The following is a 57671-nucleotide window of genomic DNA, read 5'->3' as shown; positions in this document are numbered from 1 at the left end:
GCGCAGGAGCGCCACCAGGTCGTCCCCCCGGCGGGGAACACGGGCAGGGGCTGCGACGGACTCGGTCTCGAGGGCGTCGAGCGGGAGAGGAGCGAGGAAGCCTGCCGCTGCTCCTGGGGGCACGACGGCGACGGGGCGGCCGGAGTGCTTCGCGGCGAGCTCGGAGGCGAAGAGCCCGTCGGCGATCCCGATGCGGGCGTCGGGGAGACCCAGCTCGGCCAGCCGCTGCAGGATCGCCTCGGCCGCGCTCTGCTCGCTCCCGTAGTAGCGGCGCGGACCGCGGGCGCGGATCGCGCACAGACCGGGCCTGATCAGCTGGACGCCCGGGGTGATCTCCTCGAGCGCCTGGATGAGCGGCTCGAACGCCCGGTGGTCGAGCACCGGGTCGTACGGGAGGACGGCGAGACCCGTGCAACGGGACTGCGCCTCGCGCACGCGCATGCCCCGCCGGACCCCCTCCGCCCGGGCAGCGGGGGAGGAGGCGAAGACCAGGCTCTTCTCCGTGAGGGCCAGGGGGTGCTCGGCGCCCAGGCCGGCGTCGGCGGCGGCCGCGAGGAGGGGCCAGTCGGGGCACCAGACGAGGATCGTCCGCCGCAGCTCGGGTGCGCTCGCCATCTCAGACCGCCCGCTCGTGCAGGCGGCCGTGCTCGACCCGGGAGCCGAAGGCGCTCTCGACGCCGGGCATGCTCATCCGCACCGTGCGCACCCGGGTGCCGGCCCGGCCGACCACATCGACCATCGCCTCCCGGGAGCGCAGGTAGCCGTGGCCGTCGCCGAGCCCCTCCCAGCGGCTGCTGCGGATGCTGAGCCGCGCCTCGGCCTGGGGCCACTCGCCGAGGACCACGAGCGCGGCACCCCGCTGGCGCAGTCGTGCTCCCAGACGCGAGACGTCGGCCGAGGAGACGGAGGCGGGCGGACGGGTGAGCACGACGGTCAGCACATCGACCAGAGCGGCGGTGACGGTGAGCCAGTGCTCGGCCGGTGCGGGCACGAGCACCAGGCGCTCGAGGTCGATCCCCATGCCGGCCGCGGCCTCGGCCCCGAACTCCGGGACGCCCACCACGCCGCACCACGAGCCCTCGGCGGACGGGCCGGCGAGCAGCCCCATCGCCAGACTCATCGAGCCCTCCACCGAGTAGGCGGCACCCTGCTTGAGCGAGCCGCCCGGGAGCACGGAGGAGAAGGCCGGCAGGGTGGCGAGGCTCCTGGTCTCGAGAGTGGTCGCCTGCATGTCCCGGATGCGGGACTGCAGCTCCTTCACCGACGCGAGCTGCCGCAGAAGGGGCTCTGCGGCCTCGGCCGTCTCCGCGGAGACGAGGGATGAAGGGGGGCTCATCTGCCCATGTTCGAACATGTGTTCGAGTATGTCAATCGCCACCGACATCCACCGGCGAGCCGCTCGGACCCTTCCGCGACCGCCCGGCGAGGCGCACTGAGGAGGAGGTTCCAGACGTCCCGGGCAGTCTCGCATCCGCCTCCGACATCCCCGTCCGGGGGCGTTCTCCACCGGGTCTCGGCGAGGGAGGGCCTCCTGCCGCGCCTCTACCATGGGAGCCATGTCCGACGCCCTGCCCGACCCCGCCGACTCCGACGCCACCGCCCCGGCCGCGCCGCGCAGAAGGACCCTCGTGGTCAAGATGGGGTCCAGCTCGGTCACCAAGCAGTCGGGTCCGGATCCAGTTCTCCTGGCCAGCGCGCTCGAGAGCGCCTTCGCCGCCCGCGCGCTGGGCTGGGACGTCGTGCTGGTCTCTTCCGGCGCCGTCTCCTCGGGCCGGGCGCTCTTCGCCCGCTCACAGGAGGAGCCGATCAGCGCCCGCCTGGCGGCAGCGGTGGGCCAGACCGTCCTGATGGGCTTCTACCGCTCGGTGGCCGAGCTCTCGGGCGCCCTGGTCGCGCAGATCCTCATCGGCGAGTCCGACCTCGCCTCTCCCCGGCAGATGGCACACGTCGCCGAGGCGATCTGCCACGCCCTCGACGCCGGAGTCGTGCCCGTGGTCAACGGCAACGACACGATCGACTCCGCCGGCTCGGACAACGACGGCGTCGCCGGCGGATTGGCGATGCTCCTCGGTGCCGACCTTCTGCTGCTGCTCACCGACGTCCCCGGCGTCTTCGCCGGCAGCATCGCCGAGGGCGTGCACCTCGAGGAGCTGGGCATCTCGGAGCTGCGCCGCATCGGCGTGCAGAAGGGCGGTACCGGCCGAGGGGGCATCCGCTCCAAGCTGCGGGCCGCCGAGCTCGCCGCGCACAACGGCGTCTCGACCAGGATCGCCGGGGCGCGCACCCCCGAGGTCATCCTGGGCGCCCTGGGAGGGCCGGGCCCGGGCACCCTCGTCCGCGCCGTGCACGCGCATCCGCCCGTGGAGCAGCGCTGGATCTCCGGAGTGGCCACCGGCCGCGGCCGCGTCGAGATCAACCTCGAGGCCGAGCGGAGCATCGGAGCCGGCTCGAGTCTGTTCGCCTCGGGCATCAAGCGCGTCTCCGGCGAGTTCGGCGGCGGCGACGTGATCGAGGTGCGCGCCCTCAGCGGAGAGCTCCTCGCGCGCGGCGTCTCCCGCGTCTCCTCGCGTCTGCTGACCCTGGTCCGCGCACTCCGGGTCGACGAGATCGCCCGCGTCTTCGTGGCGGTCCTCGGGCATGCCGCCACGACGGCGCCGTCGGCGAGTCCGGAGGGGGAGGAGAGGCCGCAGCTGACCCGCGCTCTGGAGTACGCGCGCACTCTCTCCTCCGAGCACGCGCGGGCCGTCGCGATGGAGATCGTCTCCCTCTTCCCCGCCGAGAGCATCTCGGCCCTGCTGGGACAGGGCGCGGGGGAGGGCGAGCTCGTCGAGCGCTACACCCGCCTCGTCCGCACCCTCGCCATCGTGGAGAACGAGAACCTGGCCGTCTTCCGCTCCTGACCGCCGGTGGCACGCCACTTCTCAGTGCATTTCGCGCCTTCGCGTCATGATCGCCGTTCTCCGGTGTCTTCCTGGTGATGGCGCCGCTCCTGGGCGCCCCCGACGGAACGGATCATCGATGAGCGTCCCCACTTCCACAGCCGGCCACTTCCGCGAGTCCGACATCACGCCCGAGAGCTTCGAGACCGAGAGGCTCGAGCGGCGGCTCGCCCTGCTCGAGGCCTCGATCGCCCAGGGGGAGCGGGCACTGCTGGGCCGGGTCGACCCGAGCAGCGGAGCTCCCCTCCCGGGCGCCTGCGGGGGGCACCGAGCCCAGCTGGTCAGCAACCTGACGACGGAGCGGGCCCTCGCCGACCGCATCCGGGAGATGCTCGCCGCTCGGAGCTGACGGGGTGCTTACGGCACGATGGGGCCATGGTCACCATCACCGTCGCCGGTCTCGCCCAGCACTTCCACCCCGCCGAGCGGGGCACCGTCCGCCTCGAGATCCGGCGCGAGTCGCGATCCCGGCCCCAGGCGCTCGCCGAGGTCACCGCTCTGCACGCGCGGGTCCGTGAGGAGGCGGCCGCCGAGCAGGCGTCCGGCGCCGCCACCTGGTGGTCCTCCGATCAGATCTCGGTCTCCTCGATCCGCCGGTACATCAAGGACTCGGACGTCACGCAGCTGTTCCATGTCGCGGCCGCCGGGGTCCGGGTGAAGTACCGGGACTTCGCGGCTCTCGGGCGCTGGGTCGGCTCGATCTCGGAGGTGCCGGGGATCCAGATCTCGGGGGTCGACTGGGACGTGACGGCGGCACGACGTGCGGGCATCGAGCGCGAGGTCCGCACCGCTGCCGTCCGCGACGCGCGCGAGCGGGCCGAGGCCTATGCGGCGGCTCTCGGCCTGACCGAGGTGCGGGTGCTGACCCTCTTCGAGCCGGGACTGCGGCCGCATACGCGCATCGAGGGCGGCTCGGCGATGATGAGCCGCGCCAAGGCGTTCTCCTCTCCTGAGGAGCCGCTGGCCCTCAAGCCGGAGGACATCGAGGTCACCGCCTCGGTCTCCGCCGACTTCGAGGCGCACTGACGCGGAGACGCGACCGGGCGACCGGTTCCGCTGCGGACGGAGAGCGCCTGCCTGCACCTGCGACCCGCTGATCGTCTGCATGGCGACCCCGAGAGTCGCCCCGAGGCGACCGACCATCGGCTCCACGACGACCCCTCTCCGCCCCGATCAGCGGGCACGCGACCACCATACGTGTATTGAGTACTCCTCGGGAGCGCTGTCGCGGTTCGGCGACCGCCGTGCACACCCTCCGGGAATAGCGGGGGACCCCCGGGCGCTGAGGCAGGCATGGTCTCGCGCATCGGCTTCCTCTCCTTCGGCCACTACCAGTCCGTCCCCGGGTCTCAGACCCGCTCTGCTCGCGACGTCCTCCTCCAGACGATCGAGCTCGCGGAGGCGGCGGAGGAGATCGGCATCGACGGCGCCTACGTCCGCGTGCACCACTTCGCGCCGCAGCTCGCCTCGCCGTTCCCGCTGCTGGCGGCGATCGCCGCGCGCACCCGCCGCATCGAGATCGGCACCGGGGTCATCGACATGCGCTACGAGAACCCGCTCTACATGGCGGAGGAGGCGGCCGCCACCGACCTGATCTCCGACGGCCGGCTCGAGCTCGGGGTCAGCCGGGGATCGCCCGAGACGGCCCTGCGCGGGTCCGAGGCGTTCGGCTTCGTCCCCCCGGAGGGGATGACCGACGCCGACCTCGCCCGGCAGAAGGTGCGGATCCTCCGGGAAGCGCTCGCCGGGGCGCCGGTCGCGCAGTCCGATCCTGCGATGACGCGCCAGTCGCTCCCGCTCTCGATCGAGCCGCGCTCGCCCGGCCTCGAGGACCGGATCTGGTGGGGTGCCGGCAGCTTCGCGACCGCGCGCTGGGCGGCCGAGCAGGGCATGAACCTGCAGTCGTCGACCCTGCTCCTGGAGGAGGAGGGCGTGCCCTTCGACGAGCTGCAGGCCCGCCAGATCCGCGAGTACCGCGCCGCGTGGAGCGAGGCGGGCTGGGAGCGCACCCCGCGCGTCTCCGTCTCGCGCAGCGTCCTCCCGATCACGAGCGATCTCGACCGCCTGTACTTCGGCGGCCGCGGCGAGCAGGACCAGGTCGCCACCCTCGAGGGCGTCCGCGCCCGCTTCGGCCGCAGCTACACGGGCGAGCCGGACGCCGTCGCCGCCGAGCTCGCTGCGGACGCCGCCGTGCAGGAGGCGGACACGCTGCTGCTCACCGTTCCCAACCAGCTCGGGGTCGAGTACAACGCGCGGCTCCTGCGCACTGTCGTGGAATCGATCGCTCCGGCTCTCGGCTGGTCGCCGGCAGCAGTGGGCGTCTGACACCGAGGCTCGGTCCGTGCGGGAGGGCCCTGCGGTGCAGGAGCGCCCGTCCGCTGCAGAAGCGCCGTCCGATGCAGCAGCCGCCCCGTCTCCTCGTGAGGAGCCGGGGCGTCTGCACTCTCCGCCCACAGCATCCCTCCCGCCGGCGCGAGGAGGGAGGTGCCGGAAACGACGGAACCCCCCGCCTCTCCGAGGAGAGACGAGGGGTTCCGATCAGTGTGTCCGAGGGGGGACTTGAACCCCCACGCCCTATACGGGCACTAGCACCTCAAGCTAGCGCGTCTGCCATTTCCGCCACCCGGACGAGTGTTTCCTTCGACCTGCGTTTCCGCGGCCGAAGAAGACATTAGCACGGTTCCGGAGCCTCTCACGCCACCTCCCGGCCCACCGTCCTCCGCGCGCCGTCGAGCCCGCGCCGGTACCGTTGCCCGCATGTCCGACAGCATCGACAGCGCGCCCGTGACCGACAGCACCCTCGACGAGACGGCGCTCATCGCGCGCGATCTCATCCGCTTCGACACCAGCAACTACGGCGACGGGAAGGCGGAGCCGGAGCGCCCGGCCGCGGAGTACGTCGCGGCGAAGCTGCGCGACCTCGGCCTCGAGCCCGAGCTGATCGACTCCGACCCGGGACGCACGAGCGTCGTGGCGCGGGTCGCCGGGGAGGACCGCGAGCGCGGCGCCCTCGTCGTCCACGGGCACCTCGACGTGGTGCCCGCCATCGCCGACAACTGGAGCGTCGACCCGTTCGGCGGCGAGATCAAGGACGGCATGCTCTGGGGCCGCGGCGCGGTCGACATGAAGAACATGGACGCGATGATCCTCGCCTCGCTCGGCGACATCCTCCGCGAGGGGCGGCGCCCCTCCCGCGACCTCGTCATCGCCTTCTTCGCCGACGAGGAGGCGGGCGGCGTGCGGGGATCGGGATTCCTGGCCCGTGAGAGGCCCGAGCTGTTCGCCGGAGCGACCGAGGCGATCAGCGAGGTCGGCGGCTACTCGATCGAGCTGGCCGGCAAGCGCGCCTACCTCGTGCAGACGGGCGAGAAGGCGCTGATGTGGCTGACCCTCCGCGCGCACGGCACGGCGGGGCACGGCTCGCAGATCAACTCCGAGAACGCCGTCACCCGGCTGGCGCAGGCGATCGCCCGCATCGGCAGCGAGGAGTGGCCCACGCGCCTCACCGACACCACGCGCGAGCTGCTCGACGAGGTCGCCCGCCTGCTCGGCCACGACCCCCAGCGCAGCACTCCGGAGGAGCTGGCACTCGCCACCGGCACCGCCTCGCGCTTCATCGCCGCGACGCTGCGCACCACCGCCAATCCGTCGATGCTGTCGGCCGGCTACAAGGCCAACGTCATCCCGGACACCGCGGAGGCCACCATCGACGTGCGCGTCCTCCCCGGCGAGGAGGATTCCGTGCTCGAGCGCCTGAAGGTCCTCGCGGGCGAGAACGTCGAGATCCTCGTCCAGCACCGCGACATCGGACTCGAGGTGCCCTTCGCCGGCCCCCTCGTCGAGAGCATGGCCGCCTCGATCCGCCGGTTCGATCCGGGCGCCGAGGTCCTCCCGTACCTGCTCTCCGGAGGCACCGACAACAAGGCGCTCTCGACGCTCGGCATCACCGGATACGGGTTCGCGCCGCTCCAGCTGCCGTCGACCCTGGACTTCCCGGCGCTGTTCCACGGGGTCGACGAGCGCGTTCCACTGGACGCACTAGTGTTTGGCAGGAAGGTCCTGACCGATCTCCTGCTGAGCTCCTGACGGCGCCGCGGACCGGGTCAGCACCGACCGATCCCGACCGACTGCTGGCCGACGACGCCCCAGCCCTCCTCGAAAGTGACGCATGGGCCTGCTCGACGCGCTGATCCTGGGACTCGTCCAGGGTCTGACCGAATTCCTCCCCATCTCCTCCAGCGCCCACCTCCGGATCGTCAGCGAGCTGCTGCCCGGTCTCGGCGGCCGCGACACCGGAGCCGCGTTCACCGCGATCACGCAGCTGGGCACCGAGACCGCCGTCATCATCTACTTCTGGCGCGACATCGTGCGGATCGTGTCGCACTGGGCGCGCTCCCTCGTCGGCCGGATCCCGCGCTCGGACCCGGACGCCCGCATGGGCTGGCTCATCATCCTGGGCAGCCTTCCGATCATCGTCCTCGGCCTCGTCTTCCAGGACGCGATCGAGACGACCCTCCGCTCCCTGTGGGTGGTGGCCACCACCCTCATCCTCTTCGGCATCCTGCTCGGCATCGCCGACGCGGTCGGCGCGAAGAAGCGCCGCCTGCGCGACCTGGGCGTCCGCGACGGCCTGATCTTCGGAGGCGCGCAGGCGCTCGCCCTGATCCCCGGCGTCTCGCGCTCGGGAGGCACCATCACCGCCGGCCTCTTCCTCGGGTACGAGCGCAAGGCGGCGGCGCGCTACTCCTTCCTCCTCGCGATCCCCGCGGTGTTCGGCAGCGGTCTCTACCAGCTGTACAAGAGCATCAGCGACCCGGTCGTGCTCCCGAACCAGGTCCAGGTCGGCGGGCTCGAGACCCTCGTGGCGACCATCGTCGCGTTCGTGGTCGGCTTCGTCGTGATCGCGTTCTTCATGAGCTACATCTCCCGCCGCAGCTTCCTCCCGTTCGTCGTGTACCGCATCGTGCTCGGCGTCGTCCTGATGGTCGCGCTCGCCACCGGCCTGATCGCCGCCTAGATGCGCGCCTGGACCGCCGCCGACGTCCCCGCCCTGCCCGGCCGGGGGAGCGCACCGCGCCTGCACGACACGGCGACCGCGGGCCCCGTCGAGCTCGACGCGCCCAGCGGAGTCGCGAGCCTCTACGTCTGCGGCATCACGCCCTACGACGCCACCCATCTGGGGCACGCGTCGACCTACCTCGCCTTCGACACGGTCCAGCGTGTCTGGCTCGACGCGGGCTACACGGTCGAGTACGCCCAGAACGTGACCGACGTCGACGACCCGCTGCTCGAGCGTGCGACGGCCACCGGTGTCGACTGGCGCGACCTCGCCGAGGAGCAGGTCGAGCTGTTCCGCGGCGACATGGCCGCCCTGCGCGTCCTGCCTCCGCAGCACTACGTCGGAGTCACCGAGACCGTGGATCCCATCGCGGAGGCGGTCGCCCGCCTGGAGCGCGACGGCGTCGCCTACCGCGTCGCTGCTCCGGACGCGGCGGAGGAGGGCGCGAGCGACCTCTACTACGACATCGCCGCGGCCGAGAGCGCCGTCTGGCACCTGGGCAGCGAGAGCCGGCTCGACGCGGAGTCGATGGCCCGCTTCTCGGCGCTGCGCGGGGGCGACCCGGAGCGCGCCGGCAAGCGCGACCCCCTCGATCCGCTGCTCTGGCGGGCCGAGCGCGCCGGCGAGCCCGCCTGGGACGCCGAGGTCGGCCGCGGCCGTCCGGGCTGGCACATCGAGTGCTCGGTGATCGCCCTCGACCGGCTCGGACCCGAGTTCACCCTGCAGGGCGGCGGCAGCGACCTGGTCTTCCCGCACCACGAGTTCAGCGCAGGCCACGCCGCTTCGCTGTCCGGCCGTCCTCTGGCCCGCGCCTACGCTCACGCCGGGATGGTCGCCTACCAGGGCGAGAAGATGAGCAAGTCGCTCGGGAACCTGGTGCTGGTCTCCCGTCTGCGGAGCGAGGGCGCGGACCCGCGGGCGATCCGCCTCGCGCTCCTCGCGCACCACTACCGCTCCGACTGGGAGTGGCTGCCCGAGGACCTGCCGTCGGCCGAGGCGCGCCTGGCGCGCTGGGAGTCGGCCCTCGCCGCCGTCGGACCGCGCTCGGCGCTCGAGGTGCTGGCGCAGCTGCGCGAGGCGCTGGCCGACGACCTCGGCACTCCGGCCGCCCTCGCCGTCGTCGACGCCGCACTGACCGAGGGCGTGGACGACCCGTCGCTCCTGCGCGACGCGGTCGACGCCCTGCTCGGGGTGCGCCCGGCCTGAACCCCGTCAGGCTCGAGTCCCGGACGGCTCGAGTCCCGAACGGCTCGAGTCCCGTCAGAGCGGCCCGGAGTGTCATCGGTCGGGAACAGTCCAGTGATCGACGACCGTCTCGGACGAGCGGGCGCCGGCGGAGGCTACGGCCGCCAGGGCTCCTCGCCGGAGCGGCCGTCGCCGCGCCGGCGCAGGTAGCGCTCGAACTCCTGGGCGATCGCCTCGCCGCTCGCCTCGGGCGAGTCGACGGTGTCGCGCGCCTGCTCGAGCTGGGCGATGTACGACGCCATCTCCTCGTCCTCGGCGGCGAGGGCGTCGATGCCGCGCTCCCACTCCTCCGCCTCCTCGACGAGGTCGCCGCGGGGGATCGCCAGGCCGACGACCTCCTCGAGCTTCTCGAGCAGCGCCAGCATCGCCTTGGGCGAGGGCGCGTTGTGCACGTAGTGCGGGACGGAGGCCCAGATCGAGACGGCCGGGATGCCGACCTTCTGCGCGGCCTCGCCGATCACGCTGAGGATGCCGACCGGCCCCTCGTAGCTGGAGCGCTCGAGCTCGAACGAGCTCCGCAGCTCCGCGTTCTCGCTCGAGGCGAAGATCGAGATCGGCCGGGTGTGCGGGACGTCGGCGAGCATCGCGCCGAGGAAGACGACGGCGGAGATGTCGATCGCGAGCATGGCGTCGACGACCTCGGCGGCGAAGCTCTTCCAGCTGCGCGAGGGCTCGGTGCCGATCATGAGGTACAGCGCGCTCTCGGCGTCGACCGAGGTGTCGGCCGGGCCGAAGATCTGGGTGCCGGGCCAGGCGAGGCTGCGGCGGCCGTCCTCGCCGATCGAGAGCATGGGGCGGGTGTACTGGAAGTCGTAGTACTGCTCGGCGTCGACGGCGAAGAGGGGCACGTACTCCCCGGCGTCCTTGACCAGCCGCAGCGCGCCGCTGGCGGCGTCCCCGGCGTCGTTCCAGCCCTCGAAGGCCACGACCAGGACGTTCCCCGTGATCACGTTCATAGGCAGGATCTCCGCGTTCGGCTCGATGTGCGGGGAGCGCACACCGCGCCTGTCCCTCCGTCCAGGATAGGACCGCCCCCGGCCCCGCCCGTCCCGTCCGGCGGGATCGGCCGCGCTGTTCGCTCTCGGCCCGCGGCCGGGGAGGGGCGCGGCCCTGCCGGTACCATGGTCGCTCGTGACTCCCGAGACCTCCGCCCGGCCGCTGTCCTCCGAGCCGCTCGGAGGAGCGTCCGCCCCCGCCGCCGTCCTCTGGGACATGGACGGGACGCTCGTCGACACCGAGCCGTACTGGATGGCGTCGGAGCACGCGCTCGTCTCCTCCTTCGGCGGAGTGTGGACCCACGAGGACGCGATGGGACTCGTCGGCTCGGGCCTGCCCGCCGCCGCCCGCATCCTGCAGGGCAAGGGCGTCGACCTCTCCGTCGACGCGATCATCGACCGGATGACCGACGAGGTCGTCGACCAGCTGGCCGTGAGCATCCCGTGGCGACCGGGCGCGCTCGAGCTGCTGCACGCGGTGTCCGAGGCGGGTGTGCCGCAGGCGCTGGTCACGATGTCGATCTCGCGGATGGCCGCGGCCGTCGTGGACCGGATCCCGTTCCCCGCCTTCGCCGCCGTCGTCAGCGGCGACATGGTCGAGCGCAGCAAGCCCCACCCCGAGGCGTACCTCCTCGCCGCGAGCACCCTCGGCGTCGACATCGCCGCCTGCGTCGCGATCGAGGACTCCCTCACGGGCCTCGGCGCGGCCGTCGCCTCCGGAGCCGCGGCGATCGGCGTCCCGCACCAGCTGGAGCTCGACCCCGCCGCCCCCTACGCCCTCTGGCCCACCCTCGCGGGCCGCACCGTCGCGGACCTCGCGACGGTGTCCTCCGAGCACCGCGGCTCCGGCCCGGCCACGACCGAGACGGAGGCCCGCCGATGACCGGTGAGGCACTGCAACATTCCGGACCCTTCCGCGCGGGGGACCGCGTCCAGCTGACGGGACCCAAGGGGCGGATGAACACCATCACGCTCGTTCCCGGCAAGGTGTTCCACACGCACCGGGGCGGCATCGAGCACGACACGGTGATCGGGCTGCCCGACGGCTCGGTGGTGACCAACACCGTCGGCGTCGAGCACCTCGCGCTGCGACCCCTCCTCGCCGACTTCGTGATGTCGATGCCCCGCGGCGCGGCGATCGTGTACCCGAAGGACGCGGCCCAGATCCTCGCCCTCGCCGACGTCTTCCCCGGCGCCCGCGTGGTCGAGGCCGGTGTCGGCTCCGGCGCGCTCTCGCTCTGGCTGCTGCGGGCGGTCGGTCCGACCGGCCGGCTGTCGTCGTTCGAGCGGCGCGAGGAGTTCGCGGATGTCGCACGGGCGAACATCGAGACCTTCCTCGGCTACACGCCCGACAACTGGAGCGTCACCGTCGGCGACCTCGTCGAGGCGCTGCCCGGCACGGTCCCGTCCGGCGAGGCCGACCGCGTCGTGCTCGACATGCTCGCGCCGTGGGAGTGCCTCGACGTCGCCGCCGAGGCTCTCACGCCCGGGGGAGTGCTCCTCTGCTACGTGGCCACCGTCACGCAGCTCTCGCGGACGGCGGAGGCGATCCGCGCCTCGGGCCTGTTCACGAACCCGTCGTCGAACGAGACCATGGTCCGCGGCTGGCACGTCGAGGGCCTCGCGGTCCGGCCGGACCACCGGATGATCGGCCACACCGGCTTCCTCATCACCGCTCGCCGGCTCGCTCCGGACACCGTGCTCCCCGAGCTCAAGCGGCGCCCGTCGAAGACGGACTTCAGCGACGAGGACGTGGAGGCCTGGACCCCCGGCGCGCTCGGCGAGCGCGCCGTGAGCCCCAAGAGCCTGCGCAAGCGGGTCCGCGAGTCCGCCACCAGCGCCGAGCTCTCCCGGGCCCGCGGGTTCGGCGAGGAGACCGCGGAGCCCGACGACGAGGGCATCCTCTAAGCTGTTCCCGGCCTCCGGGCCGTCTCCACCCCGGGCGTCACCGCTCCCCTTCTCTCGAATCGAGGACCCGTGCGCAGGACCACCGCGCTCATCGCCGGCATCGGCATCGTCGCCGCTCTCACCGGATGCACCGCGTCCTCCTCGCAGGCGGACTGCGACGCTCCGTTCTCCTCCGGCGACTCCTCGGCGGCGGTCAGCGCCACGGGCGACTTCGGAGCGAAGCCGGACGTCAGCGTCCCGACGCCGCTGAAGGCGGACGGCACGCAGGTCAGCACCCTCATCGAGGGCTCGGGCGCACCCCTCGAGAAGGGCCAGCTCGTCACCATCGACTACACCCTGGTCAACGGAGCGGACGGCACGGTCCTCGAGACCTCGCCCTACGACGGGTCGAGCACCGCCCGCTTCGGCGTCGGCGGAGCCGGGCTCGTCGGCCTGAACGAGGGCCTCCTCTGCACGCAGGTCGGCTCGCGCGTCGCCATCGCGATCGCCCCCGAGGACGGCTTCGGCCAGTCCTCGTCGCAGCTCGGCATCTCGGAGGACGACACGCTCGTGCTCGTCGCGGACGTCCGCGAGGCCTCGCTGGCCCGCGCGAACGGCGCCGTCCAGCCCGCGCCCGACGGCTTCCCGACGGTGACGCTCGGCGACGACGGACGCCCGGGGCTCGCGATGCCCTCGGGCGACGCGCCGTCCGACCTCCGCATCGCCCAGCTCAAGAAGGGCGACGGCGACGTCGTCGCCGAGGGCGACCAGGTCGTCGTGGCCTACACCGGCTGGCAGTGGAGCGACGGGAAGGTGTTCGATTCCAGCTGGGAGAAGGGCGCTCCCGCCGTCTTCACGGCCGCCGACGGCTCGACCACGCAGGGCGGAGTCATCGCCGGATTCGCCGACGCCCTCATCGGCCAGCCCGTCGGATCCCAGGTCATCGCGGTCATCCCGCCCGACCAGGGCTACGGCGACCAGGGCTCCCCCCAGGGCGGGATCCCCGGCGGCGCGACGCTGATCTTCGTCGCCGACATCCTCGGAAAGGTCTGACCGGGCCCGGCCCTAGACTGGAGGGCGTGCCTTCCGACGCCCCGTCCTCGAGCCGCGTCCCGGCCGAGGAGCGTCTGTTCAACCTCGTGCTCGCGCTCGTCGCGGCCGAGAACGGACTGACGAAGGCCGACGTCCTCTCGACGGTGCAGGGCTACCGGCAGCGGGTGGGCCGGGGCGACCGGACCTCGCTCGAGCGCCAGTTCGAGCGCGACAAGGACGACCTGCGCGAGCTGGGCATCCCGATCGAGACGGTCGACGCCCCGGGCGACCCGGGCAACACCCAGACCGTCCGGTACCGCATCGCGAAGCGCAGCTACGACCTCCCGGCCGACCTGACCTTCGATCCGGAGGAGCTCGCGCTGCTCCGCCTGGCCGGGGCGGTCTGGCGCGAGGGGACGCTCTCGGCGGAGTCGCGGCGCGCGCTGATCAAGCTGCGCTCGATCGGGGTCGAGTCCGTCGACCCCGTCATCGGCATCAGCCCCTCGATCCGGGTCCGCGAGGCTTCGTTCGAGCCGCTCAACGCCGCGCTCGACCGCGGCCAGGTCGTCCGCTTCCCCTACCTGAAGCCCGGCGGCGAGGAGCCGCGCGTGCGCACCGTGCAGCCCCGCGCCCTGGTGAACCACCAGGGGCGCTGGCACCTCCACGGCTGGGACGAGGGCGCCGAGGGCACGCGGACCTTCCTCCTGTCGCGGATCGTCGGGCCGGTCGCGTCCACCGGCCGCACCGCGCCTCCCGCAGAGGGGGACCACGCGGCGACCGCTCTCGCCCAGCTCGACGAGATCCTGCAGCGCAACAGCGCGCTCCTGCGCGTCGCCCCCGACTCCGACGCCGCCCTCCGTCTCGGCGGGCGTGCCGAGGCCGAGGGCGAGGGCCAGGGCCTGCTGCGCCTGCACTACACCGACCCGGACGTGCTCGCGGACGAGCTCGCCGGTCACGGTCCCGAGGTGCGGGTGCTCGAGCCGGAGGAGCTCCGCCGCCGCGTCCTCGACCGCCTCCGCCGCACCCTGGACGACTATGGAGGGGATCCCCGTGGCTAGACCCCGCTCCCTGCAGGCGCGCGACCGACTGGCCGTCCTCCTCTCCCTCGTTCCCTACCTGCTCGACCGGGGTCGCGTCTCCGTCGCCGAGGTCGCCGCGCACTTCGAGATCCCGGAGGAGGAGGTGCGCCGCGCGGTGCGCCTCATCGCCGTCTCGGGCATCCCCGGCGAGACCGCGCAGTACCAGGCGAACGACCTCTTCGACATCGGCTGGGACGACTTCGAGGAGAACGACCACGTCGTCCTCACCCACCAGGTCGCGATCGACGACTCGCCGAGGTTCTCGGCGCGGGAGGCCGCCGCCCTCATCGCCGGCATGCAGTACCTCGCAGCGCTGCCCGAGAACCAGGGCAACGACCGGATCGCCTCGCTGATGGGGAAGCTCGCGCGCGGCGCCTCCTCGGCCCCGAGCGCGGTCGCGGTCTCGCGCGGCACGGGCGCGGACAGCGCTGTGGCGCTCCTGCGGACAGCGATGGGCTCGGCGACGCAGGTCGCTTTCGACTACCGCAGCGCCCGCGGCGAGACCGAGTCCCGGCTCGTCGACCCCTTCGTGCTCGAATCGGTCGACCGGGACTGGTACCTGCGCGGATGGGACCACCTCCGCGAGGGCGTCAGGACGTTCCGGGTCGACAGGATGCGCTCCCTCCGCGACACGGGGACGCCGATCGTCCGGCGCCGCAACGAGGTGACCCTCTCGGAACGGCTCTTCGAGGCCTCCGCCTCGGATCTCGTCGTGGACCTGCGCGTCGCCCCCAGCGCCGTCGTGCTGCTGGGCGACTACGCGGCCGACGCCGAGTTCCCCGATCCCGTGCCGGGGGAGGAGGACCACGGTGTCCTCGTCCGTCTCCGCGTCGCCCATCTGGAGGGACTGACGCGCCTGGTGGCGTCGTTGGCGGGTCTCGTCACCGTGGTGGCACCCCCCGAGGCGCGCACCGCGGTCGCGCACTGGGCGGCCTCCGCGCTCGCCGCGAACGAGGGGGAACCGTCGTGACCTGGTGGTCGTGGATCCTGATCTGGCTCGGCCTCGCGCTGGGGGCTCTGACGATGCTGGTCCTCTTCGCCCTCTCCTACTGGCGCAAGGGGAAGGTGCTCCTCGGACAGCTGTCCGAGGTCACCGCGAAACTCGAGACACTGAGTCCTGGAGTGACGGACGACCTGCCGCCCCGGCCGCCCTCGTCGCTGTTCGCCGATCGCGACGACGTGAGGCGTGCGCACGAGGGCCGACGTGACGTACGTCGCGACAGGATCGATCTCCGCCGGTCAGGACGGGTCGAACGGGGTAAGCTCCTCGTACACCGCAACCGACAAGTGAAGTGAGTCTGCAATGTTCGCTGGCCTCCAGGGGTGGCACCTCCTCATCATCCTCGCCGTGATCCTCCTCCTGTTCGGTGCGCCCAAGCTCCCGCAGCTGGCCCGCAGTGTCGGGCAGTCGATGCGGATCTTCAAGAGCGAGGTCAAGACCATGAAGGACGAGGACGGCACCGAGCGCCGTGAGTCGACCGAGGGGACCACCGGCACCGTCGCCGGATCCACCGGCTCGACCACCGGCACCGGCACCACCACGCCGCCCGAGTCCCCGCTCAAGTAATGACGTCCGTGGCACCGAAGAAGCCACGGACGAAGCGGACGAAGAACCCCGACGGGCGCATGTCGCTCGGGGCGCACCTCGTCGAGCTTCGCAACAGGCTCTTCAAGTCGGCGATCGCGATCGTCATCGCATGCGTCGCGGGGTGGTTCGTCTCGGAGTGGGTCTTCGAGGCCCTCAAGGCTCCGATCTCCGAGGTGGCCTCCACCCAGGGCAAGGAGGCGATCCTCAACTTCCCGACGATCGCCGGTGCCTTCGACCTGCGGCTGCAGATCGCCATCACGGTGGGCATCGTCCTGGCGAGCCCGGTCTGGCTCTACCAGATCTGGGCGTTCCTCGTCCCGGGCCTGACCCGCAAGGAGATGCGGTACGGCCTCGGCTTCATCCTCACCGCCATCCCGCTGTTCTTCGCGGGCTGTGCGGCCGGCTGGTTCGTGTTCCCGCACATCGTGGAGCTCCTGACGAGCTTCACCGGCAGCAACGCGGCGAGCTTCCTCGACGCCAAGATCTACTACGAGTTCGTTCTCAAGCTCGTGCTGGTCGTCGGCATCGCCTTCGTGCTGCCCGTCTTCCTGGTGCTCCTCAACTTCCTCGGCATCCTCCCCGGCATGCTGATCCTCAAGTCGTGGCGCATCGCGATCATGGCGATCGTGCTCTTCACGGCGATCGCGACCCCCGCGGCCGACCCGATCTCGATGTTCCTCCTGGCCATCCCGATCATCTTCCTGTTCTTCCTCGCCTGCGGGATAGCGATCCTGCACGACCGGCGCGCCGCCAAGCGCCAGCTGGTGTTCGACGGCAGCCCCTCCGACCTGCCCGCGTGACCGGACCGTCTCCCGCCGAGCGGTTCGCCGCGTTCCGGACGCGCCAGGGCCACGCGAGGGTCGAGGCGTTCCGCTCGACCCTCGCGTTCGACCTCGACCCCTTCCAGTACGAGGCCTGCAGCGCTCTCGACGACGGCCACAGCGTCCTCGTCGCCGCGCCCACCGGCGCCGGCAAGACGGCGGTGGCCGAGTTCGCGATCCACCTGGCCATGCAGGACCCGACGGCCAAGGTCTTCTACACGACGCCGATGAAGGCGCTGAGCAACCAGAAGTTCCAGGAGTTCGTCGAGGACTACGGAGCCTCCGAGGTCGGTCTGCTGACCGGCGACTCCAACGTCAACGCGCGCGCCCGCATCGTCGTGATGACGACCGAGGTGCTGCGCAACATGCTGTACGCCGACTCGGACCTCCTGCGCGACCTCGCCTACGTCGTGATGGACGAGGTGCACTACCTCGCCGACCGCTTCCGCGGCGCCGTCTGGGAGGAGGTCATCATCCACCTCCCGCAGCGCGTGCGGCTGGTCTCGCTCAGCGCGACCGTGTCGAACGCCGAGGAGTTCGGCGACTGGCTCCAGACCGTCCGGGGCGAGACCGAGGTCATCGTCTCCGAGGAGCGGCCCGTCCCGCTCGACCAGCACGTCCTGGTGGGCGGCAAGCTGGTCGACCTCTTCGACTCCTCCGGTCGGGCGGCGACGAACCGGGTGAACCCCGAGCTCGCCCGCATGGCCCAGGGCGGCTCCCGGGTCGAGCGCGGCGGCAGGGGCGGCCGCAACGGCAGAGGCGGTCGCGGCCGCTACCCGGAGCAGCGCACCGAGGAGCTCGTGCTGCGCTCGGAGGTCGTCGAGATCCTCCGCGGCAAGAACCTCCTCCCCGCGATCTTCTTCGTCTTCAGCCGTGCGGGCTGCGACCAGGCCGTGCGCCAGGTGCTGCGGTCGGGCGTGCGCCTCACCGAGCGCCACGAGCGCGACGAGATCCGCGCGATCGTCGAGGAGCGGTGCCGGACGATCCGCGACGAGGACCTCGCGGTGCTCGGCTACTGGGAGTGGCTCGACGGACTCCAGCGGGGCGTCGCCGCGCACCACGCCGGGATGCTCCCCGCCTTCAAGGAGGTCGTCGAGGAGCTGTTCCTGCGCCGTCTCGTGCGGGTGGTCTTCGCGACCGAGACGCTCGCGCTCGGCATCAACATGCCGGCCCGCACGGTCGTCCTCGAGAAGCTCGAGAAGTTCAACGGCGAGGCGCGCGTCCCGATCACACCGGGGGAGTACACCCAGCTCACCGGCCGGGCGGGCCGACGCGGCATCGACGTCGAGGGCCACTCGGTGATCCAGTGGCGCGGCGGGATGGACCCTCAGGCGGTCGCGTCCCTCGCCTCCCGGCGGACCTACCCGCTCAACTCCAGCTTCCGCCCCAGCTACAACATGGCCGCGAACCTGATCGAGCAGTTCGGGCGGGTGCGCACGCGCGAGATCCTCGAGTCGTCGTTCGCGCAGTTCCAGGCCGACCGGTCCGTCGTCGATCTCGCCCGCCGGGTCCGCCAGCAGGAGGAGTCGATGGCGGGCTACGTCACGGCGATGCAGTGCCACCTGGGCGACTTCGAGCAGTACGCGGCGATCCGCCGTGAGATCGGCGACCTCGAGCGCCGGGGCGCGGTGCGCGGCGAGTCGGCCTCCCACGCCGAGCGCGAGAAGCGCCAGGGACAGCTCACGAGCCTGCGGCGTCGGATGAAGGCGCACCCGTGCCACGCCTGCTCCGACCGCGAGCAGCACGCGCGATGGGCCGAGCGCTGGTGGAAGCTGCGCCGCGAGACCGACGAGATCGAGCGCCAGATCCGCTCGCGCACCGGCGCCGTCGCCCGCATCTTCGACCACATCACGGACGTGCTGCTCGAGCTCGGCTACTTCCGCCGGGACGAGGTCGGCGAGCTCTCGCTGACGCCCAACGGTCGCACGCTCCGCCGGATCTACGGGGAGCGGGACCTGCTCGTCGCCGAGTGCCTCCGGAAGCAGGCGTGGACGGAGCTCGATCCGGCCGGCCTCGCGGCAATGGCGTGCTGCCTGGTCTTCGAGCCGCGACGCGAGGAGGGGACGCTCGGCGAGCAGTTCCTGCCCCGCGGCGCGTTCCCCGAGGCGCTGGAGAAGACCCAGCTGCTGTGGGCCCGGCTCGACGACGTCGAGCGGGAGCACCGCCTGCCGGGCAGCAACCCGATCTCGACGAGCCTGGCGCTGTCGATGAACATGTGGGCCAAGGGCATGCCGCTCGACATGGTGCTCCGCGAGTCCGACATGGCCGCCGGCGACTTCGTGCGCTGGGCGAAGCAGACCATCGACCTCCTCGATCAGCTCTCCGTCGTCGCCGAGGGCAAGGTCGGCCGCGCGGCCCGGACCGCCCTCGACCTGGTCCGCCGCGGCATCGTCGCGTACTCGACCGTCGCATGACGCCGGTCGCTCCTCCGCCCGACGGGCGGACCGTTCCGCTGTGGGTGGCGCTGCCCCTCGCCGCCCTCGGCGGCGCCGTGCTCGACCGCGGCTTCCCCGACTCCGATGTCTGGCCGCTGGCGATCGTGGGCGCCGCGGCGATCCTGTTCGCGCTGGCGGGGCGCGGCTTCTGGAGCGGAAGCCTCGTCGGCCTCGTCGGCGGAGCGGTCTTCTGGGGCGTCCACATCGAGTGGCTGACCCTCTACCTCGGTCCGGTCCCGTGGGCGGCCCTCGCCGGCCTGCAGGCGATCTTCTTCGCGCTCTCCGCGGGGCTGATGGCGGTCGTCTCCACGCGCGGCCACCGCGTCTGGACGGGACCGCTCGGCCGGATGGTCGGCCTCCCCGCCCTCGTGGCGGCGCTCTGGATCGGGCGCGAGTCGATCACCAGCGTCTGGCCCTACGGCGGCTTCGCCTGGGGCCGCCTCGCGATCTCGCAGTCCCTCGGCCCGCTCGCCGGTCTCGCGGCGTGGATCGGCTTCGCCGGCCTCGGCTTCGTGGTGGCGTTCCTCGCGGCCGTGCTCGCGCAGGCCGTCCGCGAGATGTCCGTCCCGGCCTCCTCTCGCGTCAGCGCTCTCGCGGGCTTCGCGATCGTGGCGCTGGTGTTCCCCGCCTGGCCGGCACCGACGGAGGGCACGACCCGGATCGCCGCCGTCCAGGGCGACTCCGATGCGGGCCTGTTCTCACAGAGCTACCGCGGGCAGATCCTCGAGGACCACACCTCGGCGACGCTGCCGATCCTCGACCAGGACGTCGACATGGTGGTGTGGCCCGAGAACGGCGTCGACATCGATCCGACCCGGAACGCCCAGTCGGCCGCCGTCCTCGACTACCTCAGCCGGACGATGGACGCGCCGTTCGTCGTGGGCACGATCACGAACCCCTCGGACGACGTCTTCTACAACAGCTCGCTGCTCTGGAAGGCGGGGGAGGGGGCGACGCAGGTCTACGACAAGGTGCATCCCGTCCCGTTCGCCGAGTACATGCCGGACCGGGCGTTCTGGCGGATGTTCGCTCCGGACCTGGTCGACCTGGTGAGCCGCGACTACTCGATCGGCACCCGTCCCAACGTCTTCGACGTGAACGGCGTCCTCGCAGGCATCGCGATCTGCTTCGACATCTCGGACGACGCGCTGACGAACGCGATGGTCGACGGGGGAGCCCAGGTCATCCTCGGGCAGACCAACAACGCCGACTTCGGCCGGACCGACGAGAGCGTCCAGCAGCTCGCCATCGCTCGCCTGCGGGCCATCGAGACCGGGCGCAGCGTGGTCAACATCTCGACCGTCGGGACGAGTGCGATCATCGGGCCGGACGGCGCGACGATCGACTCCCTGACATGGTTCGAGCCGGGTGCCATGGTGGACGAGGTCCCCCTCAGCTCCACCACGACCCCGGCTCTGGTGTGGGCGCGAGACCTCGGCTGGTACTTCCTGGCCGCCGGTCTCATCGGCATGGTCTCGTTCGTCCTCAGGACGCGCGAGCCGCGACGCCGTTACCGCTGACCGGCGCTACGCGCCGATCTTGTGCTCGCCGCGCCTGGCGCGCAGATAGGCGAGCCGCTCCTCGAGCAGCTCCTCCAGCTCCGCGCGGGTCCGACGCTCGAGCAGCATGTCCCAGTGGGTGCGCGGAGCCTTCTGCTCGCCCTTGTCCACGACGACCGGCTTCGAGTCCACCATCAGAGTGGCCTCGTGACCGCAGGAGCGGCACTCCCAGGACTCCGGTGCTTCCGCGTCGGCCGAGAACACCATGTCGGTGTCGTGGCCGCAGTTCGCGCAGTGGTACTCGTACGTCGATCGCGGGGAGAAGACGACGCCTTCTTCGCTCTGCAGGCTCTGGGATCCGAGCCGCATTCCTCGCAAGCTTCGATCTGCCATTGTGTGGTCTCCTCTCGCTGTGCTTCCCCAGTGTCAACGTCGTACCTGGAGGTGGTCTTCCCGTCCCTGCCATTGCCAGAGAATCCTCAGGTCGGAGGCGTATTCCGCGGCTCCTGAGGGCGTGGCCGACGGGCGCTGAGGAAGGCGTCGACGGCCGCTCGGGCGAGGTCGGTGCGGTCGGTCACGAGCCCGTCGATCCCGAGCGCGAGGAGCTGCTCCATCCGCTCCGGATCGTCGATGGTCCAGAGGTGGATCTCGCAGCCGGTCACCCGCAGCCGGGCGAGGATCCGCGGCTCGGCGACGCGGAGGCCGAGCGCGCGCTCGGGCACCTGGAGCGCGTCGATGCCGCGGAGAGCGAGACGCACGGGGAGGGCGGCGCCGAGGTGGGCGGCGACCAGGGCGACGACGAAGCGGACCGCCGACGCCGAGGTCGCGGCGCCGGGAAGACGGCGGAGGGCCGCTGCTCGACGGATCTCGGAGAACGAGGTGATCAGGACGCGCTCCGCGGCGGCGGCGCCGGACACCGCCGCGACGACCGGGTCGATCGCGTCCCGCGACTTCACGTCGATGTTGAAGCGCGCGCGGGGGAGTGCGGCGAGGGCCTGCTCGAGAGAGGCGAGCCGGGCGCCGCCCGCCAGTCGGAGGTCGGCGAGCTCCTCCCACCGGGTGGCGGCGACGACGTGGCGGCGGCCGGAGCGGTCGATCACCTCGGCGTCGTGGACGAGCACGGCGACCCCGTCGAGGGAGGCGCGCGCGTCCGTCTCGAGGAGGTCCGCACCCGCGGCGAGGGCGCGTTCGAAGGCGGCGAGCGTGTTGCCCTCGGCCTGCGGGCCGAACCCGCGATGCGCGATCACCCGGGGGGTCGGCCCGCTCAGGGCGAGGGGTCGCTCAGGGGTGCGCATCGCGGACCGGGTCCGTGGCTAGACGGCCGGCGGCGGGGGAGTGGGCGCGGAGTCCGGGGTTCCGTCGGTCGTCGCGGCCGCCAAGGGGGCGGACGTATCGGATCCGGGCACGACAGGCGTGGAGCCGACGGACCCGGATGCGGCAGGCGCGGACGCCGCAGGCGCCGACGTGGGTGCCGCGTCCTGCGGGCGGACCGCCGGGGCGGACTGGCCGCGCTGGCCGAGCGCGCCTCCGATGCCCTTCAGCGCCTCGGTGAGCTCGCTCGGGATGACCCAGAGCTTGTTCGCGCTGCCCTCGGCGATCTTGGGGAGTGTCTGGAGGTACTGGTACGCGAGGAGCTCGCTGTCGGGGCGGCCCTCGTGGATGGCGTGGAAGACGGTGGTGATCGCCTTGGCCTCACCCTCGGCCCGCAGGACCGCCGCCTTCGCCTGGCCCTCCGCCGCGAGGATCGCGGCCTGGCGCTGACCCTCGGCGTTCAGGATCTGGGACTGCTTGGTGCCCTCGGCGGTGAGGATCACGGCTCGACGGTCGCGCTCGGCGCGCATCTGCTTCTCCATCGAGTCCTGGATGGAGAGGGGCGGGTCGATGGCCTTGAGCTCCACGCGTCCGACGCGGATGCCCCACTTGCCGGTGGCCTCGTCGAGGACGATGCGCAGCTGCCCGTTGATGTTGTCGCGGGAGGTCAGCGCCTCCTCGAGGTTCAGGCCGCCGACGACGTTGCGGAGCGTGGTGGTGGTCAGCTGCTCGACCGCGCCGAGGTAGTTGGCGATCTCGTAGGTCGCCGCGCGGGCGTCCGTCACCTGGAAGTAGACGACCGTGTCGATCGAGACGACGAGGTTGTCCTCCGTGATCACGGGCTGGGGCGGGAACGAGACGACCTGCTCGCGCAGATCGATCAGCGGGCGGACCCGGTCGATGAACGGCACGACGAGATTGAGGCCCGGCAGCAGGGTCTTGTGGTACTTGCCGAGGCGCTCCACGACCCCGGCGGTGGCCTGGGGGATGATGCGGACCGCTCGGAAGAGGACGACCAGGGCGAAGAGGACGACGGCGGCGACGACGACGATCGTCACGACGGAGGACGGTGTCACGGTGTGCTCCTTTCGGCGGGGACGACGACCGCGGTCGCGCCCTCGATGGCGGTGACGACGACTCTCTCGCCGACTCCGAGTGTGCGGTCCTCGACGAGCGGGGACAGGCGGACGGTCCAGGTCTCGCCGTTGGCGAGCTTGACCTGGCCGGCTCCGGGACCGGCGAGGACGACGCTGCCGGAGAGCCCGAGGAGAGCGTCTGCTCCGCTGGGGGTGGGATCGCCGCCCCGCTTCAGCAGCCGCAGCAGCGGCGGACGGACGGTGAACAGCAGGAGGGCGGCGAGGACGGCCGCGACGGGGACCTGGACCCAGAAGGGAGCCCCGACCAGCCCGGTCAGCAGTCCGCCTATGCTGCCGACGGCGAGCATCAGGAACGTGAACTCGAGAGTGATCATCTCGACGATCACGAAGATGAGGATCAGCGCGAGCCAGAGGATCCACGCGTACTGGGTGACAGCGTCCATGCTGTGTGCTCCTTCCCCTCGACGAGCATTCCCAGGCTATCAACGCCCCCCGGACGAGGGCTGGGAGAGGGGGTGCGCCGACGATCTCGAGGCCCTTGGTAGACTCCTCCGTCGGGCCGTGGCCCGTCATCGTGCCCGATCCGGTCTCCGAGCCGGCGTTCTGGAGGAATACCCGTGTCCAATCCCCTCGCCCCCGGCTCCTTCGACGGCAAGCGCGCTCTCGTCACCGGGTCGTCCCGCGGCATCGGCGCCGACACGGTCCGCTACCTGGCCGAGGCCGGAGCCCGCGTCGTCGTCAACTACCGCTCGAAGGCGCCGCGCGCCGACAAGCTCGTCGCGCAGATCGTCGAGGCCGGCGGCACCGCCATCGCCGTCGGCGCCGATCTCACCGACGCCGACTCGCGCGCCGAGCTCTTCTCCCGCATCGAGAAGGAGTACGGAGGACTGGACGTGCTCGTCCTGAACGCCTCCGGCGGCATGGAGAGCAACATGGGGGAGGACTACGCGATGGTCCTCAACCGCGACTCGCAGGTCGCCGTGCTCGACGCGGCGCTGCCGCTGCTCTCCGAGGGCTCCCGTGTCGTGTTCGTCACGAGCCACCAGGCGCACTTCATCCGGACCACGCCCACGATGCCCGAGTACGAGCCCGTCGCGCTCTCCAAGCGCGCCGGCGAGGACGCCCTGCGCGAGCGGATCGGTGAGCTCGCCGAGCGCGGGATCGAGTTCATCGTCGTCTCGGGCGACATGATCGAGGGCACCATCACCGCGACCCTGCTGGAGCGCGCGAACCCGGGCGCGATCAGCTCGCGTCGCGAGTCGGCCGGCAAGCTCTACAACGTGCAGGAGTTCGCGGCCGAGGTCGCTCTGGCGGCCGTCGAGCCGATCCCCGCGGACAACACCCGCCTCGTCGGCGACATCTCCGACTTCGCCTGATCGCCTTCGCGGAATGACCCCGGCGCGCGGGTCTGCGATCCTCGACGGATGACTCCGATGGACGGCAGCGGACCGGTATCGGGGGAGTCCGACGCCGTCGTGGGCGCAGGCCGTCCGCCGGCGGACGCCGGGCGGCGTGAGCATCCTTCTCGATGCCGTCGCGGTGATGGTGAACCGGCGGGAGCGCTCGCAGGGCCGCTGACGCGCGTTCCGGCAGGCGCCCGAGAGGATCGGGCCGACGACGGCGTCCGCGGAAAGGTGACCGTCGATCCGCGGCTGCGGCTGCGGCTGGTCACGCGCTTCGACACTCCGACCGAGACGTGCTGGTACGAGGACGTCGAGCCGTGGGTGGAGCATTCGCCGATCCGCTGATGACGTGCCGGACCGTCGGGCGGCCTCAGTCCCGGTCCGTCCGGCCCTTTCGCCGTTATCCGATAATGCACATTATGTCAGTTTGTTCGCACACACTCCGCCCGACGGGCTCCGAGGTGTGGTTGCACACGAGCCTCGGAACCCGCCGGAGTCCCGCCGGCTAGGCGCCGGGTGCGAGGCCGAGCTGCGTGAGGATGCCGAGCTCGTCGCTGCTTCCCCAGCGCTCGGCGAGCTTGCCGTCGACGAAGGTGCTGATCTGCATGCCGCGGATCTTCACGGACTTGCCCGTCGGCGCGTGGCCCTGGAACACACCGGTCTGCGTGCCGGTCAGTGTGTAGGCGAACGCGACGCTGTCGTCGTCCGCGACGAGCTTCTCGACCTCGAGTGCCATGTCGGGGAACGCGGTCCGCAGGTCGCCGAAGAACGCGGCGTATCCCTCCGGGCCGGGTGCCTGGCCGGGCGCCGGGTCGTGATCGACCGAGTCGGGCGCGACGAGTGCGTCGAACGCGGCGAAGTCGCCGGCGTTGACCGCCTCGCCGAAGGCCTGCTGGGAGGCGATGTTCTGCTCGCGAGTCATGTGCTGTCACCTGTTCTGCACCGGTCCGGTGCCTCGAGGAGTGGTGCGGGTCGTCAGCGACGGTACGCAAGCCCGTCGAAGGCGGTACAGGGCTTGCGCGCTCCCCCGGGCGCTTCCCACTGCCGCTTCTCATAAGCGAGATTATGTCAGTTCGACCGAAGTCCCGTTCTGCAGGGATGGCGATCGGCTCCCCTCAACGCTCCTGCGACAGGACGTCATCGATCGCCGCCGCGCTCCGATGGCAGACCGGGCGCTTCGACGGTGAGACCTCGGATCACCGCGGCGACGACCATGCGCTGCGTGAGTTCGGCGCTGGTGTCCACGGGCCACTGGCTCACCGACCCGACGTGCGCCGCGACGACCGCCTTCGCCAGGACGGCGGACTCGACGGCGGGGACGCGGCCGTGCACGGCGGCGAGGGCGGCGAAGCGCTCGCCCAGCTCGCGCGAGACGCGGTCGTCGTCGATCATCATCCGCTCGGCGAACTCCGGGTCCACGGCGGCGCGTGCCAGGAGCACCGACCGCAGGGAGAACCACTCGCGGCTGGACGGGAGCGCGCCGAGGAGGGAGCGGACGGCGCCGTCGAGGGTCGCCGCGCGGTGCTCCTCCTGCAGCTGGACGTCGAGGGCCTCCTGCAGGCTCCCCCACACTCTCGCGGCCTGCTCCTCGTGGAGTGCGAGGAAGAGCTGGTCGACACCGGCGAAGTTCGAGTAGAACGCGCCGCGGGTGAAGCCCGCCTGCCCGCAGATGTCCTCGACGCGCTGGCCGATGGTGCCCGTGCTCTCGAAGAGCTCGGCGGCCGCGGCGAGGAGACGTCGTCGCGTCTCGCTCCTCCGCCGGACCGGAGCCTGCTCGCCTGTGACCACGCCCCCAGCCTATTCGGATCCTTGCGCTGGATGGGCTTTTTCAGTACGTTTCGTTTCCAATGCATACCGTATCGAGAACTGGAACGCCCGATCCTCGACGGCGACGGTCCCGGTGGCTGCCGACCGCGACCGTCGTGCTCATCGGGGCGGTCCTCGCCTGGCTGAACCGGGTGGAGTGGTGGGGGTGGCTCGTCGTCGCGGCGGCCGCGGTCCTGATCGCGGCCGTCTCGAGGAGCTGGCGGCACCGGCACTGGATGCTGCGTACGGCGGCCTGGGTCGCGTCCGCAGGGCTCGTCGGAGCCGTCGCCCTCGCCGCGGGTCCTCTCCCGGCGACGCGGACGCTCGCCGGTCCGCACACCGCCCCGGTCACGACCCGGCAGGGCGACGTCGTCGGTGTGCACGACGCCGCAGCCGGGGTCGACGCCTTCGCGGGGATCCCCTACGCCGCTCCCCCGGTCGGTCCGCTGCGCTGGGAGGCGCCCCGCCCGGCCCCGCAGCGGTCGGCGACCCTCGTGGCCGACGACTTCGGCCCCTCCGCCGTTCAGCCGGAGCCGACGTTCCTCTCCCGAGCGGCGACCCGCGTGCTCGACCTGCCGCTGGAGGAGACGCTCCTCGGCGGGTACGCGACGGACGAGGACAGCCTCCGCCTGAACATCTGGACGCCGGCCGGCGGGGCGGGCGACTCCCGCCCGGTCCTCGTCTACCTCCACGGCGGCGCGTTCGTCTCGGGGTCCGGCGCCCTCCCCGCCTACGACGGCGCGGCGCTCGCCTCCCGGGGCGCGGTGGTCGTCACCGTCGCCTACCGTCTGGGCGTCCTCGGATTCCTCGCCGGTGATGTGCTCGGCGGCGGCACCCCGGGGAACCAGGGACTGCTCGACCAGGTCGCCGCTCTGCAGTGGGTGCAGGACAACATCGCCGCTTTCGGCGGGGACCCGGGGCGGGTGACGGTCGCCGGCCAGTCCGCCGGCTCCGGCAGCGCCTGCATCCTCGGGGCCTCGCCCCTCGCGGCCGGCCTCCTCCACGGGATCATCGGGGAGAGCGGAGGATGCCTGGGGTCGGCGGGAGACCGCGAGGCCGGCGACCTCTACGACGACGCCGCCACCGCACGGGAGGCGGCTGCGCGCCTGAGCGAGGCGCTCGGCGGGGCGAGCCTCGCCGAGATGAGGGCCCTACCGGCCGAGCGCATCGTCACGGCCGCCGCTGGCCTCTCGCAACACTGGTGGCCCTCGATCGACGGCGTCGTCCTCCCCGACACGCCGCTCGCCGTCTACGAGGCCGGTCGGCAGAACGACGTCCCCCTCCTGCTCGGCAGCAACTCCGACGAGACCTCGCTCGATCTGCTGGGAGGCGTCGACCCGGATCCGGACGCCTACGAGCAGGAGGTGCGCCGGGAGCACGGAGACGACGCGGACCGATTCCTCGCGCTGTACCCGGGTGCCGTCGAGGACCAGGTCGTCGACTCCCGGCTGCGCGCCGACAGCGACCGGACGATGACCGCCCCGATGCGGCTCTGGGCGCTGACGGCCGCCCGGACCGGACGGGCGGGCGTCCACGCCTACATCTTCACGCGCACTCCCCCGGAGAGCGGACTCGAGCGGTTCGGCGCGTACCACGGCGCCGAGGTGATGTACGCGTACGGGAACCTCGGGGCGGACGGCGACGCCGACTACACGGACGTCGACCGCCGGCTCGAGCAGGAGATGACCGCGCGCTGGCTCGCATTCGTCTCCCACGGCGATCCGGACGCCGCCGGCCGCGAGCGGTGGCCGGCCGTCAAGGAGGATCCGGACAGCGTGCTCGAATTCGGCGACGTCGTCCGGGTCGCCGAACGCCCGTCCCCCGACGCGGTCGACTTCTGGCTCGAAGGGACGGGCTGACGCGGGGGCGCTCCTCGCGGCGGAACCTCCGGACAGCGGGGAGCCTTCGCTCAGAGCTGCCCGACGAGGTGCGCCTGCCGACCGTCGCGCGCGAAGACCGGGATGACGGCCAGGGGCGCGTCGGCGACGATCCACTGCCCGCCCTCGTGCTCGGCGCCCGTCGAGAGCTCCGTCCAGCGCGCCCCGGCGGGCAGGTAGACCCGTCGGGAGACGGCTCCGGCGTGCGTGACCGGAGCCACGAGCAGGTCCGAGCCGAAGAGGTACTGGTCGGCCAGATCCCAGGCCTCCGGGTCCCCCGGGAACTCGTGGAACACCGCGCGCAGCACGGGCTGGCCCAGCTCGTGCGCCTCCCGCATCGCCTCGCGCGTGTACGGGCGCAGGGTCTCGCGCAGATGCAGCAGGCGGGTGAGGATTGGCGTGGCCTCCTCGCCGAAGCTCCACACCTCGTTCGCGGCTCCGGTCGCGGCGCGGCGGCTCCCGTCGGCGGCCGTGACCGGGGCCGACGGCGCGCGGTCGCCGTGGAGGCGCATCACCGGGCTGAACGCGCCGAACTGGAACCAGCGCACGAGGAGCTCACGGAACTCCGGATCCGACGGGTCTCCCCCGGCGAATCCTCCGATGTCGGTCGTGAACCACGGGATCCCCGCGACGCCCATGTGGATGCCGGCCGTGATCTGGTGGCGCAGGTCCGCGAAGGTCGAGTGGATGTCGCCCGACCACACGAGCGCACCGTAGCGCTGGCTGCCCGCCCACGCGGTGCGGACGAGGTTGACGATCGCGGTCTCCCCGCCCTCGCTCTGCCCCTCGAAGAAGCCGCGGGAGAACGCCTGCGGGTAGAGGTTGCCGACCTGGACGGCGGGGCCGGCGGCGTAGCGGTAGTTGTCGAAGTCGTAGACGCCGTACTCGGGCTCGGCCTCGTCGAGCCAGAAGAGCCGGATCCCGTGCTCGCCGTAGTTGCGCCGGCACGCCTCCCAGACGAACCTCCGGGCGGCGGGACTCGTCGCGTCGTAGAACGCGCTCGGACCCTCGAACTGCATGTGCAGGTCCAGGCCCCGCTCGGCCTTGACGAGGAGGTTCCCCTTCTTCATCGCGATGTAGTTCTCGGACTCGACCGACACCTGCGGCCAGACCGAGACCATCAGCTCGATCCCGAGCTCGCGCAGCTCGGCGACCATGGCGGACGGATCCGGCCAGAACTCCTCCTCGAAGCGGAAGTCGCCCATGTGCGGCCAGTGGAAGAAGTCGGCCACGATGACGTCCATCGGCAGGCCGCGGCGCCGGTGCTCGCGGGCGACCTCGAGCAGCTGCTCCTGGTTCCAGTAGCGCAGCTTGCACTGCCAGAAGCCGAGGCCGTGCTCGGGCATCATCGGGACGTGCCCGGTCGCGTCGGCGTAGGCCCGGGTGATGTCGGCCGGGGTCTCCCCCGCGGTCACCCAGTAGTCGAGCTGCTGGGAGGACTCGGCGGACCACTCCGTGCGGTTGGCTGCGAAAGTCGCGCGGCCGATCGCGGGGTTGTGCCAGAGGAACCCGTAGCCGCGGCTCGACAGCACGAACGGGACGCTCGACTGGGAGTTGCGGTGCGCGAGCTCGAGCGTGCAGCCCTTCAGATCGAGGATGTCCTGCTGGTACTGCCCCATCCCGTACAGCTTCTCGTCGGGGGACGTCTCGAACAGCGCGGTCAGCCGGAAGTCGCCGCCCAGGTGCGGACGCTGCTCGCGGGCGCGCAGCTTGAGCGCTCCCCCGCTCCCGAGCTCTCGGAAGAGCAGCTCCCCCCGACGGTCGTAGAAGGAGAGGGAGCAGGAGAGCTCGTGGTAGCCGGTCTGGTACCCGTAGCCCTCCTGCTGCTCGAGGACGACGGTGATGCCGCCGGCGCGCAGCGTCGCCCGCGGTCCCTCGATCGAGACCTCCGGCGCGTGGCGCTCGGGGGCGATCAGCGCCCAGTCGGTGTCGAGGACCTCCCCGGACCGGCGGGCGCGGACCCGGACGCTGTCCCTCCCCCACGGCTCGACGACGACGGTCTCGCCGTCGCCGCGCCAGACGAGGCGGTCCCCCTCGAGGGCGAACGCGTCGGTGTCCATGTGCTCCTGCTTCCTCGAGTCGGGCACGGCGCTCAGTCCTTGACCGCGCCGGCGGTGACCCCGGCGGCGACGTAGCGCTGGGCCACGATCAGCAGCACGGCGGCCGGGATGGAGGCGATCACGGCGGTCGCCATGATCCCGTTCCAGTTGGTGGTGGTCGATCCGATGTAGCGGTAGAGGCCGAGGGTGAACGGCACGATGCTGTTGCCCGAGGTGAGCGAGTTCGCGTTGAGGAAGTCGGCCCAGGCGAACAGGAACGAGAACAGGCCCGCGGTCACGATCGAGTTCCGGCTCAGCGGGATGACGATCGAGACGAAGGAGCGCCAGTTGCTCGCACCGTCGATCCGCGCGGCCTCGATCAGCTCGTCGGGGATGCCGAGCATGAAGGCCCGGAGGATGATCACCGCGAACGGCACGGAGGCGGTCGCGTCGGCGAGGATCAGGCCCGGATAGGTGTTGAGCAGCCCCAGCGCGTTGTAGATCGCGAACAGCGCGGTGACCAGGACGATCCCGGGGATCATCTGGGCGAGGAGGAACACGAACATCACGACGCCGGTCCCCCGCACCCGGAACTTCGCCATCGCGAAAGCGGCGGGCAGGGCGATCGCCAGCGTCAGGATCACGCAGCCGATCGAGATCACGAGGCTCGTGATGAGGTTCGGCAGCTGCGTCGAGAACGCCTGCACGTACCCGTCGAGGGTCGGGTCGCCGGGGAACAGGCTCGGCGGGGTCTGGATCAGGTTCTGCGGCTTGGTCAGCGAGACGTTGACCATCCAGTAGAGCGGGAAGAGGAGGAAGCCGCAGAGCACGATCGCGATGACCACGTCGATCCCGCGGCGCAGCCCTGTGGTGTGCCGGTTCATCCGAGGTCCTCCTTGCGCTGGGCGCGGATGTAGATCACGCCGAAGACGAGGGCGACGATCACGAGGATCTGGCCGGCCGCCGCTCCGACTCCGAACTGCAGGTCGGTGAAGGACTGCTCGTAGGCCCACGTCGCCAGGGTGTGCGAGCTGTTGGCCGGGCCTCCCTTGGTGAGGATCCAGATGACGTCGAACACCTTGATCGTGTAGACGAGGCCGAGGAGGAGCGTGACGGAGGTCACCGGTCGCAGCAGCGGCCAGGTGATGCTCCAGAAGGACCGCCAGCGCGAGGCGCCGTCCAGTGCCGCGGCCTCGTAGAGGCTCTCGGGGATGCCCTGCAGGCCTCCGTGCAGCAGCACCATGTTGAACGGGATGCCCAGCCAGATGTTGGCGATGATGACCGCCCACAGCGAGACGGACGGATCGGTCAGCCAGCCGACCGGCGTGCCGATCGCGGCGTTCAGGATGCCGAACTGCTGGTCGAAGATCCAGCGCCAGGCCGTCGCCGAGACGATCAGCGGCAGGAGCCACGGCAGCAGGATGAGGGAGCGGAACGTCGCCGAGAGCGGGAACCGGCGGCTGAAGAACAGCGCCAGGGCCATGCCGATCGTGAACTGGCCCACCAGCGAGACCACGGTGAAGACCACGGTGTGCCAGGCGATGCTCGCGAAGATCGGATCGGTGACGACCGTGACGTAGTTGTCGAAGCCGACGAAGGGGGCGATCCCGGTCACGAAGGACGACGGTCCGAAGTCCTGGAGGCTGAGGACGACGCCGCGGATGATCGGGTAGACGAAGAAGACGGCGAGGAAGATCACCACGGGCGCCATGAAGGCGGCGGCGGCGATGCGGAGGTGGGAGCGGGGTCGGCGGCGGGCGGGCGGCCTGGTGGCCGCCCCGCCCGCGACCGGCGCCGTGAGCACGGCGGGGTCGGTCATGCGGCCGCTACTTCAGGCTCGCCGCGGCGTCGTCGAGGGCCGCCTGCGGCGTCTTCGAGCCGGTCAGCGACTCCTGGATCGCGGTCCAGAGCGCCTTCGAGGTGTCGGGGTAGGCGACGCCGAGGTCGCTGGTGCGTCCCTGCGCGACCGAGATGGCCTCCACCCAGGGCTGGAGCGCGGGGTCCTCGGTCGCCTGCTCGGCGGCCGCGTCGGCGTACGGCATGATGTACGACTGGCCGGCCGCCCAGGCCTTCAGGCTGTCGGGCTGGATGACGCACTGCGCGAACTCCGTGGCGAGCGTCTGCTTCGCGGCGTCGGAGGCGACCACCTCGACGAACTCGCCGCCGAGCGGGCTCGGTGCCGCTCCCCCGTCCTTCGCCGGGATCGGCACGACGCCGTAGTCGATGCCCGCCTCGTCGAGGGCGGAGAGCTGCCAGGTGCCGTTGACCATCATCCCGAGCTTGCCCGCGAGGAACTGGTCGCGGACGTCCTGCTGGTTGGCGTTGACGTTCGCCTGCGAGGCCGAGCCGCTCTTCACCAGGTCGGTCCAGAGTGCGAGCGCCGAGACGGCGTCGTCGGAGGAGATGTCCTCGAGGGTCGCACCGGAGCCCCAGAAGAAGGGCAGGAACTGGAAGGTGCCCTCCTCGGTGCCGATCGCGGAGAAGCCGAGCCCGGTGACGTCGCCCGCGGTGAGGGCCTTCGCGGCGGTGGTCAGCTCGTCCCAGGTCGTCGGCGGAGTGACGCCGGCGGCCTCGAAGAGCGCCTTGTTGTAGAAGAGCGCGAGGGTGTTCGAGCCGATCGAGGAGCCGTAGGTCTTCCCGTCCAGCTGGCCGGCGGCGAGCACGTTCGGGAGGACGTCGCTGGTGTCGAGCCCGGAGGCGGCGTTGTCGACGAGCAGGCCGGTGTCGGCGAACTTCGCGACGTTGGGGTTGTCGAGGACGACCAGGTTCGGCGTGGTCTTCGACGCGGCCGACTGCAGGAGCTTGGTGGTGAGGTCGGGGTCGGAGGTGCGCTCGAGGGTGATCCCGGTCGAGGCCTCGCAGCCGGCCAGGAGCTGGCCGTAGGGGGAGGACGCGTCGTACTGGGTGAAGCTGTCCCAGAGAGTGAGCGACTTCGACGAGTCGTCGCCCGCTCCCTGTGCGCTGCACGCGCTGAGGGCGACTCCGGCGATGAGGACGAGGGAGGCGGCGCCTGCGGCCCGTCGGATGCTGTTCTTCACGGTATTCCTCTCTGAATACGGTCGGGACGAGCGGAGCGCTCGCGCCGGGAAGACCCTCCGGGGGCGCCCGCTGAGGCGGTCCGTCCGGAAGTCGTGGCGAGCCTAACCGAGTCGGAGAACCGGTTCAATAGATTTCGGAGAACCGGTTCACCGATCGCCCGGGGAACGCTCCGGACGACCCGGCGACGTCAGCCGCGCGCCCGCCGCCACGAGGGGACGACGCCCCGGCTGGTGCCCGGCGAGAAGGGCGCGGTGGTGCCGAGGTCCACGACCACCGCGGGCAGCAGCTCCGTCACTCCCGGAGTCGCGGTGCCGGCGAGCTCGTCGAGCACCAGGTCGACCGCCCGCGAGACCATCTCGTCGCCGGGCAGGTCCACCACGGTGACCGGCTGGTCGGCGTGCCGCATCACCGCCTCCGGGGCGATGGTCATGATCGAGCAGTCCTCCGGGACGCGCAGGCCCAGGCCGCTGAGGCGCTGCAGGAACGGCTCGAGCACGCCCGGCCCGTGCGTGACCACGGCGCTCAGGCCGGGGAGCTGCTCCTGCGCCTGCTCGAACCAGTCGTCGACGTCGTCGGTGCTGGGGATGACGGCTCCCCGCACGCCGCGCAGGCGGCACTGGTCGAGGAAGCCCTCGCGGAACCGCAGGGCGAAGGCGTAGCCGCTCTCGTAGGCGTCGGGGCCCATCCCGAGGACCGCGATCTCGACGTGCCCGAGGTCGGCGAGGTGGTCGACGGCGACCCGCGCCGCGCCGTCGAAGTCGAGGTCGATCGCGCTGAACGGGCTGCCCTCGCCCGGGTAGCCGACCAGCGCGGTCGGCAGGCCGATGCTCGCGAGGACCGGCAGCCGGGGGTCGTCCCGGCGGATGTCCATCACGACGAGCGCATCGGCGAGGACGTCGCGCGCGAGCTCCCCCTCGCCCGTGCCCATCATCAGCAGGTCGAAGCCGCGGGCGCGGGCCGCGTACATCGCCGCCCGCACGAAGCGCATGAAGACGTCGACATCGGTCTGCCGCGACTCCGGATCGACGGAGGCGAAGAAGCCGAGGATGTTCGTGCGCCGCAGCGCCAGGGCCCGCGCCATCGGGTCGGGCCGGTAGCCGAGCCGCTCCACGCTCGCGAGCACGCGCAGGCGGGTCGCCTCCGGGAGCTTCTTGTTGCCGGAGAGCACGTAGGACACCGTGCTGCGGGCCACCCCCGCATCGGCCGCGACGTCGCGAATGGTCACCATGGGCTCAGCGTAGTGAGGGCCCGGCGACGGGAGGGCCCGCCGGCGACCCCCTCGACCGGCGGGCAGCAGCGTGCACACCCGGGCGGTCCGGCCGTCCCGCCGTGGGTGGAGAGCCGTCCGCCGCGAGCCGCGCGACGGCGCCGACGGACGCAGGCCGCGGACGAGCAGTCGGTCACGGTTGCGCACGGGTCCGACGGGCACGTACGGTCGACCCGTACCTCGTCGCGAGCCGCGACGTCGGTGCGGCCGCCACACCGGCCGATCCAGCGGCTCGCGGTCACGGGGGCTCCCCGCACGGAAGACGGACTCTTGCGCCCCAGCACCGGTACTGCGTCCACGACGCAGCAGCTGCTCTCGCACTGACGTCCCCCGTGCCCGCCCCTCAGGGGCGAGCCGTTGCTCCTTCGGAGCCCGGTGGTCGTCGTGCGCCGACACCGACCCCTGGAGCACCGTGCCCTCCACTTCCCGCACCACCCCGCCTGCCGTCGTCCTCCACGACTGCACGTTCGCCTGGCCCGACGGCTCCGTCGTCCTCGACCGCGTGACCACTGCGTTCGGCCGCGGGCGCACCGGTCTCGTCGGCGCGAACGGCGCCGGCAAATCCACCCTCGTCCGCCTCGTCACCGGCGGCCTCTCCCCCACCGCCGGGAGCGTCTCGACGACGGGACCCGTCGACCTGCTGCCCCAGCGCCTCCGGCGAGGGCCCGACGACACCGTCGCCGATCTCCTCGGGATCCGGCATCGCCTGGACGCTCTGCACGCGATCCTCCGCGGCGACGCGGATCCGCGGCACTTCGAGGTGCTCGCGGACGACTGGGACCTCGAGGCCCGGGCGCTCGCCGCACTCGGCGACGCCGGGCTCGACCTGGAGGAGGCGGACCTGCTGCGGCCGGTCGCGACCCTCTCCGGAGGGCAGGCCGTCCTCACGGCCGCGACCGGCGTCCGGCTGCGCGGCCGGCCGATCGCCGTGCTCGACGAGCCGACGAACGACCTCGACCGGCGCTCCCGAGGGCTTCTGCTCGACCTGGTCGACCGGTGGCGCGGGACGCTCGTGCTCGTCAGCCACGACCGGGAGCTGCTCGAGCACGTCGACGAGATCGCGGAGCTGCGCGACGGGGCGGTCCGCACCTCGGGCGGGACGTTCTCGGCGTTCGAGGAGCGGCTCGCCCTCGAGCAGGCGGCCGCGGAGCGCGATCTGCGCGACGCCGACCGGCTTCTCCGCGCCGAGCGGCGGCAGCGCATCGAGGCCGAGACGACCATCGCCCGCCGGGCGCGGGCGGGGGCGCGATCGGCGGAGTCGATGCCCGCGATCCTCGCGAACGCGCGGAGAGGACGAGCCGAGGCGACCGCGGGACGGCTGCGCTCCGGGCACGGGGCCGCGGAGGCGCGGGCGCGCGAGCAGGTCGACGCAGCGTCGCGAGCAGTCCGGGACGACGACCGGGTCCGCCTCGACCTGCCGGACCCCGGGGTCGCGGCCGGGCGCCGTCTGGCGGAGGTGACGGTGCGCGGCCGGACGACGGTGCTCCAGGGGCCGGAGCGGATCGCCGTGGTCGGCGCGAACGGGACGGGGAAGACGACCCTGCTCGAGCACCTCGTCGGGGCGCCGGGTGCGCGGGAGCATCCGCTCGCCGGCACCACGGCCCGAGCGCTGACGGAGCGGGTCGGCTGGCTCCCCCAGCGCCGCGAGGGACTCCTCGACGAGGAGGCCACCGTGCGGGAGCACGTCTCCCGGGCCGCGCCGGATCGTCCGGCGGTCGAGCTGCGGAACGCCCTCGCGCGGCTCCTGGTGCGCGGCGACGTGGTCGATCGGAGGATCGCGTCGCTCTCGGGCGGCGAGCGGTTCCGCGTCGCGCTCGCCGGGCTCGTGCTGGCGCAGCCCGCTCCGCAGCTGCTCGTGCTGGACGAGCCGACGAACGACCTCGATCTCGCCACGACCGACCACCTCGTCGACGTTCTCGCCGCCTGGCGGGGCGGCCTGGTCGTCGTCAGCCACGACGAGGCGTTCCTCGACCGGCTCGGACTCCACTCCCGAGTGGTGCTCGACGCGGAGTGACGGCTGGTCCCCCGGCCCCCGGCGGTTCTGGCCTCGACCGGGCCCCTGCCGCCGGGGAGACTGGCCGGGCCCCTCCCGCCCCCAGCGAACGGACCGACGTGCTCACCGGACTCAGCGCCTTCCCCCTCACACCGCTCCGCGACGACAGCATCGACGAGCGGTCGTTCGCCGCTCTCGTCGAGCGGCTCGCGCGGGCGGGAGTCGACTCGATCGGCGCACTGGGCTCGACCGGCTCGGCTCCGTACCTGGACCGCGGCGAGCGCCGGCGCGCAGCAGAGATCGCCGTCCGCGGCGCCGGCCCGGTGCCGGTCGTGGTCGGGATCGGGGCGCTGCGCACCTCGCAGGTGCTGGCGCTCGCCGAGGACGCGCAGAGCGCCGGAGCGAGCGCGGTGCTCCTGGCGCCGCTCGGCTACCAGCCGCTGACGGACGAGGACGTGCTGGGGCTCTACGAGGACGTGACGGCTCAGCTCTCGGTGCCGCTCGTCGTGTACGACAACCCCGGGACGACGCGCTTCTCCTTCTCCGACGACCTCTACGGGGCCGTCGCCCGGCTGCCGCAGGTCGCCTCCCTCAAGATCCCCGGCGTGCCGGAGGGACCGGGCGCCGCGGCGGCGCGCGTCAGCGAGATCCGGGAGCGGGTGCCGGAGGGGGTCACCGTCGGGGTCTCGGGGGACGCCGCGGGTGCGCGCGGGCTGCTCGGCGGCTGCGACGCCTGGTACTCGGTGATCGGCGGCCTCTTCCCGCGGACGGCGCTGTCGATCGCCCGGGCGGCGCAGTCGGGCGATGAGGCGGCCGCGATCGCGGGATCGGCACGCCTGCAGCCCGTCTGGGACCTCTTCGCGGAGCACGGCGGCAGCTACCGCGTGGTCGCGGCGATGGCGGAGCAGCTCGGTCTCGCCGAGGCGCGCTGCCTCCCGCGTCCGGTCCGCGGGCTCGGTGCACGGGCGCGGGCCCGGGTCGCGGAGGTCCTGGCGGAGCTGGGGCCTGTGCTGGAGTGATCCGCGGGCGGGTCGGCGGGAGGACGGCTCGGACGGCGTGGTCGTTCCGGACAGCTGGAGGGGCGGGCCGGGATGTCCCCGACCCGCCCCTCCGGCGGAGCACGCGACCTCAGCAGGCCTTGGACGCGCGGTAGGTGTTGCGTCCCGCCGCCACGAACAGCGCGTCGAGGACTCGGGCCTTGCCCGGCGCCACGGAGTAGCAGCTGCCGTCGAAGTCGGCGATGATGTCGGCCTTGCGCTCGACCGTGCTCGACCCGCAGTTGCGGAAGACGAGAGCGCGCTGGCGCAGGACGCCCTCGGGTCCGAGGGTGGCGCCGGTGGCCACCTCCTGGGCTCCGCACGCGTAGTTCCCGGCGCTCACGTACTGTCCGTTCGCGACCTCGGCCGCGGAGGCGGGCGTCGCGACAGCGACGACGCCGACGGAGGCGATGGCGCCCGTGAGGGCGAGGGTGGCAAGAGTTCGTCGAAGAGTCATGGTCGTTTCTCCTTCTGCTTCTCGGTCTCTTCACGCTGGCACCGGTCCGCCGACGAGCGCGAGGAACCTGGGAGCCTTCACACCGGGGGGCCAGACCGGTGCGGGGAAGTGCTCCCGAACGGGGCGAAAGGGTCGGAACCGGCGGGGCGGACGATCAGGAACGGGCCTCTCCTTCGCTTCCTGAGCGCCTCGATCCGCCGCCGATGCGGTCGCCGAGCCGCCGACCGTTCCGTCCGTGCGGCGTCGTCCCTCCGCCGTCCCGCGACTGGCGCGCATCGACGGGTCGTCCGGCCGGTCCTCCGGCTAGCGTTGCAGGCACACCCCCCCGCCGACCCGGACCGCTCCGCCGACCTCGTCGGTTCGCGGTCCCTGCACGAGGAGCCCCCGTGTCCCCCGACGATTCAGCAGTACCCCCCTCTCGAACTCCCGGCCTACGGCGGCGCGCCGTCATCGGCGGCGCCCTCACGGGTGCTCTCGCTCTGGGCGCGGCGACGCTCCCGGCCGCCTCCGCCTCCGCCTCCCCCGTGCCCGGCCTGCCCGGGGAGAGGACCCGCACGATCAACGTGAGGACGAAGAACCGCGGCGTGCTCTACGACGTCCTCACGGTCTCGATCGCGGGCGACCTCGCGCGGATCTTCGTGCCGCAGACGGTGAAGCCGCGGCAGGCCGCGGCGGTACCGGTGATCTGGTTCATCCACTCCGCGCAGGCCGACCACACCTCGCTGTCCAGCGTCTTCGCGTACCCGGCCGAGCTCGCCGTCGAGCGGGGCGCCATCGCGATCTGCCAGACGCTCGGCGGAACGATCTGGACCAACGACACCGCTCAGAAGCACCAGCGGAACGGCTACGCCTACCTCTCCGGCCAGTTCCCGATCGCCGCGAGCTACCTCTGGGCGATGTCGGCCGGCGGTGCGCTCGCCTGCGAGGACTACGGCGCGCGGGTCTTCCCCGGCATCAACGGCGTCTACCTGGTCAACGGCGTCTACGACCTCCGCGACACCCACGACCGCACGACGCGGGGCCGCTTCTCGATCGGCGGTGCCTTCGGCGGCAGCACCGCTCAGATCGACTCCCACAACCCGAAGCGGCTGCCCGCCTCCGCCTGGGCCGGCGCGAACATCCGCGCGGTGGTGTCCGACACGGCCCACCCGGACCCGAGCGTGCCGCCGGCACTGCACGGGCTCGCCCTCGTGAAGAAGGCGACGGCCACGGCCAGGGAGGCGACCGTCCGGACGCACGCGCTCGGCCACAACGCGCCGTCGTGGGTGAACCAGGACGGCATCGACGCGATCTTCCGCTGGCACGCCGGGCTGGCCGCCGCACCGGCGCCGTCCGCGACGCCGACCCCGACGAAGACGCCCGTCGTCCGCCCGTCCACCGCGGGCCGCTGGGACTTCGACCAGGCGGACGCCCCGTACGCGGGAGAGCCGGGGTCTCCGTTCCGACCCCGCTGAGCGGTCCGGACGCGACGGCGTCCCTCGGGAAGCGCTGACCGTCACATGCGCTCGGCGCGGCGATCGGCGCAGCTGCGCGGGCCTGCCGCGGGACCGGGCGAGCCCTCCTCCGCGGAGCTCCGCGGCGCCCTCTTCCGGACAGGGCCGCTAGAGGACATTGTCAGCGGCGGGACGGCCGTGCCACGGTTCGAGGACGGCCGATGGGGGCCGTCCCGATCGAAGGCAGCACATGCGCTCCAGCACCGTCCCTCGTCCGCCCGCCGTCGAGGACGGCACGTCGCAGCCGCGGGATCCAGGAGCGGCGCGGCGGCTCCGGCGGGGTCTGCTCGGGTTGACCGCGGCCGTCGCGCTCCTCGTCGGCACCGCCGTTCCTCTCGCGGCGGTCGCCGCTCCGTCCGCCCCTGTCCTCGGGGTGGCGGCCTGGGGAAGCGGCACCGACGGGAAGACCACGGTCCCGGCCGGGGTCGAGGGTGTCCTCTCCCTCGCCGCGGGCCGGACCCACAGCCTCGCCGCGAACGGCGACGGCGGGGTCGTCGCCTGGGGCCGCGGGTCGTACGGGCAGACCAGCGTCCCCGACGGTCTCACGGGGGTCGTCGCGGTCACCTCCGGCGACTACAGCAGCCATGCGCTGAAGAGCGACGGGACCGTCGTCTCCTGGGGCTACGACGGCGACGGGCAGGTGTCGAGGAGTGCCGCGCTGACCGGGATCGTCGCGATCTCGTCCTCCCGCGACAACAGCCTCGCGCTCGGCAACGACGGCACCGTCACGTCGTGGGGCAGCAACGGGCTGGGCGAGGGCCTGGTCCCGGCCGGCCTCGGAGGCGTCACGGCCATCGCCGCGGGCCAGCGCCACAGCCTCGCCGTGTCCGGCGGAAGGGTGGTCGCCTGGGGCTGGGACCTCTACGGGCAGACCGACGTCCCCGCGGGGCTCGAGGGCGTGGTGGCCGTTGCGGCCGGAGAGACCCACAGCCTCGCGCTGAAGGAGGACGGCACCGTCGTCGCCTGGGGCGCGAGCTCCGATTCGGTCGTCGTCGACTACGGCCAGACCACGGTGCCGGAAGGCCTGTCCGGGGTCGTGGCGATCGCCGCCGCATCCGACTACAGCCTCGCGCTGAAGGGCGACGGCACGATCGTCGGGTGGGGCCGGAGCTCGGCCGGGCAGCTGCAGTTCCCCGCCGGCCTCGCCGGCACGACGGCTCTCGCAGCCGGACCCGATCACGTGCTCGCCCGGGGCCCGCGTCCCGTCCTGACGGCGGACGCTCCTCCCGCGTCCGGGCCGCTCGGAGCGGCCGCCTCGTACACCTTCGCGGCCGACCGCCCCGCCTCGTTCGCGATCGCCTCCGGCTCCCTCCCCGACGGCCTGACCCTCAGCGCGTCCGGGCTCCTCTCCGGCACGCCGACGACCGCGGGGACGTCCACCTTCGCCGTCTCCGCGCGGAACCCCTTCGGCTCCACCGTCGGGGCCTCGCACACGTTCGCCGCGGCGGAGACGACGGTCGCGCCGACCCTGGCCGGCGACCCGCCCGCCGCGACGGTGGGCACCCCGTACGACTTCGACTACAGCGTGACGGGCACACCGGCGCCGACGGTCTCGCTCGTCTCCGGAACGCTCCCCGCCGGCCTGAGCCTCGATGATCGTGGCGGCCTGACCGGGACGCCGACGACCGCCGGCCGCTCCACCTTCACCCTGCGGGCTCAAAACGCTGCGGGGAGCGCGGAGACCACCAGCACCGTCGTCGTCTCCCCCGCCGCCGCTGCACCGGCGATCTCCGGCACCCCCGGGCCGGGCGTCGTCGGCACCCCCTACGACTTCGGCTACACCGTCTCGGGCTTCCCCGCGCCGTCGGTGGCCGTCTCCTCCGGTGCGCTCCCGTCCGGCCTCACCCTGACTCCGGCCGGGCGCCTGACCGGGACTCCGTCCGCGCCGGGCACCTTCACGTTCACGCTGACGGCCCGCGCCGGCACCGCCTCCGCGGAGACCACCAGCACCGTCACCGTCTCGTCGCCGACGGTCGCGCCGACCCTCTCCGGGACGGTCGCGGCCGGCGTCGTCGGCTCGGCCTACGACTTCCGCTACGCGGTGAGCGGGACGCCCGCTCCGTCGGTCTCCCTGGTCTCCGGCGCACTGCCCGCCGGGCTCACCCTCGACGCGACCGGGCGCCTCTCCGGGACGCCGACCACGGCCGGGACCACCACCTTCAGCATCCAGGCCGCGAACTCGGCGGGCACGGCTCGGGCGACGAGCACGCTGACGGTCTCGCCGAAGCAGGTCGCGACGAAGGCCGATCTGCGCGTCTACCTCTCCGGGCCGGCCTCGGCGGTGAAGGGGAGGACGCTCACCTACACCCTCATCACGACGAACGCCGGTCCGGTTGCGTCTGGGTCGGTCTTCTCGCAGGTCGTCCTGCCCGCGGGTGTGCAGTTCGTCTCGGCGACCGGCTCGTACACCAGGGTCGGGAACGTCGTGGTGTTCCAGCGGGCCGGCCTGGCGGACGGGCGGACCGTGTCGGAGAAGATCACGGTGAGGGCGGCCGTCTCGGGCACGGCGACCGCGCTGGCGGCGGCGTTCTCGACGAAGACGCCCGACCCGTCCATCCGCAGCAACGCGGACACGACGAGCACGACGATCCGCTGACCGCGGGAGCGTGACGGCGGGCGGTCCCTCGCGGGCCGCCCGCCGTTCTCGGTGCGGGAGCGTCGAGGTCCGCCGCGTCCGCGCCTCGTCTTCGACCGCTAGCCGGCCCGAGGGCGGTAGAAGCGCACGACCGGGAGGGCAGCCGTCGGAGCCTCGCGCACGACGATCTCGAGGCGCTGGATCAGGGCCGGGACGGTCGGCGTGGTCTCGAGCCGGCACTCGAGCTCTCCGTCGCGGCCCGGCAGGAGGAAGGCCGCCTGCGCCGCGGAGGCGCTCCAGAGCAGCCGCTCCACCAGCGGCCTCGCGGTCGGGTCCTCGGCGAGCCCGCCGATCTCCGCGATCGCAGTGGCGAGGCGGCCGGCGCGCACGTCGGCCGGCACATCGCTCAGCAGGTTGGGGCTGAACAGGGCGCCGCTGCCCGGCTCCCCCGCCCGGGTGAGGTCTCCCGCGACGATCGCGGCCTCGACGGCGGCGGCCGCGGCGAGCGTCGACGGGAGGAGGGTGATGATCCGCGCCGGAGGAGCGGTGTCCTCGAGGGCGGCGCGGAGCAGTCCCGTCGCGGCGGCGGCGAGCTTCGCCCCGTTCGCGGTCGCGAAGACCACGGCCCCCAGGCCCGACTCCAGATGCCACCGCATGTTCGACGACCAGCCCGGCAGGCCGCCGGAGTGGTGGGCGATCCCGCCGAAGCGGACGTCGTGCTCGACGACGAGGCCGAACCCGTACGCGGAGCCGTCGAGCGTGCTCTCGACGGCGCGAGGGCTCAGCGCGGGGACCGGCGTCCAGCCGCGCTGCATCTCGCGGCGGGAGGCACGGCTCAGCACCGGGTCGTCGTCCGCGCCGTCCTCGCCCTCGAACGCGGAGGAGAGCCAGCCGCTCCAGCGGGCGATGTCGCCGACCGTGCTGAGCATGCTCGCGGCGCAGGCGCCCGCTCCGGTGCCGGTGACGGGGCGGGGCACCCAGGTCGCTCCGTCGTCGAAGGTGCTGAAGCCGGCCGCGAGGTCGGTGCCGTCAGGGTAGTCGCCGCTGTCGTAGCGGGTGTCGTGGAGGCCGAGCGGCTCGAGGATCGTCCGCGTCGCGAAGGACGGGAAGTCCTCCCCGGTCACGTTCTCGACGAGCACGCCGAGCAGCCAGAAGCCGATGTTGGAGTACTGGTAGACCTCACCCGGCCGCTCCGTGAAGGTCAGCCCGCGGCGGACGACCTCGAGGAACTCCTCCCGCGTCAGAGCCATGACGTCGTCGGCCCAGCCGTTGTCCTCCGGGAGCCCCGAGCAGTTGCTGAGGAGCATCCTGACCGTCACGGGCAGCGGCCGGCCCGCGGAGTCGAGCGGGTCGGTGAACTCCGGCACGTGGTCGGCGACGCGGTCGTCGAGGCGGAGCAGCCCGCGGTCGCGCAGGATCAGCACCGCCGCCGCCTCGAAGCTCTTCGACATGGAGGCGATGCGGTGCACGGTCCCGGGCCCGGGAGCGGCGCCGTCGAGGCGGTGCTCGCCGCGGCCGTGGTGGACGAGCAGCCCGCTGCGGTCGAACAGGGCCCAGCTCAGCGAGGGGGCCGGCGGCGCCTCCTCGTCGAACCACCGGGCCAGCCGGTCCTGGAGCGGCGGGGAGAGGAGCGTCGGCCGAGGGAGCGTCATGCCCTCATCCTCCCGCACGCGGCACAGGCCGCCGCGGTCCCGCGGGTCACCGCGGAAGGACGCCGTCCGGGCTCAGCCAGTCCGGGCGGCTCCCCTCGACCGCGTCCAGGACGTCCTCCTGCGGGCCGGTCGCCGGTCTCCGCGGCGACGATGATCCGGTCGTCGACGGTAGCGGAGGGGCCCGCTGTGCATCCGGCGAGCATCCCGATCAGCAGCACTCCCCCGGCGACGCGCGCCCGTCCGCTCACCGTCGAGCGTCGCGGCGACGGCCGCTCCGGCGGGCTGACGAGTCCCGGCGAGAGCCCGAGCGACCGCCGGCACCTGCGAGCCGGACGAGGAACTTCTCAGGTCCTCTTGCGTGTCGCAGGCGCGGAACCTAGTTTTGTCGAACCGGTTCGAAGCACTGTTGCTCCGACCCCGGACCGACGCCCGCCGTCGTCCGGCCGGCTGTCCCCACAGAAAGTGACCAGCGTGACAACGATGTCCTCCCCGAGGCGCGGCACCCGCTCCCTCGCCCTCGCGCTGAGTGCCGCGACACTCGCCGCCCTCGCCGTCGCTCTCCCGAGCGCCGAGTCCGCCTCCGCGGCCGACACCTCCGTCCCCGCCGACGCGCTCATCCTCCAGTACGACTTCGAGCAGGGGCAGGTGTCCGGATCCACGGTCGCCGACCTCTCGTCGAAGAAGCTCGACGGCACCGTCGTCAACAGCGCGAGAGCGACGTACGTCGCGGGTCGGAAGGCCGGTACGACCGCGATCGACCTTCCCGGGGGCGCGGCGGACTCGACCTCCGCGCCCTACCTGACCGTGCCGAACGGGCTCTTCCAGGGCGTGACGCAGACCACCGTCTCCGCCTGGACGAAGTGGTCCGGCACCGGAGGCTTCCAGTGGCTGTGGTGCCTGGGCATCAGCCCCGACGCCGCGTCGGCCTTCGCTCCGTCGTTCGACGGCGGCAGCGCCCGCGCGATCATCAAGCAGCTGAAGGACGGCGGCGAGACCGGAGTCTCCAGCTCCTCGCCGCTGCAGAAGGACCAGTGGGTCAACGTCACCGCGACGATGGACGGCACGACCGTGACCCTGTACCTCAACGGTCTGCAGGTCGCGACGGCTCCCGCCTCCGTCGACCTCGCGAAGCAGCTCTACTCCGCCTCCGCCTCCAAGAGCGGCAACATCGGCCGGGCGCTCTGGAACGTGCACCCCTACTTCGACGGAGCGATCGACGACTTCCGCGTCTACAACCGGGCTCTGACCGCCGCTCAGGTCCGGGGTCTGGCGGGCGACGCCGCGCCGGCCGTCACCGGCGTTCTCTCGACGAGCGTCGCGGTCACCACCGGCATCGGCGTCGCGCCGGCCCTGCCGGGGGTCCCCGCCACCTACTCCGACGGCGTGAACCGCGACGCCCCGGTCACCTGGGAGAGCGTCCCCGCCTCCGCGTACGCGAAGCGCGGCACCTTCACCGTGAAGGGCACCGTCACCGGCCTCGGCACCGCGGTCACGGCGACCGTCACGGTGCGCGCACTCGACGAGATGACCATCGACCTCGGCACGAGCACCGGGGAGTTCATGGGCGGCGCGTCCGGCACCCTCTACGGGGTCTACGGCGAGGGCCTCCCCTCCGACAACCTCCTCGAGGGGATCGACCTGCGCACGGTCTCGACCAAGGCGCAGGACGGGCCGCAGCATCCGGGCGCGGACGCGCTGAGCGTCGCTAAGGCCGTCGCCGACACCTCGGACGGCGACACCTACATCTACATGACGGACATCTACCGCGGTTTCCCCTACGAGTGGCCGGGCAGCACTCCCCAGGAGAAGCTGGCCGACTACCAGGCGAAGATCGCCACGCAGGTCGACCAGGTGCTCGCGCTCCCCGAGGAGTACCAGGACAACATCGTGTTCGTGCCGTTCAACGAGCCCGAGGGCAACATGTTCGGCAACGGGAAGTGGAGCTACGACGGGAAGAGCTGGCTGGAGGACCCGACCGCGTTCTTCGCCGCCTGGGACAGCACCTACGCGCTGATCCGCGACAGGATGCCCGACGCCCGCATCGCCGGACCGAACACCAGCGTCCTCTACGACCAGGTCCGCGGATTCATGACCCACACGCTCGAGCAGGACACCGTCCCCGACGTGATGACCTGGCACGAGCTGAGCGCCCCGGGTGAGATCCGCACCAACGTCGACCGCTTCCGGGCCTGGGAGGACGAGCTGTACGCGGGCACGTCCTACGCCGGGAAGCACCTGCCGGTGAACCTCAACGAGTACGCCTTCAACTACCACACCTCCGTGCCCGGCCAGATGGTCCAGTGGATCAGCGCGCTCGAGGACAAGAAGGTCGACGGCGACATCGCCTACTGGAACATCGACGGCAACCTCTCCGACTCCGCGGTGCAGGCCAACCGCGCCAACGGCCAGTGGTGGCTCCTCAACGCCTACGCCTCGATGACCGGCGACACCGTCGCGGTCACGCCGCCCAAGCCCGGCCAGAGCTACACCCTCCAGGGCGTCGCGACCCTCGACACCGCGGCCAAGCAGGCGAGAGCCCTCTTCGGAGGCGTCGGCGGCTCGCAGAAGGTCGCGTTCGAGCGCATCCCGGCCGCCACCTTCGGCTCGAAGGTCCACGTGGAGGTCAGCGAGATCCGCTGGACCGGCCAGGTCGGCGACTCGGGAGCCCCGCAGACGGTCAAGGAGTTCGACGCGTCCGTCGTGGACGGCGCCCTCTCGCTCGACTTCGGAGGATCCCTCCCCGCGCTCGACGTCGACTCCGCCTACGAGGTCGTCCTGACCCCGGGCGCCAACGCGTCGTCGCCGTCCGCCTCGCCCGTCGACTTCCGCCAGAAGTACGAGGCCGAGGACGCCCGCTACACCGGATCGCGGAACCTGAACGGACCCGAGGGCTCGCCGACCAACGTCGGCGGCTTCTACACCTCGGGCGGACGCAACGTGGGCGGGATCCGCACCGGCGGTGACCTGAAGCTCGACTTCGCGGTCACCGTCCCGAAGGACGGCGAGTACGACCTCAGCGTCTTCGCCAACTCCCTCAACACCTACGCCGCCAACGCCCAGCAGGGTCCGATCAACGCGTTCCTGAGCGTCGACGGCGCTGCGGAGCAGGAGATCCTCCTTCCGCTGGCCTACAAGTTCGTGGTCTGGGACCACGCGGACACGAAGGTGAAGCTGACCGCCGGGACCCACACGATCTCGCTCGCCGCGAAGAACCTCGCCGGCACGAAGTCGACCGTGGGCGACGCGATCGTCGACAAGATCGAGCTCTCCCTCCCCAGCGCGGCCGCCGCGACCTCGATCCACGAGGCCGAGACCGGCACGCTCGACAACGGAGCGACGGCCGACTACTCCCGCGCCGGCGTCTCCGGCTCGGGCACGGCGACGCTCACCAGCGGCGCCTCCACCACCGTCTGGGGCTACTCCGCGAAGGACGCGCCGTCCTCCGTGACCGTGGACACCCTGGGCGGCGGCACCGGCGACCTCTACGTGAACGATGTGAAGGTCGGGCCGGTGGGCGCGAGCTCGACCCGTCAGGTCTTCCTCTCGGGCGGCGTGAACAAGATCGAGGTCGTCGGCACGAGCGGCACGCTCCTCGTCGATCGGATCGTCATCGGAGTGAGCGCGAACCCGCCCGCGACGACGAGCTACGAGGCGGAGGCGGCCACGATCACCGGCCCCGCCACGGTCCGCGACCTGTCCTTCGCGTCGGGCGGCAAGGCCGTCGGGAACATCGGGGGCGGACGCGACGGCGACTCGACCCTGACCTTCGGCGACGTGAAGGCCGAGCAGGACGGGACGTACGCGCTCACGCTGCGCTACTCCAACGAGGAGCAGTCCCCCGCGACGCACTACAACCCCGACCCGCTCGCCCGCCACGCGGACATCACGGTCAACGGAGTGACGCAGCGCGTGCTCTTCCCGCACACGTTCCACCAGAACCAGCTGTGGGACCTGAGCGTGCCGGTCACGCTCAGGAAGGGCTCGAACACCATCGCGATCACCTCGAAGGAGCTCCCGGGCTTCGACGGGACGACCTACCTCTCCGACACCTTCCCCGGCGTCCTGCTCACCTCGCAGTACGCGCCCAACATCGACAGGATCTCGGTCACGCCCTTCGTCGGGCGGACCACGGGCCTGACGGTGAGCGGCACGGCGGCCTCGCGCTGCACCGCGGGGAAGGTCACGATCACGGGGACGGCGACCAACACCAGCGCGGTCGCCGCTGACGTCACGATCGGCTCGGCCTGGGGCACGAAGACCTTCACCGGGGTCGCTCCCGGCAAGACGGTCTCAGCCGCCTTCAGCACCCGCGCTGCGAGCGTCGGAGCCGGCGCTCTCGACGTGCGGATCGCGGGGACGGTCGACGGCGCTGCGGCGAGCGGATCCACGGCACCGGCCTACGGTGCGGCGCGCTGCGGCTGATCCGTCCAGAACGCCCTGACGCGGCCGGGCACCTCGTGCGCCCGGCCGCGTCGGCGTGTCGTCGGGACCGGACGTTCCCCGACGGGGACGAGCGCGCCGTGGACGAGCAGAGCGCCGGAGCCGCAGCGTCCGGTCCTCGCTCCGGGGACGCGGCGCCCGAGTTGCGTGCGCCGCGCCGCACTGCCACTCTCGACACGGTTCGAGCGGGGGTGGAGATGGCCACGATCGGAGACGTCGCGAAAGCGGCAGGGGTCTCGCGCAGCACGGTGTCGTACGTCCTCTCCGGCAAGCGCAGCATCTCCCCCGAGACGCGCAAGCGCATCGAGGACGCGATCGCCGAGCTCGACTTCACGGTCAACGCCGGAGCACGGGCGCTCGCGACGCGCCGCACCATGGCGCTGGGCCTGCTCGTCCACTTCGACCCGGACGAGTTCGCGCCCGCGATGGTCGAGTACGTGCTCCCCATCACGGCCCGCGCCCGCGAGCTCGGCTACGACGTGCTGCTGGCCACCGAGGCCGACGGGGCGGCTGCCGTCTGCCGGCTCACGCGCTCCGGTCAGGTCGATGGACTGATCCTCCTGAGCGTCGCGGACGACGACGACCGGCTGCCCGTCCTGCGCGCCTCGCGGCGGCCCGGTGCCGCCCTCGGCGTGCCCGCGGACGCCTCCGGGGTGGACGTCTTCGACCTCGACTTCGGCGACGCGGCCCGCCTGCTGATCGAGCACCTGGGCGCCCTCGGGCATCGGAGCATCGGTCTCGTCACCCCTCCTGAGCGCGTCTTCGACCGCGGAGGGACCTACGGGCTCCGGTTCCGCGAGTCGGCTCTCGAGACCGCCGGTCGGCTCGGGATCGAGCTGGTGCTGCGCCCGGCCGCCACCGCCGCCGACGCCGTCGAGCCGATGATCACGGCGTTCCTCGACGACAACCCCGGTCTCACGGCGCTGGTCGTCCACAGCGACCGGACCATCGCGATGCTTCCCGCGATCCTGGGCCGACGCGCTGTCGCCGTGCCCGGGCAGCTGTCCGTCGTGAGCCTGTACTCGGCCGAGTTCGCCCGCGACTTCTCGCTCCCCTACAGCTACGTCGAGACGGGTGCCGCCGAGCTCGGCGCGCACCTGGTCGACACGCTCGTCGAGCGGATCGAGCAGCCGTCCCGCGGCGAGGAGCCGTCGATCCGTCTCCTGCCCGCGCGTCTCGTCGACCGCGGGAGCGCCCGCGCGGTCTGAGGACCGCTCCGGAGCCCCGAGGCCCGGTCAGAATCGCGAGGCGACCTCGTAGAGGACCTCGTCGTCGCCCGCGTAGACGCCGTCGCGCCGCGGCCAGTGCGCGATCACGTCCGTGAAGCCGAGCTCCTCCGCCCGGCCGGCCATGTCCTCGAACCGGGCGACGCTCTCGAGGGAGTAGTCGCTCCCGGAGTCGAGCGAGAGGTGGCGCTCGACGGTGCGCGGGTCGCGCCCGGCCGCCTCGAGCGCCGCGTCGAGCCGCCGGGAGAGGGACGCGACCGCCCGCCACCACTCCTCGCTCGACACTCCCTCCGGGCCGGTGGTGACCCAGCCCTGCCCGCGCTCGGCGACGAGCGCGAGGCCCTTCGGCCCGTTCGCGGCGAGGACGAACGGGACGCGGGGGTGCTGCACGGGCTCGCCCACCATCCGCGCCGAGCGGGCGGTGAACCACTCCCCCTCGAGGTCCACTCCGCCCGAGCCGGGCTCCTCGAAGCGCAGCAGCGTGTCGAGGGCCGTGACGAACTCGGTGAAGCGCTCGTGCCGCTGCCGGGGCGAGTAGTCGGGCTGCCCGAGCACGCGCGCGTCGAAGCCCGTGCCGCCCGAGCCGACCCCGAGGATGGTCCGACCGCCCGAGATCTCGTCCAGCGTCGCGATCTCCTTCGCGAACGGCACCGGGTGGCGGAAGTTCGGGGAGGCCACGAACGTGCCCAGGCGGAGCGTCTCGGTCACCATCGCGGCAGCGGTGAGGGTGGGGACGGTCGCGTGCCACGGCTGGTCGGCGAGGGAGCGCCAGGAGAGGTGGTCGTAGGTCCACGCGTGGTCGAAGCCCAGGCCCTCGGCCGACTGCCACTTCCGGCGGGCCTCGGCCCACGGGTCCTGCGGGAGGATGACGATGCCGTGTCGCATCGTCCGAGTGTACGAGCGCCGTCGGGTCAGAGCGCGGCGGGCGGCACCGGGGGCGGATCGGGCACCTCGTCCACGACCGAGCGCGGGACCATCAGGGTCGGCATCCGCACGCACAGGCGCAGCGGTTCCCGCTCCGACGCGCCGAGCAGCTCGCGGGCGGCGCTCCGCACCTGCCGCGCCAGCGCCGGGTGCACGGCCCCCGGATCCTCGAACGCGGCGACCAGCTCGCGCAGCACTCGGGTGGTGCTCCGCGGGTCGCCGTCCTGCCTGGGCATCGGATCGGCCCCTCACTCTCGGCACGGCCGTCAGGGTCCCGGCGGTGCAGCGGATGTCTCGCGCCGACGGTAGGGCCGGGGACGGCGCCGTGGCACTGAGGTTGACAACGGGAGGACCCGGCGGATCGCGGTGCGCGGGGTGCGATCCGGGCGAGGGCGGTCCTGCTGGGGATCGACGGCCACCGCCGGGAGAACCCGCTTCCCACGATCGCGCCCGTCCGGTCGCGGCTACTCTCGGGGCGTGATCACGACGACGGAGCGGGTGGACGACTGGGTCGAGGGCTGGTGCCGGGCACGCGGCGTGCAGCGCGTCCGCGAGGACGGGGCATGGCTGGTCGATGTCGGAGCGGAGTCGCGCACGCGGGAGCGGATCCTGGTCGATCCGTCGCCCTCCGCGCTGCAGGCGGGCGCCGAGCGGACGGCCGGGTCCCGGGAGTGGCTGACGGTCATCGGCCTGGGCGACGACGCCCGCCTCGCGCCCGCCGCCGGGCTGGAGCTCGTGGCGGGCGACGAGAGCCTGATGGCGGCGCTCCTCGGCCCGGGCCGCACCGCCGTGGGTGCCCTGCTCGAGGGAGCCGCCAGCACGGACGGCCGCGCCCTCTACCTCACCCTCGGCTGGGAGGTGGTCGCGCCGGTGCGCATCTGGCGCGGGGCCGCACTCCGAGATCCGGGACAGGGCTGCGCGGCCGCCGGGCGATGATCCCCCGCCGTACGGCCCTCCTGGAGCGCACGTCCGCCTGAGTACGGAATTCCGCGCAGCGCATACAGGCGGCGGAGAACGGCGGAGCAGCCGTGAAGCGGCCGCCCGCCGATCTGTATTCAGCCGATAACACCACCCTCGAAAGAGGGACGCCCGCTATCGCTCTAACGGCCTTGTCCGAGAAGCGGATCATCCGCTTCTCGGACTCGTGTCACCGCCCTCGGGTCGTCAGCCGAGTGCGCCCTTCTCGGCCGAGTAGAGCTGCTTCACCTGCTCCGCGGTCAGCGCCCGGTCCCACACCCGCAGTCGGGCGAGGGAGCCGGCGAAGCGGTTGATCATCGTGCCGTCCCGGCCGACCGCTCCGACCACGAAGTCGCCCGGAGCCGCGTTGAGGCCGTCGGGGTAGACGTAGGGGTTCTTGGCGTAGGTCGCGCCGAGCTTGTCGGTGTACACCGGGTACGCGGTGGCGGCGCCGTCGAGGTACGAGACCGTGACTGCGCCGTCGTACGTCCCGACGTGCAGCTGCCACACGCCGCGCGTGATCCGGCGGGGCTCCACCGAGTAGTCGCGCGAGTACGGGTAGCCGGGCGTCGGCCCGCCGAGCTTCGAGACGTGCATGCACACGCGCTCCCAGCCGCCGTACTCGGGGAGGTTGTTGAACAGCGCGTAGGAGCGCAGCGGCCCGACCGTCGACTCCTCCCAGACGCCCGCGATGCAGGCGCCGTCCGCGTCGGAGTTGAGCACCCACACCGCGATCGTCACCTGGCCGGTCGAGGCGCCCAGGTTGAGCGGGCCGACCTCGTCCTTGGGGACGACCAGGTGGTCCGTCGTCCCGTTGAGGGCGACTCCGGTGCCGAACGGCGTGGCGACGGCGCGGGCGGAGGAGCCCGCACCCTGCCGGAGCGCCGGAGCGCCCGCGACGGCCGAGGCGAAGGGGGCGGCGCTCTCGGCGAAGGACCACTCCGCGATCGGCGTGGGCACGGTGACCGTGGGGACCGGAGCGGCGTCGCCGACCACGAACGCGTCGAGGATCAGGTTGGTGCCGCTCGAGGAGGGATTGCGGCCGCTTCCGCGGCGGATGGTCACCGTGTGCGGCCCGGCCGCGAGCTGTCCGCTGCTCCAGACCGTCTGCTTCGACCGCGTCGCGGCGCTGTATCGGTCGACGGACGCGACCGTGACTCCGTCGAGCTCGACGTCGTTGATGCCGGACGAGCCGGTGAGGCGGCTGATCCAGCTCACACTGGTACCCGTGAAGGCGAGGGTGGCGGAGGCGTCCGCGGTGGTCGAGTAGGCGATGCTGCCGCCGCTGTCCGTGCTCGCCTTCAGCGTCGACCAGGTGCCGGTCGTGACGATCGGGGCGGCGCCGTTCTCGTAGGTGCCCGCTCCGGGCAGGGTCGTCGCCGGCGGAGGCGTCGCGTCGCCGACCACGAAGGAGTCGAGCAGCAGGTTGCTGCCGGTCGAGGCCGGATTGCGGCTGCTCCCCCGGCGGATCGTCAGCGTGTGCGGCCCGGCCGCGAGCTGTCCGCTGCTCCATACCGTCTGCTTCGAGCGGGTGGACGCGCTGTAGCGGTCGACGGAGGCGACCTTCACGCCGTCGAGCTCGACGTCGTTGATCCCGGAGGACGACGTGAGTCGGCTGATCCAGGCGATGCTCGTGCCGGTGAAGGCGAGCGTCGCGGAGGCGCCGGAGCTGGTCGAGTAGGCGATGCTCCCGCCGCTGTCCGCGGTGGCCTTCAGCGTCGTCCAGGTGCCGGTGGTGACGATCTGCGCGGCGCCGTTCTCGTAGGTGCCCGCGCCGGGAAGCGTGGACACGGGTGGCGTCTCGGGCTCGGGCTCCGTCTGCGGCACGGGGCCCTCGGCGATCCAGCGCTGGAAGGTGTCGAGCATCTCCTTGTTGGTGAAGCTCGGGACCTTGTGCCCGTCGGTGCCCTCCCCCGGGTGGATGCGGACCGTCGCCTCCTTCGCCAGGGGCAGGGCCGCGGCATGGAGGGCGGCGCCGTGCAGGGCGAACGGCACGACCTTGTCATCGGGCGATCCGGTGATCCTGAGCCGCGCACCGCGCCACACCGACGCGGGCAGCCGCGCCGGGTTGGTGGCGGCGATGGCCGCGGCGTCGGCGTACTCGGGGCCGATCCGGTCCGGTTCGCTCGCCGCCCGCTCCTCCATGTCGTAGGAGCTGTTGCAGAGGTACGCGCCCCGGATGTTCGGCACCATCCGCTTCCCGTAGGCCCAGGTCAGAAGCGGCCCGCCCCCGGAGTCGGAGCGCAGGAGGCTCGCGTCGATCCGCCACACCGACGAGGCCCAGGCGGCGACAGCGGCCTGGATCTCGATCGCCCGCGGGCTCGACCAGATGCTGCCGCCGTAGGTCGGGCAGATGCTGACGATGCCGCGGTCCACGGCGAGGTCGGCCGAGTACGCGAAGGCGCTCGAGAGCGCCGTGTGGGTGCCGTTGCGGGCGTGGTAGTACCAGAGCATCGATGCGCCCCTGGTCTGCGACGGAGGCGTCGCGTGCGGCACGAACAGGCGCGCCCGGTCCCCCGCGACGACGACGTCGATGATCTCGTAGCGCTTCCCGCCCGTCTTCGACGTGGCGGTGGACAGGCGCGAGACCTCGCCGGGCAGTCGGGGCACCGCGGTGAGGTCGCCGGCCGCGAGGGCCGGCGTCGCGAAGGCGATCGCGCCCGCGCCGGCGACGGATCCGGCGAGGATCGTGCGGCGGGAGAGAGCGGAGAGGGCCTTGACGCCCGACCGGGAGCCGGTGCGGGAGGAGTCGGCGGAGTCGCCGACGGCAGTGTCCTGAGGAGTCACGGAAGAGAGAGCCTTTCCGATCGTCACCGTTCCGGGTACACCGATCGAAAGAGGAGGAGAAGGCGTTCAGTGGACGAGCGGCAGCGCTCGCGCTACTGATGCGGATCACCTTCTCCTCGAGAAGGAAAGGGAAGCCGGATCAGGCTAACAGAGGGGATGAGAAGGGGTTCAGTATTTCTACCCACCGTTTTATCAACCGGAGGAGAATGAGCGAGGAATCGCTTATGCGGCCGCTTATCGTCCCTTTTCCGGTGACACGACGCGTACTGGACACCGCCGTCTGGCAGGATGCCCCCGTGTCGGAGACGGGTCGGCTGCAGCGGGGCGGCGCCCTCCCCGTGCTCCTCGTGTTCCTCCGCCTCGGGCTGACCTCGTTCGGCGGGCCGATCGCGCACCTCGGCTACTTCCGCGAGGAGTTCGTGGTGCGCCGCGGCTGGCTGACCGATCGCGCGTACGCCGACCTCGTCGCGCTGTGCCAGTTCCTCCCCGGACCCGCGTCCAGCCAGGTCGGGATGGCGGTCGGCCTGCAGCGCGCAGGACTCGCCGGACTGGTCGCCGCGTGGTGCGGATTCACGCTCCCCTCGGCGATCGCGCTGGTCCTCGTCGCCGGTCTCGTCGCTGGTGCGGGCGACGTCGCCTCCGCCGGCTGGCTCCTGGGCCTCCAGGCGGCGGCGGCCGCGGTCGTCGCGCAGGCCGTGCTCGGGATGGCGCGCTCGCTCGCACCGGACCGCCGACGCGCGACGATCGCCGGTGCGGCGGCGGTCGCCGTGCTCCTCGCCCCGGAGCCCGCGCTGCAAGTGGCGGTGATCGCGGCGGCGGGCCTGGCCGGCGTCCTGTGGCTGCGCGGCGAGGAGGCGGCTCCGGACGAGGGCTCGGGCTTCGCGGTCCGGATCCCGACGGCGCTCGCGGTCTCGGCCCTCGCCCTCTGGGGGCTCCTCCTGGCCGGCCTCCCCCTGCTCGCCGCTCTCACCGGCGAGGGAGCGGCGGGTCTCGCCTCCGTCTTCTACCGCGCGGGCGCTCTGGTGTTCGGGGGCGGCCACGTCGTGCTGCCTCTGCTGGAGGCGCAGACGGTCGGCGCCGGCGCGGTCGGGCAGAGCGAGTTCCTGGCCGGCTACGGCGCGGCGCAGGCGGTGCCGGGCCCGCTCTTCACCTTCTCCGCGTTCCTCGGTGCGGTGGGCGCGGGGACGCCGGACGGTGTCGCGGGGGCGGCGATCGCGCTGGTCGCGATCTTCCTGCCGGGCGCTCTGCTCGTGGTCGGCGTGCTCCCGTTCTGGCAGCGGCTGCGGCACCTGCCGGTCGCGCAGAGGGCGCTGGCCGGCGTGAACGCCGGCGTGGTGGGACTGCTCGGCGGCGCCCTCTACGACCCGGTGCTGACCGAGGGCATCGGCTCGACCGGCGCTCTGGCGCTCGCGATCGGCGCCTTCGTGGCGCTGACGCGCTGGACCGTGCCCCCGTGGATCGTCGTCCTCGCCGCCGCGGGCCTCGGCGCCCTGCTCCTCTGACTCCCTCCGGGGACGACGATCCGGACCAGCCCTGGCAGTCTGGACGCATGAGGGCTCGGGGGACGACAGCGGCAGTGGCGACGACGGCAGCGGCGGGGCTCCTGCTGCTGGGCGGGTGCACCGCCGGCGGCGGGGCCGAGGCGGGCGCCACGGCGTCCGCGCCCGCCTCGCGGACGCCGAGACCCGCCATCACCGACTTGATCACTCCGAGCCCGACCCCCTCCGCTCCGGCGACCGCCGAGCCGGTCGGAACCGTCGTCGACGCCGGGCCGGTCGGCGAGGGAGTCCCCGCCACCGTCTCGGGCACCGGCCCGGCCGACGTGTCGTTCCAGCGGCAGGGCGAGTTCGCGGTCGTCCTGAGCCTGGACTGCTCGGCCTGCACCGGCACGGCGATCGTCACCGCCGCGGGCCGGATGACGCCCTTCGGCGAGGCCGCCGCCCCGATGACGGGGTCGTTCCTGACCGGGATCTTCCGCGACGACCCCGTCGAGCAGCAGGTGATCGTCCGAGCCGACGGGCCGTGGACGCTCGGCCTGCAGAGCTGGAACGACCTCGCGACGGTGAGCGGTGCGCAGTCCGGCACCGGCCCGGCCGTCCTGTTCTTCTCCGACGACGTCCCGCGCGTGACGGTCGACTACACGCCCGCGGGTCCGGACGACTCGTTCTCCGGCCGCGTGTTCACGACCTCCGATCAGCCGCAGCTGTTCGGCGACTCCGTCGCCTTCTCCGAGGTGTTCGAGGCCGACCTGCCCGGCGTCATGGCCGTCCAGACCGAGGGGACCTGGACCGTCACGCCGACGCCCTGACCCGGGGTCGCGACGCGCCGGCCGCGGAGTCGGGGAACGGGCGCCCCTCGGCCCAGACCCGCTGCACGCGGAGCGACGCGTCGAGCAGGACGACGTCGGCGCGGTACCCGGGGGCCAGCAGGCCGAGGTCGCCACGGCCGAGCACGCGGGCGGGAACGGCGGTGAGGGCGGCGACGGACGCCTGCAGCCCGAGCCGGCCGGGCCCGACGGCCCGCCGCAGGGCCTCCTCCTGCGTGAGCGTGGATCCGGCGAGCACAGCGGTGCCCGCGAGCCGGGCGACTCCGCCGAGCACCTCGACGTCGAGCGGGCCGAGGCGGTGCGCTCCGTCGCCCGCCCCGGCCGCCGCCATCGCGTCGGTGACGAGCGCGATCCGCCCGGGAGCCGCCGCGAACGCGAGACGCACCACCTCGACGTCCACGTGCCGGCCGTCGAGGATCAGCTCGAGCGCGACCCGCTCGTCCCCCAGGGCCACCGGGATCGGGCCCGGGGAGCGGTGGCCGATCCCGGGCATGGCGTTGAACGCGTGCGTGACCAGCCGGGCTCCGCGGTCGAACGCTGCCCGCGCCTGGTCGGCGTCCGCCTCGGTGTGGCCCACCGCGACCACCGTGCCGGCGCCGGCGAGCCGCTCCACCGCGGCGAGGGCTCCCGGCAGCTCGGGCGCGAGCGTGATCTGCGCGAGGCGTCCGCGGGCGGCGTCCAGCAGCCGGCCGACCGCGCCGGAGGAGGGGTGCACGAGAGCCGCGGGGTCGTGCGCTCCCCTGCGCGAGGGCGCGAGGAACGGGCCCTCGAGGTGCGCGCCGAGCACGAGCGGGTCGGTGACCGCGAGGGCCGAGACCGCGTCCAGAGAGGACTCCAGCTGCTCCAGCGGCGCCGAGACCAGGCTGACCAGCGAGCGCGTGGTGCCGCGGGAGCGGTGCAGCGCGAGGCCCGCGCGGATCGCCTCCGCTCCTCCGTCGAAGCCGTGACCGCCCCCTCCGTGCACATGGAGGTCGAGGAAGCCCGGGACAGCGGTGAGGCCCCGCGCGTCGTGCAGCTGCGCCCCCTCCGCCTGCGCCTGCCAGCCGGTGCCGGTGCCGGTCGCCGTGATCGCGCCGTCCCGCGCGAGGAGCCAGTGGTCCTCCACCGTCCCGGCCGCGTCGACCTTCCGTGCGCTGTGGATGATCAGCGCGGCGTGCGCCATGCGGTCGTCTCCTGGGTGTCGGTTCCGGATCGGCGGGGACTCCGCCCCCTCCCGACGATGGCACAGCCCTCGCCGGTCGCGCCGGTCCGACACCGATCACTGCGCCACCCCGAACGCATTCCGCGCCTCCGCGTCACGAACAAGGACCTCACGCGTCTCCTGTGCATGCCTGCCCTGGACCCCCGAACCCCCGCCCGGCGCTGCGGCGAGCAGCTCCTCCTCGG

At 72.6% G+C, this 57671-nt stretch carries 49 protein-coding genes and 1 tRNA gene (1 of these 50 running past the window's edge); 29 read left to right on the top strand and 21 right to left on the bottom strand.

What is annotated here, in order from left to right; translation table 11 throughout:
• Positions 1-615 carry the 5' end (the start) of a DNA polymerase Y family protein gene (locus C5C63_RS01880; RefSeq protein WP_104292099.1) on the bottom strand. 984 nt of this gene lie to the left of the window's left edge, so 615 of the gene's 1599 nt are visible here — the first part of the coding sequence; it begins with the start codon at positions 613-615; the stop codon falls past the left edge of the window.
• A 1-nt stretch (position 616) separates the two neighbouring features.
• Positions 617-1336: a hypothetical protein gene (locus C5C63_RS01875; RefSeq protein ID WP_104292098.1), complete on the bottom strand. Its 720-nt coding sequence runs from the start codon at positions 1334-1336 to the stop codon at positions 617-619.
• 220 nt (positions 1337-1556) lie between these two features.
• Here C5C63_RS01875 and proB point away from each other — a divergent pair, with 220 nt between their 5' ends.
• The 4 genes from proB to C5C63_RS01855 all read left to right on the top strand — a co-directional run bounded on the left by proB (position 1557) and on the right by C5C63_RS01855 (position 5264).
• Positions 1557-2900, top strand: a complete 1344-nt coding sequence (gene proB / locus C5C63_RS01870) for a glutamate 5-kinase (RefSeq protein WP_181068353.1) — start codon at positions 1557-1559, stop codon at positions 2898-2900.
• Between the two features lie 118 nt (positions 2901-3018).
• Complete coding sequence (locus C5C63_RS01865) at positions 3019-3288, top strand: hypothetical protein (protein WP_104254998.1); 270 nt, start codon at positions 3019-3021, stop codon at positions 3286-3288.
• Between the two features lie 26 nt (positions 3289-3314).
• On the top strand, positions 3315-3965 hold the full coding sequence (locus tag C5C63_RS01860; RefSeq protein WP_104225267.1) for an SIMPL domain-containing protein: 651 nt from the start codon (positions 3315-3317) through the stop codon (positions 3963-3965).
• Between the two features lie 267 nt (positions 3966-4232).
• Complete coding sequence (locus C5C63_RS01855) at positions 4233-5264, top strand: LLM class flavin-dependent oxidoreductase (RefSeq protein ID WP_104232608.1); 1032 nt, start codon at positions 4233-4235, stop codon at positions 5262-5264.
• A gap of 219 nt (positions 5265-5483) precedes the next feature.
• On the opposite strand, the gene C5C63_RS01850 is transcribed toward C5C63_RS01855, so the two are convergent.
• Positions 5484-5568, bottom strand: a tRNA-Leu gene (locus tag C5C63_RS01850).
• 128 nt (positions 5569-5696) lie between these two features.
• Between C5C63_RS01850 and C5C63_RS01845 the strand changes: the two genes are divergently transcribed.
• From C5C63_RS01845 to mshC, 3 genes are all read left to right on the top strand, one after another.
• Entirely contained in the window at positions 5697-7025 is a 1329-nt protein-coding gene (locus C5C63_RS01845) for a M20/M25/M40 family metallo-hydrolase (RefSeq protein ID WP_181067716.1), read from the top strand.
• A gap of 82 nt (positions 7026-7107) precedes the next feature.
• The gene (locus C5C63_RS01840) at positions 7108-7956 is read left to right on the top strand and encodes an undecaprenyl-diphosphate phosphatase (RefSeq protein ID WP_104222008.1); all 849 of its coding nucleotides are present in this window, start codon (positions 7108-7110) and stop codon (positions 7954-7956) included.
• Positions 7957-9204: a cysteine--1-D-myo-inosityl 2-amino-2-deoxy-alpha-D-glucopyranoside ligase gene (gene mshC / locus C5C63_RS01835; protein WP_104222010.1), complete on the top strand. Its 1248-nt coding sequence runs from the start codon at positions 7957-7959 to the stop codon at positions 9202-9204.
• Between the two features lie 134 nt (positions 9205-9338).
• Here the strand turns inward: mshC and C5C63_RS01830 are convergent, their stop codons facing one another.
• A complete protein-coding gene (locus tag C5C63_RS01830) occupies positions 9339-10199 on the bottom strand; it encodes a proteasome assembly chaperone family protein (RefSeq protein WP_104222142.1) in 861 nt (286 codons plus the stop codon).
• Between the two features lie 175 nt (positions 10200-10374).
• Here C5C63_RS01830 and C5C63_RS01825 point away from each other — a divergent pair, with 175 nt between their 5' ends.
• The 10 genes from C5C63_RS01825 to lnt all read left to right on the top strand — a co-directional run bounded on the left by C5C63_RS01825 (position 10375) and on the right by lnt (position 20600).
• Positions 10375-11121 (top strand): HAD family phosphatase, encoded by a 747-nt coding sequence (locus C5C63_RS01825; RefSeq protein ID WP_258059822.1) that lies wholly within the window; start codon positions 10375-10377, stop codon positions 11119-11121.
• Entirely contained in the window at positions 11118-12146 is a 1029-nt protein-coding gene (locus tag C5C63_RS01820; protein WP_104222012.1) for a tRNA (adenine-N1)-methyltransferase, read from the top strand. The genes C5C63_RS01825 and C5C63_RS01820 overlap by 4 nt, the downstream gene beginning before the upstream one ends.
• Positions 12147-12215: 69 nt before the next feature.
• Positions 12216-13178: an FKBP-type peptidyl-prolyl cis-trans isomerase gene (locus tag C5C63_RS01815; RefSeq protein ID WP_104292096.1), complete on the top strand. Its 963-nt coding sequence runs from the start codon at positions 12216-12218 to the stop codon at positions 13176-13178.
• Positions 13179-13204: 26 nt separating this feature from the next.
• Positions 13205-14215, top strand: a complete 1011-nt coding sequence (locus C5C63_RS01810; protein ID WP_104325408.1) for a YafY family protein — start codon at positions 13205-13207, stop codon at positions 14213-14215.
• The gene (locus tag C5C63_RS01805) at positions 14208-15206 is read left to right on the top strand and encodes a YafY family protein (RefSeq protein WP_104283651.1); all 999 of its coding nucleotides are present in this window, start codon (positions 14208-14210) and stop codon (positions 15204-15206) included. Before C5C63_RS01810 ends, C5C63_RS01805 begins: the two co-directional genes overlap by 8 nt.
• On the top strand, positions 15203-15532 hold the full coding sequence (locus tag C5C63_RS01800; RefSeq protein ID WP_104325407.1) for a hypothetical protein: 330 nt from the start codon (positions 15203-15205) through the stop codon (positions 15530-15532). The genes C5C63_RS01805 and C5C63_RS01800 overlap by 4 nt, the downstream gene beginning before the upstream one ends.
• Before the next feature lie 7 nt (positions 15533-15539).
• Positions 15540-15803: a Sec-independent protein translocase subunit TatA gene (gene tatA, locus C5C63_RS01795; protein ID WP_104232603.1), complete on the top strand. Its 264-nt coding sequence runs from the start codon at positions 15540-15542 to the stop codon at positions 15801-15803.
• A complete protein-coding gene (gene tatC / locus C5C63_RS17205; RefSeq protein ID WP_374952911.1) occupies positions 15803-16624 on the top strand; it encodes a twin-arginine translocase subunit TatC in 822 nt (273 codons plus the stop codon). The genes tatA and tatC overlap by 1 nt, the downstream gene beginning before the upstream one ends.
• On the top strand, positions 16621-19059 hold the full coding sequence (locus C5C63_RS01785) for an RNA helicase (RefSeq protein WP_104325406.1): 2439 nt from the start codon (positions 16621-16623) through the stop codon (positions 19057-19059). Before tatC ends, C5C63_RS01785 begins: the two co-directional genes overlap by 4 nt.
• Complete coding sequence (lnt, locus tag C5C63_RS01780; protein ID WP_104292092.1) at positions 19056-20600, top strand: apolipoprotein N-acyltransferase; 1545 nt, start codon at positions 19056-19058, stop codon at positions 20598-20600. Before C5C63_RS01785 ends, lnt begins: the two co-directional genes overlap by 4 nt.
• 6 nt (positions 20601-20606) lie before the next feature.
• Here the strand turns inward: lnt and C5C63_RS01775 are convergent, their stop codons facing one another.
• The 4 genes from C5C63_RS01775 to C5C63_RS01760 all read right to left on the bottom strand — a co-directional run bounded on the left by C5C63_RS01775 (position 20607) and on the right by C5C63_RS01760 (position 23430).
• Entirely contained in the window at positions 20607-20972 is a 366-nt protein-coding gene (locus tag C5C63_RS01775; protein WP_104292091.1) for an RNA polymerase-binding protein RbpA, read from the bottom strand.
• A gap of 86 nt (positions 20973-21058) precedes the next feature.
• On the bottom strand, positions 21059-21874 hold the full coding sequence (locus tag C5C63_RS01770; RefSeq protein WP_104267343.1) for a glycerophosphodiester phosphodiesterase family protein: 816 nt from the start codon (positions 21872-21874) through the stop codon (positions 21059-21061).
• A gap of 18 nt (positions 21875-21892) precedes the next feature.
• Entirely contained in the window at positions 21893-22948 is a 1056-nt protein-coding gene (locus tag C5C63_RS01765) for an SPFH domain-containing protein (protein ID WP_374953135.1), read from the bottom strand.
• A gap of 14 nt (positions 22949-22962) precedes the next feature.
• Positions 22963-23430 carry an NfeD family protein gene (locus C5C63_RS01760; RefSeq protein WP_104222034.1) on the bottom strand — a complete coding sequence of 156 codons (468 nt, stop codon included), beginning with the start codon at positions 23428-23430 and terminating at the stop codon, positions 22963-22965.
• 174 nt (positions 23431-23604) lie between these two features.
• Between C5C63_RS01760 and C5C63_RS01755 the strand changes: the two genes are divergently transcribed.
• Positions 23605-24363, top strand: coding sequence for an SDR family oxidoreductase (locus tag C5C63_RS01755; RefSeq protein WP_104292090.1), 759 nt, complete (start codon positions 23605-23607; stop codon positions 24361-24363).
• Between the two features lie 48 nt (positions 24364-24411).
• Positions 24412-24735 carry a hypothetical protein gene (locus C5C63_RS16640; RefSeq protein ID WP_146078456.1) on the top strand — a complete coding sequence of 108 codons (324 nt, stop codon included), beginning with the start codon at positions 24412-24414 and terminating at the stop codon, positions 24733-24735.
• Positions 24736-24895: 160 nt separating this feature from the next.
• Here the strand turns inward: C5C63_RS16640 and C5C63_RS01750 are convergent, their stop codons facing one another.
• A complete protein-coding gene (locus C5C63_RS01750) occupies positions 24896-25312 on the bottom strand; it encodes an ester cyclase (protein WP_056045707.1) in 417 nt (138 codons plus the stop codon).
• 215 nt (positions 25313-25527) lie between these two features.
• Positions 25528-26178, bottom strand: a complete 651-nt coding sequence (locus C5C63_RS01745) for a TetR/AcrR family transcriptional regulator (protein ID WP_104325405.1) — start codon at positions 26176-26178, stop codon at positions 25528-25530.
• Positions 26179-26312: 134 nt separating this feature from the next.
• Between C5C63_RS01745 and C5C63_RS01740 the strand changes: the two genes are divergently transcribed.
• On the top strand, positions 26313-28055 hold the full coding sequence (locus tag C5C63_RS01740) for a carboxylesterase/lipase family protein (RefSeq protein WP_219815264.1): 1743 nt from the start codon (positions 26313-26315) through the stop codon (positions 28053-28055).
• A 50-nt stretch (positions 28056-28105) separates the two neighbouring features.
• Here C5C63_RS01740 and C5C63_RS01735 read toward each other — a convergent pair whose 3' ends face one another.
• The 5 genes from C5C63_RS01735 to C5C63_RS01715 all read right to left on the bottom strand — a co-directional run bounded on the left by C5C63_RS01735 (position 28106) and on the right by C5C63_RS01715 (position 34379).
• Positions 28106-30133: a TIM-barrel domain-containing protein gene (locus tag C5C63_RS01735; protein WP_104237511.1), complete on the bottom strand. Its 2028-nt coding sequence runs from the start codon at positions 30131-30133 to the stop codon at positions 28106-28108.
• Between the two features lie 32 nt (positions 30134-30165).
• Positions 30166-30996 (bottom strand): carbohydrate ABC transporter permease, encoded by an 831-nt coding sequence (locus C5C63_RS01730; RefSeq protein WP_104222044.1) that lies wholly within the window; start codon positions 30994-30996, stop codon positions 30166-30168.
• On the bottom strand, positions 30993-31931 hold the full coding sequence (locus tag C5C63_RS01725; protein ID WP_104325403.1) for a carbohydrate ABC transporter permease: 939 nt from the start codon (positions 31929-31931) through the stop codon (positions 30993-30995). Before C5C63_RS01725 ends, C5C63_RS01730 begins: the two co-directional genes overlap by 4 nt.
• Before the next feature lie 7 nt (positions 31932-31938).
• Positions 31939-33150 carry an extracellular solute-binding protein gene (locus tag C5C63_RS01720; protein WP_104222048.1) on the bottom strand — a complete coding sequence of 404 codons (1212 nt, stop codon included), beginning with the start codon at positions 33148-33150 and terminating at the stop codon, positions 31939-31941.
• A gap of 188 nt (positions 33151-33338) precedes the next feature.
• Positions 33339-34379, bottom strand: a complete 1041-nt coding sequence (locus C5C63_RS01715; protein WP_104222050.1) for a LacI family DNA-binding transcriptional regulator — start codon at positions 34377-34379, stop codon at positions 33339-33341.
• A 451-nt stretch (positions 34380-34830) separates the two neighbouring features.
• Here C5C63_RS01715 and C5C63_RS01710 point away from each other — a divergent pair, with 451 nt between their 5' ends.
• Positions 34831-36432, top strand: a complete 1602-nt coding sequence (locus C5C63_RS01710; RefSeq protein ID WP_104325402.1) for an ABC-F family ATP-binding cassette domain-containing protein — start codon at positions 34831-34833, stop codon at positions 36430-36432.
• Between the two features lie 98 nt (positions 36433-36530).
• Entirely contained in the window at positions 36531-37430 is a 900-nt protein-coding gene (locus tag C5C63_RS01705) for a dihydrodipicolinate synthase family protein (protein WP_104292086.1), read from the top strand.
• 109 nt (positions 37431-37539) lie between these two features.
• Here C5C63_RS01705 and C5C63_RS01700 read toward each other — a convergent pair whose 3' ends face one another.
• On the bottom strand, positions 37540-37905 hold the full coding sequence (locus tag C5C63_RS01700; protein WP_104222056.1) for a hypothetical protein: 366 nt from the start codon (positions 37903-37905) through the stop codon (positions 37540-37542).
• A 386-nt stretch (positions 37906-38291) separates the two neighbouring features.
• Between C5C63_RS01700 and C5C63_RS01695 the strand changes: the two genes are divergently transcribed.
• Both C5C63_RS01695 and C5C63_RS01690 read left to right on the top strand, forming a co-directional pair.
• Entirely contained in the window at positions 38292-39359 is a 1068-nt protein-coding gene (locus C5C63_RS01695) for a hypothetical protein (protein WP_104246834.1), read from the top strand.
• Between the two features lie 229 nt (positions 39360-39588).
• On the top strand, positions 39589-41994 hold the full coding sequence (locus tag C5C63_RS01690) for a putative Ig domain-containing protein (RefSeq protein ID WP_146086341.1): 2406 nt from the start codon (positions 39589-39591) through the stop codon (positions 41992-41994).
• A 98-nt stretch (positions 41995-42092) separates the two neighbouring features.
• On the opposite strand, the gene C5C63_RS01685 is transcribed toward C5C63_RS01690, so the two are convergent.
• Positions 42093-43625, bottom strand: a complete 1533-nt coding sequence (locus C5C63_RS01685) for a serine hydrolase (RefSeq protein ID WP_104292084.1) — start codon at positions 43623-43625, stop codon at positions 42093-42095.
• Positions 43626-44105: 480 nt separating this feature from the next.
• Here C5C63_RS01685 and C5C63_RS01680 point away from each other — a divergent pair, with 480 nt between their 5' ends.
• Positions 44106-48047 (top strand): LamG-like jellyroll fold domain-containing protein, encoded by a 3942-nt coding sequence (locus tag C5C63_RS01680; protein ID WP_104325400.1) that lies wholly within the window; start codon positions 44106-44108, stop codon positions 48045-48047.
• Between the two features lie 215 nt (positions 48048-48262).
• Positions 48263-49273: a LacI family DNA-binding transcriptional regulator gene (locus C5C63_RS01675; protein ID WP_104325473.1), complete on the top strand. Its 1011-nt coding sequence runs from the start codon at positions 48263-48265 to the stop codon at positions 49271-49273.
• Positions 49274-49300: 27 nt separating this feature from the next.
• Here the strand turns inward: C5C63_RS01675 and C5C63_RS01670 are convergent, their stop codons facing one another.
• Together C5C63_RS01670 and C5C63_RS01665 are read right to left on the bottom strand one after the other, a co-directional pair.
• Complete coding sequence (locus C5C63_RS01670; RefSeq protein ID WP_104325399.1) at positions 49301-50176, bottom strand: LLM class flavin-dependent oxidoreductase; 876 nt, start codon at positions 50174-50176, stop codon at positions 49301-49303.
• Between the two features lie 26 nt (positions 50177-50202).
• Positions 50203-50451, bottom strand: a complete 249-nt coding sequence (locus C5C63_RS01665; RefSeq protein WP_146086340.1) for a hypothetical protein — start codon at positions 50449-50451, stop codon at positions 50203-50205.
• Positions 50452-50692: 241 nt separating this feature from the next.
• Here C5C63_RS01665 and C5C63_RS01660 point away from each other — a divergent pair, with 241 nt between their 5' ends.
• Entirely contained in the window at positions 50693-51151 is a 459-nt protein-coding gene (locus tag C5C63_RS01660) for a hypothetical protein (protein ID WP_104325397.1), read from the top strand.
• Positions 51152-51379: 228 nt separating this feature from the next.
• On the opposite strand, the gene C5C63_RS01655 is transcribed toward C5C63_RS01660, so the two are convergent.
• On the bottom strand, positions 51380-53959 hold the full coding sequence (locus C5C63_RS01655) for a LamG-like jellyroll fold domain-containing protein (protein ID WP_104325396.1): 2580 nt from the start codon (positions 53957-53959) through the stop codon (positions 51380-51382).
• Positions 53960-54255: 296 nt separating this feature from the next.
• Between C5C63_RS01655 and chrA the strand changes: the two genes are divergently transcribed.
• Complete coding sequence (gene chrA, locus C5C63_RS01650; protein ID WP_258065367.1) at positions 54256-55461, top strand: chromate efflux transporter; 1206 nt, start codon at positions 54256-54258, stop codon at positions 55459-55461.
• Positions 55462-55508: 47 nt separating this feature from the next.
• Positions 55509-56267: a hypothetical protein gene (locus tag C5C63_RS01645; RefSeq protein WP_146076890.1), complete on the top strand. Its 759-nt coding sequence runs from the start codon at positions 55509-55511 to the stop codon at positions 56265-56267.
• Here the strand turns inward: C5C63_RS01645 and C5C63_RS01640 are convergent.
• A complete protein-coding gene (locus C5C63_RS01640) occupies positions 56251-57447 on the bottom strand; it encodes an N-acetylglucosamine-6-phosphate deacetylase (protein WP_104325394.1) in 1197 nt (398 codons plus the stop codon). The genes C5C63_RS01645 and C5C63_RS01640 overlap by 17 nt on opposite strands.
• Positions 57448-57671 lie beyond the last annotated feature (224 nt).

Origin of the sequence: Rathayibacter sp. AY1B8, assembly GCF_002932775.1 — a bacterium.
Taxonomy (GTDB): Bacteria; Actinomycetota; Actinomycetes; order Actinomycetales; family Microbacteriaceae; genus Rathayibacter.
This window is presented reverse-complemented; position numbering and strand designations above follow the sequence as displayed.

Coding starts and splice junctions, on each gene's coding strand:
- C5C63_RS01875 (WP_104292098.1), bottom strand. CDS start 1,336: ATGAGCCCCCCTTCATCCCTCGTCTCCGCGGAGACGGCCGAGGCCGCA.
- proB (WP_181068353.1), top strand. CDS start 1,557: ATGTCCGACGCCCTGCCCGACCCCGCCGACTCCGACGCCACCGCCCCG.
- C5C63_RS01865 (WP_104254998.1), top strand. CDS start 3,019: ATGAGCGTCCCCACTTCCACAGCCGGCCACTTCCGCGAGTCCGACATC.
- C5C63_RS01860 (WP_104225267.1), top strand. CDS start 3,315: ATGGTCACCATCACCGTCGCCGGTCTCGCCCAGCACTTCCACCCCGCC.
- C5C63_RS01855 (WP_104232608.1), top strand. CDS start 4,233: ATGGTCTCGCGCATCGGCTTCCTCTCCTTCGGCCACTACCAGTCCGTC.
- C5C63_RS01845 (WP_181067716.1), top strand. CDS start 5,697: ATGTCCGACAGCATCGACAGCGCGCCCGTGACCGACAGCACCCTCGAC.
- C5C63_RS01840 (WP_104222008.1), top strand. CDS start 7,108: ATGGGCCTGCTCGACGCGCTGATCCTGGGACTCGTCCAGGGTCTGACC.
- mshC (WP_104222010.1), top strand. CDS start 7,957: ATGCGCGCCTGGACCGCCGCCGACGTCCCCGCCCTGCCCGGCCGGGGG.
- C5C63_RS01830 (WP_104222142.1), bottom strand. CDS start 10,199: ATGAACGTGATCACGGGGAACGTCCTGGTCGTGGCCTTCGAGGGCTGG.
- C5C63_RS01820 (WP_104222012.1), top strand. CDS start 11,118: ATGACCGGTGAGGCACTGCAACATTCCGGACCCTTCCGCGCGGGGGAC.
- tatA (WP_104232603.1), top strand. CDS start 15,540: ATGTTCGCTGGCCTCCAGGGGTGGCACCTCCTCATCATCCTCGCCGTG.
- tatC (WP_374952911.1), top strand. CDS start 15,803: ATGACGTCCGTGGCACCGAAGAAGCCACGGACGAAGCGGACGAAGAAC.
- lnt (WP_104292092.1), top strand. CDS start 19,056: ATGACGCCGGTCGCTCCTCCGCCCGACGGGCGGACCGTTCCGCTGTGG.
- C5C63_RS01775 (WP_104292091.1), bottom strand. CDS start 20,972: ATGGCAGATCGAAGCTTGCGAGGAATGCGGCTCGGATCCCAGAGCCTG.
- C5C63_RS01770 (WP_104267343.1), bottom strand. CDS start 21,874: ATGCGCACCCCTGAGCGACCCCTCGCCCTGAGCGGGCCGACCCCCCGG.
- C5C63_RS01760 (WP_104222034.1), bottom strand. CDS start 23,430: ATGGACGCTGTCACCCAGTACGCGTGGATCCTCTGGCTCGCGCTGATC.
- C5C63_RS16640 (WP_146078456.1), top strand. CDS start 24,412: ATGACTCCGATGGACGGCAGCGGACCGGTATCGGGGGAGTCCGACGCC.
- C5C63_RS01750 (WP_056045707.1), bottom strand. CDS start 25,312: ATGACTCGCGAGCAGAACATCGCCTCCCAGCAGGCCTTCGGCGAGGCG.
- C5C63_RS01735 (WP_104237511.1), bottom strand. CDS start 30,133: ATGGACACCGACGCGTTCGCCCTCGAGGGGGACCGCCTCGTCTGGCGC.
- C5C63_RS01730 (WP_104222044.1), bottom strand. CDS start 30,996: ATGAACCGGCACACCACAGGGCTGCGCCGCGGGATCGACGTGGTCATC.
- C5C63_RS01725 (WP_104325403.1), bottom strand. CDS start 31,931: ATGACCGACCCCGCCGTGCTCACGGCGCCGGTCGCGGGCGGGGCGGCC.
- C5C63_RS01715 (WP_104222050.1), bottom strand. CDS start 34,379: ATGGTGACCATTCGCGACGTCGCGGCCGATGCGGGGGTGGCCCGCAGC.
- C5C63_RS01700 (WP_104222056.1), bottom strand. CDS start 37,905: ATGACTCTTCGACGAACTCTTGCCACCCTCGCCCTCACGGGCGCCATC.
- C5C63_RS01690 (WP_146086341.1), top strand. CDS start 39,589: ATGCGCTCCAGCACCGTCCCTCGTCCGCCCGCCGTCGAGGACGGCACG.
- C5C63_RS01685 (WP_104292084.1), bottom strand. CDS start 43,625: ATGACGCTCCCTCGGCCGACGCTCCTCTCCCCGCCGCTCCAGGACCGG.
- C5C63_RS01680 (WP_104325400.1), top strand. CDS start 44,106: ATGTCCTCCCCGAGGCGCGGCACCCGCTCCCTCGCCCTCGCGCTGAGT.
- C5C63_RS01675 (WP_104325473.1), top strand. CDS start 48,263: ATGGCCACGATCGGAGACGTCGCGAAAGCGGCAGGGGTCTCGCGCAGC.
- C5C63_RS01670 (WP_104325399.1), bottom strand. CDS start 50,176: ATGCGACACGGCATCGTCATCCTCCCGCAGGACCCGTGGGCCGAGGCC.
- C5C63_RS01665 (WP_146086340.1), bottom strand. CDS start 50,451: ATGCCCAGGCAGGACGGCGACCCGCGGAGCACCACCCGAGTGCTGCGC.
- C5C63_RS01645 (WP_146076890.1), top strand. CDS start 55,509: ATGAGGGCTCGGGGGACGACAGCGGCAGTGGCGACGACGGCAGCGGCG.
- C5C63_RS01640 (WP_104325394.1), bottom strand. CDS start 57,447: ATGGCGCACGCCGCGCTGATCATCCACAGCGCACGGAAGGTCGACGCG.